Origin of the sequence: Halomonas sp. PBN3, from assembly GCF_000475415.1 — a bacterium.
Classification (GTDB): Bacteria; Pseudomonadota; Gammaproteobacteria; order Pseudomonadales; family Halomonadaceae; genus Halomonas; species Halomonas shengliensis.
Genome location: NZ_AXCA01000148.1, coordinates 1 through 53563, shown reverse-complemented (window position 1 = coordinate 53563; position 53563 = coordinate 1). Strand labels below are relative to the sequence as shown.

Sequence of the window (53563 nt, the reverse complement as noted above, 5' to 3'; positions counted from 1 at the left end):
CTGCGAGGCGGTGGATCCCGAGATCCCCGATGAGGGTGCGATCTACGCCAGCCTCGACGACCTGCGTCACTGCGCCGGCCTGGCCATCGGCAGCCCGACCCGCTTCGGCAACATGGCCGCGCCCCTCAAGCACTTCCTCGACGGCACCAGCGAGCTGTGGCTGGGCGGCGCCTTGATCGACAGGCCTGCCACCGCCTTCACCTCCACCTCGAGCCTGCACGGCGGCCAGGAGGCCACCCTGCTCACCATGCTGGTGCCGCTGCTGCACCACGGCATGGTCTACGCCGGCCTCCCCTACAGCGAGACCGAACTGATGGCGACCACCGGCGGGGGCACGCCCTACGGAGCCAGCCACCTGGCCGGCAAGCGCAGCGACCGCCCGCTGGACGACGAGGAGCGCAGCCTGGCGCATGCCCAGGGCAGACGCCTGGCGCGTCTCGCCCTGGCCCTGGCCGCCATGCGCGAGAAGGGCGCATGAGGGCCTGGCTGGAACGACTCGAGAACCAGCGCGGCCTGGATCACCTGACCGCGAAGATGCGCCGGCTGGTGCTGGGCAGCTACGGGGTACTGCTGGCGCTGATGGTCTACCGCGGGCTGCAGATCGAGGGCGACAGCGGTCCGCTGATCCCTATCGTCGCCTTCGTGCTTCCCCTGGTGCTCTTCCTGCCCTCGCTGATCGGCAGGCGCCCCCGCGGCCACGCCTGGCTGGCCTTCGTCAGCCTGCTCTACTTCTCCCAGGGCGTGATGGTGGCGACCCTGCCCGGGCAGGGGCTGCGCGGCACTCTGGAGGCGCTGGTGTCGCTTTTCCTCTTCGCCGGCTGCACCGGTTATGCCCGCTTCCGTGCTCGCCAGCTGCGACAGATGACCGAGGGCAACTGACACGACGGGGTGCTAGGCTTAGGTTCGTCGGATGGGGGCTGATCAAGCCAACCATCGACACGCCGACGACAGACAGACGAAAGGAGTTCGTGATGACCGTGACCTTGCGCCCCCTGCTCGCCCTGGGGCTCTCCGCCGCCCTGGCCCTGCCCCTCGCCACCCAGGCCGCCGAGCCCGACGAGGCCATCGAGTACCGCCAGTCCGCGCTGCGGGTGCTGGCCTGGCAGCTCGGCCCCATGGGGGCCATGGCCCAGGGCGAGATCGACTATGACGCCGAGGTGTTCGCCACCAAGGCCGCCAACCTGGCCGCGGCCGCCCCACTGCCCTGGGAGGGGTTCATGGAGGGTACCCTGCGCGATGACGGCCACGGGGTGGAGACCGAGGCCCTGGCCAAGATCGGCGATGACTGGGAGGGTTTCCACGAGCGTCGCGACACCTTCATCGCGGAGGCCAACACCCTGGCGCAGATGGTCGACGACGGCGAGGAGTTCGCCGCCCTGCGCAAGCAGGTAGGCGCCGTTGCCAACAGCTGCAAGGGTTGCCACGACAACTACCGCGCCGAGTAAGCGACGGCGCCATCAGGCGAGACGGGGTGGCCACCGGCCACCCCGTCGTCGTCATGGCTGCCGCAACCGGGTCACGCCTGCCACAGCCACACCACGGGCAGCAGGCTGATCCCCGCGAGCACCAGGGCTAGCCACAGGCTCGCCACCCGCCGCTGCGCACCTTCCTCGGGCTCGTCCCAAGGGGCCTCCTCCAGTGCCTTGCGGCCGCTGAACATGGCACCGACCAGTCGCTCACCCTTGAGGCGGTGCACCACCAGGGCCAGCAGGTGGCCGGCCACCAGCACGAGGACCAGGTTGGCGTTGAGGTGGTGGATCGACTGGATCAGAGAGGCGGTGTCGTCATCCACCCAGCCGTTCAGCGGCGCGTTGAAGAAGATGTCGTCGCTCATGAACAGCCCGCTTACCGCCTGCACGCTCAGCGACAGCAGCATCACCAGCACCATGGCGCCGCCCAGCGGGTTATGCCCGGCATAGGCCGGCGGGCGGCCGCGCAGCATCGCACGAGCGTAGTCGAGCATGGTCCGCGGCGAGCGCAGGAAGCTGGCGAAGCGGGCATGGAAGCTGCCCGTAAGCCCCCACAGCCAGCGAAACAGCAGCAGGCCCAGCAGCAGGTAGCCGGCGCGGGCATGGATGTCGGTGGGGAAGACAAAGGGAGCCCCCTCGGTCTTCATGGTGTAGAAGGAGAGCGCCACCAGCCCGACCAGGGCCCAGTGGAAGAGCCGAACCGGAATATCCCACACGAGCAGTCGTTTCATCCTGCCTCCCTGCGCTAATCAGGTGATCATCGTGTCTATTGCTGCCAAGACGGTGAATCTGGCTTACCATGGCGGGCTCGGGGCGCCTCAATGCCCATCGACCCACAAGGAGTCTACCACCGTGTCATTGCCCCACGCCTGGAAGGAAGCCGGGCTGCTGACCCTCCCCGTGATGTTCGGTTATCTCCCCCTAGGGGCCGCCTACGGCATCCTCGCCATCGAGGTCGGCGTGCCGTGGTGGGCGGCGGTGCTGATGTCGCTGGTGATCTACGCCGGTGCCGGCCAGTTCCTGGCGGTGACGCTGCTGGCCGCCGGCGCCGGGCTGGTGGAGCTGGCCGTGGCCACCCTAATGCTCAACTCGCGCCACCTCTTCTACGGGCTGTCGCTGCTCAAGCGCTTCCAGGGCGCGGGATGGCGCAAGCCTTACCTGATCTTCGCCCTCACCGACGAGACCTACTCGCTGATCACCACCCTGCCCGCCGAACGCGCCGGCGACCAAGCCCTGGCCTTCCGGGTCACCCTGCTCAACCAGGGGTGGTGGGTGCTGGGCTCCCTCGCCGGGGTGCTGATCGGCACCACCCTGGACTTCAACAGCCAGGGGATCGAGTTCGCCCTGACGGCGCTGTTCATCGTGCTGACCCTCGAGCAGGCGCGACGCCTGCGCCAGGGGCTGCCCTTCATCATCGCGCTGGCCACCGGGCTCGGCGCCCTGCTGCTGCTGCCCGACCGCCATCTGCTGCTGGGGGCGATCGGGGCGGCGACCCTGGTGCTGCTGCTGCACTTCCGCCACACGCGGCGCCGGGAGGTAGGCGCATGAGCCCCCCATCGCTGCTGCTGTTCATCGCCGTCTGCGCCCTGGCCACCTTCGCCACCCGGGTGATCCCCTTCGTCGCCCTGGCCCGGCATGCCGACCATCCGCTGATCCTGCACCTGGGGCGCTACCTGCCCCCCGCGGTGATGATGATCCTGGTGATCTATGCCCTGCGCGACTTCCGCCCGCTGCTGGACGGCCGGCTCAATGCCGGGGCCGACGGCTGGCCGATGATCGTCGCCTCCCTGGTGGTGGTGATGCTTCACCTGTGGCGCCGCAACGCCCTGCTCTCGATCATCGCCGGCACCGGCGCCTACATGGCGATGGTGCAGCTCGGCTGGTTGGGCTGAGGCCCCGCGACACGGCCTAAGCTCAGCGTCAAAAAACCTGATGTTGATCATAAAGAGGTGTTGAGCTGCGGCGCCGGAGCGGCGACCATGCACAGTAATTTTCAGGAGAGCAATGGACGATGACACGCAAGATTGCCGATATTCGCCGTGACTACGAGGGCGGCCAGCTCGACGAGGCCCAGGTCACCGAGGATCCGATGCCGCTGTTCGAGGAGTGGCTGACCCTGGCGCTTGACAGCGAGGGGCTCGACGGCAACGCCATGACGCTGGCCACCGTCGACAGCCAGGGCCTGCCCCATGCGCGGGTGGTCCTGCTCAAGGGCGTCGACGAGCAGGGGTTCGTCTTCTACACCAACTACCACAGCCACAAGGGCAGCGAGCTGACCAACGCGCCGCATGCCGCCCTGGTGTTCTGGTGGCCCTCGCTGTCGCGCCAGGTACGCGTCGAGGGGCGTGTCGAGCAGGTCAGCGACAAGGAGTCGGACAGCTACTTCGCCAGTCGCCCGCGGGCCAGCCAGCTGGGCGCCTGGATCGCCACCCAGAGCGTGGTGATTCCCGACCGCACCTGGATCGAGGAGCGTCAGAGCCGCTTCGAGCAGGCCTACGAGGGCCAGGAGATCCCCCGTCCGGTGCACTGGGGCGGCTACCGGGTGCTGCCGGAGATGATCGAGTTCTGGCAGGGCCAGCCCAGCCGGCTCCACGACCGCATCCGCTACGAGCGCCGCGACGGCCACTGGCACCACTTCCGCCTGGCGCCCTGACCCCGCTCGGGTACCCATGTCACGACACAGGCCCCCGCCGCGGCGGGGGCCTGTGTCGTTTCGGTAGGAGTGCCGGCGCCCCGTCAGTCGGGCAGGCTCTCCAGGCGGTGGCGCTGCCACTCGCTCTCGGGCTCGTTGAGACGGAGCACCGCATCCACCACCTGCTCCTCCATGTTGTAACGCTGCTTGAAGCCCAGGCGCTTCATCAGCGCACGCATCGGGTGGTTGTCCACCATGATCTTGCCGATCATCTCCAGGGTGCCGATGCTGCGGCAGTAGTCGATCATCTTGTTCATCAGCAGGCTGCCGATCCCCAGCCCCTGGAGGTCGTCGCGGATGATGATCGAGAACTCGGTGCGGATGTTGTCGGGATCGTTCCAGACGCGCACCACCCCGAGCATCTCCTTGCCGCCGTCCTCCCGGAGGTGTTCGGCGATGAAGGCCATCTGACGGTCGTAGTTGATGTGGGAGAGCATCGAGAGGTCACGCTGGGTGAGGTCCGCCTTGTTGTGGAAGTAGCGGAAGCGGATGCTCTCCTCGGAGAGCTGCTCGTGGAAGCGGGTGATTAGCGGGGCATCCTCGGCGCGAATCGGACGCACCTCCACCTCCCAGCCGTTCTTCAGGGTGACCCACTCGCGCAGCTCCTCCGGGTAAGGCAGGATGGCGAAGCGCGCCGGCTGCCCCAGGTCCATGGCGAAGTCCACCGCCACCATCTCGTCGCGGTTGAGCAGCAGCGGGTTGATCTCCAGGCCGCGCAGCTCCACCAGGTCACTGGCCATCTGCGACAGCTTGACCAGCAACTGGCAGAGGCGGTCGATGTCGCGGTGGGGGTCGCCGGAGTGCTCGTGGATCAGCCGTGCCACGTGGGTGCGCTCCACCATGTCCTCGGCCAGGCGCATGTTGAGCGGCGGCAGCGCCACCTGGCGGTCGGCCAGGATATTGACCTTGTAGCCACCGATGCCGAACACCACCACCGGGCCGAACACCGGGTCGCGGGTGATGCCGGCACACACCTGCATCGAGTGCTTGCCCCGCTGCATCGGCTGCAGGCAGTACTCGCGCACCTCGAAGGCGGGGTACTTCTCCGCCACCTTGTCGCCGAGCAGGGTAACGCCCTCGGCCACCTGCTCAGGGGTGCGCAGGTCCTGCAGCAGGCCGGCGGAGAGGCGATGCGGGTGCTTGCGGTAGCGGAAGGGGCGACAGTTGCCTTCGTGGACCACCTTGAGGGCCATGGCGCCCTCGAAGGCCGCGGCGGCCTCGGCACCCTCCTCAGGCGTCGCCACGTAACGGCTGGGTGCCACGGCGATGCCATAGGCCTCGAGCACCCGCGCGGTCTCGGAGTGGGTCAGGGTCTCGCGCCCTTCCGCCTTGACCGTCTCGATCAGCTTGCGACAGCGGGCACGGATCTCCCGGGTGGTGGAGAACGGCAGGCTGGGCGGCGTCTCCTGGAGCAGCGCCTGGACCCGCTGGTAGTCCACCATGTGCATGAAGGCTTTGACCGCCTGCTCGGGGGAGACATAGGTGGGGATCCCGGCAAGGTTGCACTCGTGGCGCGCCGAGAAGGCCTCCTCCAGCCCCATGAAGCTGGTCAGCAGGTTGCGCCGGAAGCGCTTGCGGTTGGCCACCAGCGCCTGGGCGGTCACCTTGGAGGGGGCCAGCCGCGTCGGCGCATGCACCACCAGCACAGCATCCACCCCCGGGTCGGCGGCGACGATCTCCAGGGCGTCCACCAGCTTCTCCGGGGTGGCATTGCCGCCCAGGTCCACCGGATTCTCGCCGGGCTTGCTCATGTCGAAGTTGCCGCGGTTCAGGGCGTCGCGGGTCTCCTCGCTGAAGTCGGCCAGCTTGCCGCCGGCGTGGATCAGCTTGTCGATGGCCAGCATCGCCGGCCCCAGGCCGTTGGCGACGATCGCCAGGCGGTCGCCGCGCAGCGGCTTCATGCGCGACAGCGTCATCAGGGCGTCGAACAGTTCGTCGGAATCGTGGACCCGCACCACGCCGGCCCGCGAGAAGGCCGCGTCGAACACCTGGTCACGATTGGCGATGCCCGGGGTTGGCGGCAGGCCGGTGAGATCGGACTGCGGCGTGCGTCCGCTCTTGATCGCCAGCACCAGGCGGTTGCGTGAGGCGTCGCGCAGCGCGGTCATGAAGTGCTGGGCGTCCATCACCTTCTCCAGGTGAAGGAGGATCGCTTGGCTGGGGGAGTACTGGTTGATGTAGTCCAGCAGGTCGGGAAGCATCACGTCGACGCTGTCGCCCAGGGTGATCAGGTGCGAGAAGCCCTCCCCGCGCCCCGCCGCCCAGTCGATCATCGCCGTGCCCAGCATCCCCGACTGGCCGAGGTAGGCGACCTTGCCGCGCTTGATGGTCTGGTTGGCGTAGGAGGCGTTGAGCCGCCGCCCAGGCACGATCAGCCCCATGCACTCCGGGCCCAGCACGCGGATGCCGGAGGCCCGAGCGGCGTCCAGCATGCGGCTGCGGATGGAGGCCTTGCCGTCGCGTGCCTCGTCGAGATGCGAGCCGCCGGAGAGCACCAGGGCGGCGCGACAGCCGAAGCTGCCCAAGCGGGCGATGCGCCCCGGCACCGTGGCCACCGGCGAGCAGATCACCGCTAGGTCCGGCACCTCGGGCAGCTGGGAGACCCGGGAGAAGGCCGGCTGGCCGTGCACATTGTCGTAGCCCTTGGGATTCACCGCCCAGAGGGTGCCGGGGAACTCGCCCTCGAGCAGGTTGCGGATCACCAGCCCCCCTAGCGAGTCCGACTTTTCCGAGGCGCCGATCACGGCGATGGTGCGGGGTTCGAAGAAGTGACGCAGGAAGCGGGTGCTCAAGGCGGTCTCCCAGGCTGCTGACGTGAATGGGCTGCCTACTGTGTACGACCTATTGACACTGTCTGGCAAGGGGCGGGGCGACATAAAGTGATGCCAGTCAGCACGGAGGCCCCATGATCACCGGTTACATCACTCATCCCGATTATCACCTGCACCACATGGGGCCGGAGCACCCGGAGAGCCCGTTGCGCCTGGAGGCGATCCGCGCTCGCCTGTCGCTCTCCGGCACCCTGCAGCAGACCATGCAGTCCGAGGCGCGGCCCGCCACCGAGGAGGAACTGGCCCGCGTCCATCCCCTGCGCCACCTGCGCGCCCTGGACAAGTGCGTGCCCGAGGCGGGCATCGTCACGCTGGACAGCGACACCATGATGAACCCGGACAGCCTCAGGGCCGCCCGGGTCGCGGCCGGAGCGGTGATCCGCGGGGTCGACCAGGTGTTCCGCCGCCAGGCCGACAACGTCTTCTGCGCGGTGCGCCCCCCCGGCCATCACGCCGAGGCCACCGATGCCATGGGCTTCTGCTTCTACAACAACGTCGCCGTGGGCGCCGCCCATGCCCGGGAGAAGTACGGCGCCCGACGCATCGCCATCCTCGACTTCGATGTCCACCAGTGCAACGGCACCATCGACATCTTCAAGGACGACCCCGAGGTGCTGGTCTGCACCAGCTTCCAGTTCCCCTTCTACCCCTGGCGCTACCTGCGCAGCGAGTGGCAGAACGTGGTCAACACCCCGCTCTCCGCCGGCACCGACAGCGCCGCCTTCCGCCGGGCCATCGAGGATGACTGGCTGCCCGCGCTGCACCGCTTCAAGCCCGAGCTGGTGCTGCTCTCCTCGGGCTTCGATGCCCACCGCGAGGACGAGATGGCCGAGCTCGACCTGGAGGACGAGGACTTCCACTGGATCACCCACATGGCGCTGGAGATCGCCGAGCTCTACGCCGATGGCCGCCTGGTCTCGGTGCTGGAGGGGGGCTACCACCTGGAGTCACTGGGGCGCTGCGTGGATGCCCATGTCAAGGCGCTGCTGGGGCTGCCCTTCGGTGACGGAGTTTCCTGACCCCGGGAAACCTGGCGTCCAGGGCGCTGCCGACTTCGTCGCCCTGGACGCCACCATCGGACCGCACCGGTGGTGCATATATCATCCCCGGGGTGCTGCTGGCCGGCCGCCCGGCGTGGTAAGCTGCAGGAAACCTGTTTCCTATAGTGAACTCGCCGCCATGACCGCATCGACCGACCAGGACGCCGCCCTGCGCATCGCCTCCGGGCGCAAGCCCTTCGTGGAGCCACTGCGCCTGGGCGAGCGCCTGCGCGAGATCCGCCTCGCCCACCAGTGGACCCTCGAGGACGTCAGCCAGCGTACCGGCCTCGCCCGATCGACGTTGTCGAAGATCGAGAACGACCAGATCTCCCCCACCTTTACCGCGGTCCAGAAGCTGATCGCGGGACTCGGCATCGACCTGCCGCAGCTGCTCTCCCCGCCCCGCCAGCAGGCCCGTACCAACGGCCGGCGTGACCTCACCCGGCGCGGCCAGGGGGAGCAACACCCCACGCCCACCTACGAGCACGAACTGCTCAGCTGCGAGCTGGCCCAGAAGCGCATGATTCCCTTCAAGACCATCGTGCGGGCGCGGCGCTTCGAGGAGTTCAGCGAGTGGGTGCGTCACGACGGCGAGGAGTTCCTGATGGTGCTGGAGGGGGAGATCCTGCTCTATACCGAGTTCTACGAGCCGCTCCGGCTCGAGAGCGGCGACAGCATCTACTTCGACAGCGACATGGGCCATGCCCTGGTCTCCACCAGCCGCGAGGATGCCGTGGTGCTGTCGGTCTGCACCCGGGGCGAGGCGGCCTGATCAGGCCTTCTCGCGGCGTCGCTCCCCGGGACGGCGGGTCGGGATCGCGTCCAGGGTCAGCCGCCCCGCGGCGTGGATCGCCTGGAAGTGACGCCCCTTGGCCCGCGCCACCAGCATGACGCTGAAGCGCTCCGCCAGCTCGACCCCCTTCTGGGTCACCCCGGAGCGCGACACCAGCACCCCGATCCCCATCTGGGCCACCTTGATCACCATCTCCGAGGTGAGCCGGCCGGTGGTGTAGAAGATATCCGCCCCGCCGGTCTCGCTCTCGCCCAGCCACTGGCGGCCCGCCAGGGTATCCACGGCGTTGTGCCGCCCCACGTCCTCCACGAAGTCGAGTACCGTCTCCTGGCGGCACAGCGCACAGCCATGCACTGCACCGGCGCTGCGATAGGTCTCGTTGTAGGCCCCTAGGTTCTCCAGCAGCGCATAGAGCACCGACTGGCGCACCGGGGTATCGGGAAGGGCCTGGCGCGGCACCGCCTCGAGGAGTCGCCCGAACACCGTGCCCTGACCACAGCCGGTGGTCACGGTGCGATGGCCGAGGCGCTCCTCCAGGTCCTCGGGAAGGTGGCGTGTCACCACCGCCGCCGCCTCCACCTCCCAGTCCACGTGGACCGCCTCGAGGTCCTCGAGACGCGCAAGCAGTCCCTGGTTGCGCAGATAGCCCACCACCAGCGCCTCCGGGTCCGCCCCCAGCGTCATCAGGGTGACGATCTCGCGCTTGTTGAGGTAGAGGGTCAGCGGACGTTCAGCGGCGATGGCCTGTTGGCGGGGGTCGCCGAATTCGTCGAGCACCTCGATCTCCAGGGTCGCGGGCAGGCGGGCACGGCTGAGGCTGATCGCTGGCATCCTGGCGGGCTCCTGTGCGGCGTTGATTGCGCAGCGGGGGGCTGCGGGGGTTGAATGGGCGTGTCGCAGTCATTCACGTCGAAGGCCTCATCATGTCACTCCCTGACAATCGCCGCACCCTCAGCCTGACCCTGGGTGAGGAGAGCACCCGCATCAAGGGCTTCGTCTCCCATCGCCCGGTCATCCGTGACCTCGTCCCCGGCGATGCCGGCCCCTGCACCCTGACGCTGCAGCTGACCCTGACCGAGCGTGCCGCCTACCGCTTCAACCTCACCTCCGACCATCCCCGGCTCTTCGTGCGCTGCGGCGATGCCGGCCAGGCCGCCGTGCCCTCGGCGATCACCGCCAGCCAGGACGTCGCCGCCAGCTGGATGGATGGCGAGCAGCAGGTACTGGATGTGGCGATGCCGGTGGCCATCCAGGCCTGGATCGAGGGCTACCTCGCCCGCCACGGCGAGGCGCCGGAAGAGGGACGCAAGAAGAAGCGCAAGGGCGCGGGTCGCGCCCGGGAGCTGGCCCCATGAGCCGCTTCGAGCGCTGGTCACGGCGCAAGCTCGGCCAGCAAACCAACGAACCGGTCGAGGCACCGCCGCAGGAAGCGCTGCGGCAAGCACAGGAGACCGAGGGTGCCGCGGCCGATGCCTCGCCCACCGAGGCCGTCGAGTCGGAGCCGGCCCCCGGCAGCCTCGACGCCACCCTGCCGGACCCCGACAGCCTGCCCGCGGATGCCGACTTCTCCGCCTACCTGGTCAAGGGGGTTAGCAGCCAGCTGCGCCGCCGCGCCCTGCGCCGGCTGTGGTCCACCGGCGGTTACGGTGTGCGTGATGGCCTCGATGACTACGATGAGAACTACCGTGAGGTGCTCAAGCCCCTGGCGCGTGACCTCGCCGACCAGCTGCGCCGCTGGACCCGTCCCGAGCCCGAAGGCGACGACGTCCTGGCCCGGGACGGTCAGGAACCGGCGGCCGCGGAACGGGATCAGGCGCAGGCTCAATCCGCCGAACGCGCCGACACCGAGACTCGAGAGCCCGAGGCCCGGGACGTCGCATCGGTGTCCGTGACCGACGAGGAGCAGGCACAGGCGTCGCGCCCCTTGGACCAAGGGAGTATTGGACAAGAGGACGAAGCTGCAAAAGACTGATGTATTATTAAAACTTGCGCATAAGATAATACGACAACGACAACACGCCATACGCACCGTGAACCATGAGGACGCATGACATCTCCCATCGACGCCGTGACCGTGGATGACGCCACCAACCGGGCCGCGCGCGAAACCGCGCGCCGTCGCGTCTCCTGGCCGGTCAACCTGGCCCCCGCCAGCGTCACCTACGAGAGCGCGGGCCATGCGCTGCTGCTGGGCGACGAGCTCGGCGTTCGCCGGGCCGCGGCCGCCCTGGCCGACAGCGGCCTCGCCGCCATCGCCCTGCTGATCACCGAGCCCACCGCGGCCGGCGCCGACGACGATGACGTCGAGGCGCTGCTCGCCAGCACCCGCCACCTGCCCTGCCGGACGCTGACCGCCGCCCAGCGCGACAGCCTGCGCATCGAGGGCTACCTGGGACGCTTCGACGTCGGCCTGGAGGGTGACGACGGCCCGTTGAACCTGGCGCTGGCGCTGCTGGGGCGTCGCCATGTCGACCTGGTGCTCGACCTCGGCCGCACGCCCACCCTGGCTCTCGAGCTGCCACCCCCGGGGTATCGCCACCTGCACGGGGAAAGCCCGGAGCGCGACGTCGCCCTGGCCGAGTTCGCCGAGCTGGTGGGAGAGTTCGACAAGCCTCGTTACTTCCAGATCAACGCCGACCTCTGCGCCCACTCCGCCTCGGGCAACCTCGGCTGCACCCGCTGCCTGGAGGTATGTCCCGCCGACGCCATCTCCAGTCACCATGGGCGCATCGAGTCACGGATCGAGATCGATCCCTACCGTTGCCAGGGCGTGGGCAGCTGCTCCAGCGCCTGCCCCACCGGGGCCATCCAGTTCCGCCTGCCCGAACCGGCTCGCCAGCAGGAGGCACTGATCCAGCGCCTCGACGCCTACCGTGAGGCCGGCGGCCGCCTGCCGGTGCTGCGCTTCGTCGAGGCCGGCGACCTGGAGGCCGAGGGCGACGCCCCGGCAGGCCACCTGCTCGACGTGCCCCTGGAGGAGCTCGGCAACGCCGGCCACGACCAGTGGCTCACCGCCCTGGCGGCGGGCGCCGCCGAGGTGCGCGTCCAGCTGCATCCCGAGCTGCCGCCGAGCCTGGCCGCCTTCATCGATGACCAGCTCGCCCAGGCCCACGGGCTGCTGGCGGCGCTGGGCCTCTCGCCCGGCCGCATCCAGACCATCCAGCTCGGCGACGCCACGGCTCGCGATGCCCTGCCGGAGTCGCTGCCGCTCGACGAGACGCTCCTGACCCTGCCCCAGGGCAGCAAGCGCGAGCGCCTCGAGGCCGTGCTGGCCCGGCTCGCCGAGCTGGGCGAGCCGGACGGGGCACGCCACGCCCTGCCGGCGGGTGCCCCCTACGGCGGCCTCGAGGTTGACCCGAAGGCCTGCACCCTCTGCTTCGCCTGCGTCAGCAACTGCCCCACCCCGGCTCTGGCCGCCGGCGACGACACGCCCATGCTCAGCTATCGCGAGGCGGACTGCGTGCAGTGCGGGCTCTGCGTGGCCGCCTGCCCGGAGGATGCCATCCGCCTGCACCCCGGCTTCCTGGCCGATGCCGCGCGCAACGAACGGCGCGTCTGCCATGAGGAGGCGCCCTTCTGCTGCATCCGCTGCGGCAAGCCCTTCGCCAGCGCCGGTACCATCGCCAGCATCAAGGCCAAGCTTGCCGATCACCCCTACTTCGCCGGCGACGCGGCCGCCCGCCTGGAGATGTGCGAGGACTGCCGGGTCAAGGATGTGTGGCAGACCATGGCCCGTGATCCCGACTCCCAACTGAAGGTATGACGCCATGAGCCATCAGATACTCCCGGATGACGCCGCCGGCCAGGCGGGTCTGGACGAGCAGGAGGCGCTGCGCGCCGACCTCTACCGCCTGCTCGCCCGGCTGGTGCGCGAACCGGCGGACGCCGACCTGCTCGACTGGCTGGCCGGGCTCGAGGTGGACCCGGGGCAGGACCCGGTGAGCCAGGCCCTGGCGTCGCTTGTCCAGGCCGCCGCCGAGGCCGATCGCGAGGCGCTCGAGCGCGCTCACTTCCGCCACCTGGTCGGCGTGATCCAGGGCGAGATCACCCCCTATGCCTCCTGGTACCGCAACGGCGAGTTGATGGATCAGGCCCTGGTGGACCTGCGCCACGACCTGCGCCGGCTCGGCTTCGAGCGCAGCGAGTCGAGCCACGACCCCGAGGATCACCTGGCCGCCCTGTTCGAGGTGATGGCCATGCTGGTCGACGAGGGCTCCGCGGAGGGCGCCCGCTTCTTCATGACCCACCTGGCACCATGGACTCAGCGTTGTCTGGACGATCTGGCCCGAGTGGACACGGCCTTCTATGCTCGAACAGGAGAGCTGGGAAATGCCTTCATCGCCCGCGAGCGTGCCCGCCTGGAAGCCGAGGCCGAGCGCTCGCCGATCAGGATCCTCGAGCCCTGAGGGCCTGCGGCAAGACACCACAACATGACAACACCAGAACGAGGCCGACTGGCGGCCATAAAAGAATGAGAGAGAGGAGACCCACCCCATGCGCACGACTCGCAATCCGCAACGCCGGCGTTTCCTGAAGACCCTGGGGGCCGGCACCGCGGCCGCCGGCGCCGCCGCCGCGGTCGGCCACGTGACCCTGGTGCAGGCCGACACCCCCAAGGCGGCGCCGACCGAGAAGGCCGACACCCACTACCGCGAAACCGACCATGTCCGCGCCTTCTACGCCACCCTGCGTGACTGACGGCCGCCAGCGAGGAGAAATGACATGCGCCTGACACGTAAGACAGCGTCCCAGCGGCCCGAGGGCCTGGGGATTTCTCGCCGCCAGTTCCTCAAGCGCAGCGGGGCGACCACCGGTGGCCTGGCGGCCGCCGGTTTCATGGGCACGCCGATGATGCGCCGCGCCGAAGCCGCCGAGAAGACCGCGTTCTCCGACGCCCCGGTGGAGACCAAGCGCACCGTCTGCTCACACTGCTCGGTGGGCTGCGGCGTCTATGCCGAGGTCCAGGAAGGGGTCTGGACCAAGCAGGAGCCCGCCTTTGACCACCCCATCAACCGTGGTGCCCACTGCGCCAAGGGCGCTTCGCTGCGTCAGCACGGCCACTCGAGCCGGCGCCTCAAGTATCCCATGAAGCTGGTGGGCGGCGAATGGCAGCGGCTGAGCTGGGAGGATGCCATCGAGGAGATCGGCAACAAGGTACTGGAACTGACCGAGCAGCACGGCCCGGACAGCATCTACTGGCTGGGCTCGGCGAAGTTCAGCAATGAGCAGGCCTATCTGCTGCGCAAGTTCGCCGCCCTGGCCGGCACCAACAACACCGACCACCAGGCGCGTATCTGCCACTCCACCACCGTGGCTGGGGTGGCCAACACCTGGGGCTACGGGGCGATGACCAACTCGCTCAACGACATCCAGAACAGCAAGTCGATCATGTTCATCGGCTCCAACCCCTCCGAGGCCCACCCGGTGGCCATGCAGCACATCCTGCTGGCCAAGGAGCGCAGCCAGGCGCAGATCATCGTCGTCGATCCGCGCTTCACGCGTACCGCCGCCAAGGCCAACAGCTATGTACGCATCCGCCCCGGCTCCGACGTGGCCTTCATCTGGGGGCTGCTGTGGCACATCTTCGAGAACGGCTGGGAGGATCGGGAATTCATCGACCAGCGCGTCTACGCCATGGACGAGGTGCGTGACGAGGTGGCCCAGTTCACGCCTGACGTCGTCGAGAACATCACCGGCGTGCCCGAGGCGCAGATGTACGACACCGCCCGCCGCCTGGCAGAGAACCGCCCGGGCTGCATCGTGTGGTGCATGGGCGGCACTCAGCACACCACCGGCAACAACAACACCCGCGCCTACTGCATCCTCGAGCTGGCACTGGGCAACATCGGCAAGTCCGGTGGCGGCGCCAACATCTTCCGCGGCCACGACAACGTCCAGGGCGCCACCGACCTGGGCCTGATGTCCCACTCGCTGCCCGGCTACTACGGCCTGTCCGAGGGCGCCTGGAAGCACTGGGCGCGGGTCTGGGACCTCGACTACGAGTGGCTGAAGGGCCGCTTCGACCAGACTGAGTACTCGGATGGCCAGCCGATGTACACCAACGGCATCACGGTGTCGCGCTGGGTCGACGGGGTGCTGGAGGATGACGAGAACATCACCCAGCGCACCAGCCTCAAGGCGATGTTCTACTGGGGGCATGCGGTCAACTCCCAGACCCGCGGCCCGGAGATGCAGAAGGCGATGCAACAGCTGGAGATGATGGTCATCGTCGACCCCTACCCCACCGTGGCGGGGGTGATGCACGGCCGCCAGGATGGCGTCTACCTGCTGCCGGCGGCGACCCAGTTCGAGACCTATGGCAGCGTCACCGCCACCAACCGCTCCATCCAGTGGCGTGACAAGGTGATCGACCCGCTGTTCGAGTCCAAGCCCGACCACGAGATCATGTACCTGCTTTCGCGCAAGCTGGGCTTCGCCGACCAGCTGTTCAGAAACATCGCGGTCAACGGCACCGAGCCGCTGATCGAGGACATCACCCGCGAGTTCAACGCCGGCATGTGGACCGTGGGCTATACCGGCCAGAGCCCGGAGCGACTCAAGGCGCACCAGCAGAACTGGCACACCTTCAGCTTCCGTGACCTCAAGGCCGAGGGTGGCCCCGCCGACGGTGACTACTACGGCCTGCCCTGGCCCTGCTGGGGCACCGCCGAGATGGGCCACCCGGGCACGCCGATCCTCTACGACACCAGCAAGAAGGTTTCCGAGGGCGGCCTTACCTTCCGTGCCCGCTTCGGCATCGAGCACGAGGGCGAGAACATCCTCGCCGACGGCTCCTACAGCGCGGGGTCCGAGCTCGAGGATGGCTATCCCGAGTTCACCGCCGACATGCTCAAGGACCTGGGCTGGTGGGACGACCTCACCGAGGAGGAGAAGGCCGAGGCCGAGGGCAAGAACTGGAAGACCGACCTCTCCGGCGGCATCCAGCGCGTGGCCATTGCCCACGAGTGTGCGCCCTTCGGCAATGCCAAGGCACGCTGCAACGTCTGGACCTTCCCGGACCCGATCCCCAAGCACCGCGAGCCGCTCTACACCAGCCGCCGAGACCTGGTGGAGGAGTACCGCACCTGGGACGACGTCGCCTCCCACTACCGCCTGCCCACGCTCTACTGGAGTATCCAGCAGCAGGATGTGACAGACCGCTACCCCATCATCCTCACCTCCGGGCGCCTGGTGGAGTACGAGGGCGGCGGCGAGGAGACCCGCTCCATGTCGTGGCTGGCCGAGCTGCAGCAGGAGATGTTCGTCGAGATCAACCCGGCACTCGCCAACGACCTGGGCATCACCGAGGGCGACGACGTCTGGGTCGAGGGGGCCGAGGGTGGTCGCGTCCGGGTCAAGGCACTGGTCACCCCGCGGGTCGCCCGTGAGGTGGTGTTCATGCCCTTCCACTTCGGCGGCATGTTCCAGGGCGAGAGCCTGCACGACGTCTACCCTGACGGTTCGGCGCCCTACGTGCTGGGCGAGGCGGCCAACACCGCCACCACCTACGGCTACGACACCGTGACGCAGATGCAGGAAACCAAGTGCACCCTGTGCCGCATCGAGCGCGCCTGACGCCTGACCAGACACGCGGTGCGGGCGCGGACCGCACCGCGACAAGGAGACAACCATGGCCACGATGAAATTCATGTGCGACGCGGAGCGCTGCATCGAGTGCAACGGCTGCGTCACCGCCTGCAAGAACGCCAATGAGGTGGAATGGGGGATCCAGCGCCGCCGGGTGGTGACCCTCAACGACGGCGAGCCGGAGGAGGTCTCGATCTCCGTCGCCTGCATGCACTGCGACGATGCCCCCTGTATCGCTGTATGTCCGACTGAAACCTTGTTTCAGCGCGATGACGGCATCGTGCTGCACGACAAGGACCTCTGTATCGGCTGCGGCTACTGCCTCTACGCCTGCCCCTTCGGCGCGCCGCAGTTCCCGCAGCAGAACGCCTTCGGCGAGCGCGGCAAAATGGACAAGTGCACCTTCTGTGCCGGCGGCCCCGCCGAGACCAAGGAGGAGGAGTACCAGAAGTACGGCGCCAACCGCATCGCCGAGGGCAAGCTGCCGCTGTGCGCCGAGATGTGTTCCACCAAGGCGCTGCTGGCCGGCGACGCACAGGAGGTGGCCGACATCTTCCGCCAGCGGGTGGTCCAGCGCGGCCACAAGGATGGCGGCTGGTCGGGCAACCCCCGTGCCGATGCCGACTCGCTGGCCTACGACGCCAGCCAGCAGGGCTGAGGAGGTGATCCCATGAGTCACACCATGCAATGGCGGTCGCTCTGGCGGCTGGGCCTGCTCGCGCTGATGCTGGCGTTCGGGCTGGCCCTCTCCCAGGGCGCCCTGGCCCAGGCGGACCCCGAGGGCGAGGCGGCCTTCGCGGTGCCGGCGGTGGATGCCGACACCTGGCGCCAGGTACGCAGCGGCGAGGTCGACAGCACCTATCGCGACAGCCGCTTCGACTCCACCTACAACCTGGTCAACGCCAGCGGCGAGACCTGGCGGCAGTGGCGCAATCGCTGGATCTCGCCCTACGGGCTGATCGTGATCGGCGGCATGATCGCGGTGATCACGCTCTTCTACCTAGTCGTCGGCCGCAAGAAGCTGGATGAGCCACGCACCGGCCGCAAGCTGCTGCGCTGGAGCGCCCTGGAACGCTCGCTGCACTGGACGGTCGCGACACTGTTCATCCTGCTCGCCCTCTCCGGGCTCAACCTCCTCTACGGCAAGCACGTCTTCTATCCGTTGCTGGGTGCCGATGCCTGGGGCGCGATGATCTCCGCCTCCAAGCTGGTACACAACTACCTGGGGCCGATCTTCGGCATCCTGCTGGTGATCCTGCTGGTCAAGCTCTTCGTGCACAACCTGCCCAAGAAGCATGACCTGGAGTGGTTCGCCAAGGGCGGCGGCCTGGTGGGCAAGGGACATCCCGATGCCGGCTTCGCCAACGCCGGCGAGAAGGTCTGGTACTGGCTGCTGGCCACCGCCGGCCTGGCGGTGATCATCAGCGGCTTCGTGCTGGACTTCCCCAACTACGGGCAGGGCCGTGACACCATGCAGTGGGCGAACATCGTCCACGGCATCGGCGCGCTGGGCCTGACCGCCGTGGCGCTGGGCCATATCTACATCGGCACCCTGGGCACCGAGGGGTCGCTGGAAGGCATGACCACCGGCTACGTCGACGAGACCTGGGCCAAGGAGCATCACAACCTGTGGTACGAGGAGGTCAAGGAGAGCGCGGTGCCCGAAGAGCAGATCGCCCAGGCGAAGGGGGCTTCCGGCGACTCCTCGCCACAGAGCTCTGCCTGACGTGAGCCGCCTGTCCCACTCGACACCGCCTGCGGGCGGTGTCTTTTGTTATGCTGGCCGAAAACCATCAGAGGGAGTGACCCCATGCAGCATCTGGACGACGCGACACGCACCGAGCTCGAGGCGGCCGCCTTCCGGCGCCTGCTGCGTCACCTGGACGAACACAAGGAGGTGCAGAACATCGACCTGATGATCCTGGCCGACTTCTGCCGCAACTGCCTCTCCAAGTGGCTGGTGAGCGCCGCCGAGGAGCGCGGCGCCGAGCTCGACTACGAGACGGCGCGCGAGCATGTCTACGGCATGCCCTATGCCGAATGGAAGGAGCAGTACCAGCAGGAGGCGACTGCCGAGCAGCAGGCCGCCTTCGCGGCGCGCCAGGCCGCCAAGCAGGAGCGCGGACAAGCATGAACGAGCCGATGATCCCCCTCTCCATCGCGGTGCTGACCATCTCCGACACCCGCACCGAGGCCACCGACCGCAGCGGCGAGGCGCTGGTCGAGCGGCTTACCGCCGCCGGTCATCGCCTCGCCGAGAAGCACATCGTGCCCGACGACGTCTACCGCATACGGGCGGTGGTGGCGGCCTGGATCGCCGATCCCGAGATCCAGGTGGTGCTGACCACCGGCGGTACCGGCTTCACCGGCCGCGACTCCACCCCGGAGGCGATCTCGGTGCTGCTGGACAAGCGCATCGAGGGCTTCGGCGAACTCTTTCGCCAACTGAGCTGGCAGGAGATCGGCAGCTCCACCGTACAGAGCCGCTGCCTGGCCGGGCTGGCCAACGCCACCGTGCTCTTCTGCCTGCCCGGCTCCACCGGTGCCTGCCGCACCGCCTGGGATGGCATCCTCGCCGAGCAGCTGGACAGCCGACACAAGCCCTGCAACTTCGCCAACCTGGTAATCCCGGAGCGCGGCCAGCATGCCTGACATCAGGAAACCCCGTCACACGCCCTGCTGCTCTCGATACCTTCAGGCCAACTCGATGATCCCGACGCGAGGCCAGCATGGATAAGGCAAGGGGGGACAAGGGGGAGGAGCTCAAGCCGATCTCGGCGGCCCTGGCCGCACTGCTGGCGGAGGTGGAGGCGCTCGACAACGAGACACTGCCACTGGAACTGGCCGCCGGCCGGGTGCTGGGCGAGACCGTGACCGCCCGCCTCGACGTGCCCGGCTTCGACAACAGCGCCATGGACGGCTATGCCCTGTACCATCGCGACGCCGGCGGCCGGCTCCCCATCAGCCAGCGTATCGCCGCCGGCAGCCCGGCGCGGCCGCTGGCCCCCGGCAGCTGCGCGCGGATCTTCACCGGCGGTGAGCTCCCGCCCGGGGCCGACTGCGTGGTGATGCAGGAGCGGGTCGAGGTGGAGGGCACGACCGCATGGATACCCGAGGACGTGACGGCCGGCGACAACGTGCGCCGGCGCGGCCGTGATGTGGCGGCCGGCGCGGTGCTGCTGGAGGCCGGCACACGGCTGGAGGCTGCGGCCCTGGGGCATCTCGCCGGCCAGGGGATCACCGAGGTCGCGGTTCGTCGCCGCCCTCGCCTCGCCCTGCTCTCCACCGGCGACGAGATCGTCGACCCCGGTCAGCCCCTGGCGCCGGGCCAGCTCTACAACTCCAACTGTCCTATGCTGCGCCGCCTGCTGGAGCGCTTCGGTGCCGAGCTGGTGATGACGGCATCGATCCCCGATGACGCCGCCGCCACCCGGCAGATCCTGGCCGAAGCCGCTCGGGCGGCGGATGTCGTGGTCACCACCGGGGGTGTCAGCGTCGGGGAGGAGGATCATGTCAAGGCTGCCGTCGAGGCGCTGGGCCGGCTCGACCTGTGGCGCCTGGCGATCCGCCCGGGCAAGCCCCTCGCCCTGGGGCGCCTGCCGCGGGGCGATGGCAAGGAGTCGCGCTTCGTGGGCCTGCCGGGCAACCCGGTGTCGAGTTTCGTGGGCGCCTGGCTGTTCCTCAGGCCACTGGTGGGCGCCCTGCTGGGCTGCCCTGCGCTGGCACAACTGCCCGAGGTGCCCGCCCGCGCCGCCTTCACGACCCGCACCGGCCCCCGCGCGCATTATATGCGCGTCACCCTCACCTTCGAGGCGGAGGGACCGCAGGCTCGGGCCTTCGAGGACCAGAACTCAGCGGTGCTCACCTCCTGCATCGAGGCCGATGCGCTGGCGGTGATCCCCGCCGGGAGCGAGGTGACGCCCGGCGACCCCGTGACCTGCCTGTGGCTTGGAGGCGCCGGCTAGTCGTGCGGCGTATGGGGCACTTCCAGTTCCCGACGCACCGCCGCCCATAGCCACCGGAACTCATCCTCCAGGGCGGGATACTCCGCCTCCAGCCAGGGCAGCAGGTCGGCGAGGCGGTTGGGGCCGCTGAGGCGGCGGCCGATGCCGTCGATGGCGCGACAGGTGAAGGGGAAGTCGGCGTAGCGACGCAGCCAGTCCTGCTCCACCAGTGGCGGCACCATGGGGGCGAGGCGAGCGGGTGCCGAACGCGCCGCCAGTAGGCGGTAGGTGCGCTCCACCAGACGATCCCCGGCGTTATGGAAGACCACCTCCCGGGCCACGAAGTGGTCCCACACCAGGTCCAGGGCGATGCCCATCACCCGACGCCCGCCGGGCGGTGAGCGTGTCAGGATCCGCCGGGTGACGGGGTGGCCGTCGACGAAGGCATCGACGCGCCGATGGTGACGGATGCCACGGGCCACTCCCATGGGCCAGTCACCCAGGTCGCTGCCCTTCACCCCGTCGGCGATCAGGTTGCCGTAGAGGAAGTCGTCGCTCCCGCCGCGGGCAAGCCAGGCATGGGCCAGGAAGTTCACCGGCGCCTCACAGGCAGTTGGTGGGCTTGGGCAACCCCGCCAGGCGGGCGCCCACCTTGGCAGGACTCTCCGGGAAGAGGCGCATCAGGTGGATCGAGCGCCCCTTCTCCGGCCCCAGGGCCTGCCCCACTGCCTTGACCAGGGGACGCATCGCGGGGGCCTGCTCGAAGCGCGCATAGAAGTCGCGCAGCACCCGGATCACCTCCCAGTGCGCCTCGGTAAGGACGAGCCCCTCCTCGGCGGCAAGTGCTTCGGCGACGGCCTCGGACCAGTCATTCCTGTCGACGAGGTAACCCTCGGGATCCAGCGGGATCTGATTCTTGCCGACAGGAAGATAACGGTATATTTCTGTGCTTGCCATCAGTACCAGCTCACCGCGCGCTCACACGTCTCTGTCAGGGCCACGAAGCCCTCGACGTCCACGACCTGGATGCCATCGGCGTGACGGCCAAGCAGCCCGCGCGCCTCCAGGTCCTCTTGCAGGGCATACAGGCGCCCTTCCACCCCGGCGAAGACGGCACGCTGAGCCGCCAGGGCCCCGAAGACGCCGTCCTCGATCAGCAGCAGGCGATCCGCGGGCCCCATGGCCGATAGCGCCTGGCGGCAGGCAGGCGTGTCCGGTGCGCGATTGAGAATATGCAGCAGCATGAGCGACTCGTCAGAAGTTCAGTACCAGAGGATGGGCGGCCAGCGCCTCGGCCACCTCGTCGGCGCCCACCGGGCGCGCCGGCAGGAGCAGCGCCGACGCATCGAGGCCATAGTCGCGAAGCGCCCTATCCTCCACCAGCAGGCGGTCGATATCATACATCTCCAGCATGGCCAGGGTCGGCGCGGTCCCCTTCTGTCCCAGCGGGCCCACGCCCTGTCCCTTGAGCAGCGCCAGCGCCCCCTCGCCGAGGAAGAGCAGGGTCACGCGACGCTCGAAGGCCGCCGCCACCAGGGCGGCATCCAGCCCCTCACGCAGCCAGCTCGAGCCGTGCGGCGCGTGGCGCAGGATCACCAGCAGGTCGCCGTGGTGCGTCTCGTCGTGCATGGCGGGACTCCTAGGGTCCGAAGGTGATCAGGCGGTCGCAGCGCAGCCCCAGGTCGACCAGCTGGCCGAGCCCAGTAAGCTCGAACGGGGCCTCGACGCTCGCGCTCTGCTTGCCGTGGCGGCGTGCCTCGCGCTCGTCGAGCAGCCCGCGGCGCAGGGCGGCGGCGATGCAGACCTGCAGGGGCACCCCATGCGCCTCGCCGAGCGCGGCCCAGCCATCGACGAGATGGGGCTCGTCCTGGGGCGGCGCTGCCAGGCGCGCTGCGTTGTGCACGCCATCATGGTAGAAGAATACCCCCTCGAGGGTGTGCCCCCGCGCCAGCAGGGCTCGCGCGAAGCGCAGCGCCGAGTGCGATGCCTGGTGGCTGTAGGGGGCCGCGAGCAGCAGGATGGCATAGCGCATCCGGGGTCTCCTGCGGAAGTGGCCTGCAAACAGGCTGGCCCCGCCGAGGCGGGGCCAGCCGGATCATCACGATCGAGGTCGATCGTCAGTCGCTGCTCATGATGCCCAGCAGGGAGAGCAGGCTGACGAAGAGGTTGTAGATCGACACATAGAGGGTGACGGTGGCGAGGATGTAGTTGGTCTCACCGGCCCGGTGAACGATCTCGCTGGTCTGGTAGAGGATCGCCGCCGAGGAGAACAGCACGAAGCCGGCTGACACCATCAGCATCAGGGCAGGAATCTGGAAGAAAATGCCCGCCAACATGGCCAGGATCAACACGATGGCACCGGCCATCAGGAAGTTGGCCAGGAAGCTGAAATCCTTCTTGGTGATCAGCGCCACGGCGGAGAGGCCGATAAAGGTCAGGCCGGTCATAGCCAGGGCGTTCATCACCAGGGCCGCGCCATTGGGCAGTGCCAGGTAGGCGTTGAGGATCGGCCCCAGGGTGAAGCCCATGAAGCCGGTGAAGGCGAAGGTCGCCAGCAGGCCCATGGCGGAGTGGGCGGTCTTGTGGACCAGGAACATCAGACCGTAAGCGCCGATGAAGAACACGAGGATGTTCATGCGCTCGATGCCCATTGCCATGGCGCCACCGGCGGTCACTGCCGAGAAGAGCAGTGTCATGGCCAGCAGGCCATAGGTGTTGCGCAGCACTTTGTTGGTACTGGCAACCCGGGTCTGGGTCTCCTGGCGGGTCACGTGTGACTCTTGATAGGCCATTGAACCGTTGCTCCCTGTCGTTGGTAGATCGTGCCAATTGACCTAGGATGCCGCCTCGAAGTTCCCCGCGCAAGAGCCTGACCCGGCAGGACTCAACGCTGATTCTTCCCTGCGGCCTCCTCCAGAAGGGCTTCGGCCACCCGCGCTGCGGTGCTGCAGACGTCGCTGCCCGCCGCCTCGAGCCCATCGCGATCCAGCCACACCAGCTCGGTGGCATCGCTGGCGGCGCCCTCCACGCCCCCCTGCCAGGCCATGCGCAGCACGATGATCACGTAATGGCTGCGCAGGCTGCCATCCGCCTCATGGTCGAAGAGGTCGATCGCGGTGACCACCTCGCCGGCCTCGGCGCGCAGCCCCGTCTCCTCGAGGAGCTCACGCTCCGCCGCTGCCTGGAGGGTCTCGCCGGGTTCCACCTTGCCACCCGGCAGGGCCAGGCGGCCGGCATTGGGAGCATGGGCGCGACGCACCATCAGGATATGCTCGTTCCACAGCAGCGCGGTGGAGACCGCCGGGATGGGGCGCGGCGGTAGCTGGGAGGCGTCGGGATTCGGCATGGTGGGCTCTCGGCGGCGGGGATGCCTCTACACTGCGAGCTCGACTCGAGGCTGGCAAGTCGCCTCGCCAAGGTGGGGCAGGATGGTGCATAAACGCGAAAACCAGCCGCAAGGGGCTGGTTTTCTTGAAGAAGTGGCGGAGGGACAGGGATTCGAACCCTGGAAGGGCGTTAACCCTTGCCGGTTTTCAAGACCGGTGCATTCAACCGCTCTGCCATCCCTCCGGCTCACGGCGATGCATATTACCAGCTCTGCCGTGTGGGTCAAGAGCAGCGTGCGATCAAGACGTTAGCCGCGCTTCAATAGAGCCTCAGGCCGACCCGGGTGACCCGGTTGCCCTCCATCTCGCTGACCACCCAGTGGATGCCATGCCAGTCGACGTCATCGCCCACCACCGGGTGGCCACCGACGCGCAGCGCCACGAACTCGCCCAGGGTCATCTCACGCTCGCCGGGGCTCAGGGTCAGCCCGTAGGCCTCGGCAACCTCCTGCATCCTCGCCTCGCCGTCGAAGGTGAAGGTGCCGAAGAAGGCGCGTTCCTGCTTGAGCTTGGCCTCGCCATTGAACAGCCGGTTGAGCGCCGGCAGGTCCTCGCTGCGCCCGATGACGCAGAGCACGTCGCCAAGCTGCAGGCGTGTACTGCCCTTGGGGTGGAGCATGGCATGCTCGCGGAAGAGCGCCGAGATCAGCGCCCCGGAGGGGAAGCGCAGCAGGCGGATGGGCACGTCGGCCAGGTCCTGGTTCTCCACCCGGTAGACGAACATCTCGTAGTCGTTCTCGGGCAGGATGCCCAGGGGGCCACGATGGTTGGGTGAAACGGAGCTCGGCATCAGCACCTTCGTCCAGCGAGCCATCACCGAGAGCGTGCTGCCCTGCACCAGCAGCGACAGCAGCACCACCGCGAAGGCCACGTTGAAGTAGAGGGCCGCATCCTCCACGCCACCGATCACCGGGAAGATCGCCAGCACGATGGGCACCGCGCCACGCAGCCCCACCCAGGAGATGAAGCCGATCTCGCGCCAGCGAAACTTGAAGAAGGGCTTGAGCGCCACGACCACGGCGATGGGCCGCGCCACGAAGATCAGTACCAGGCCGACCATCCCGGCCGGAATCAGGTAGTCGACCAGGTCCGTTGGCGTGACCAGCAGCCCCAGCACCAGGAAGAGGCCGATCTGGCTCAACCACGCCAGGCCGTCATGGACCGGCAGGATGAAGTTCAGGTGGCGACCCTTCTGGTTGCCGATCATCAGCCCGGCCAGGTAGATCGCCAGGAAGCCGCTGCCCCCAAGCAGGCTGGTCACCCCGAAGATGCAGAAGCCGAGCGCCAGGGCGAGCAGCGAGTAGAGGCCCGGGGCCAGGTCGACCCAGCGCAGCAGCCGCGCGCTCAGCCAGCCCCCGCCGAGGCCAATGGCACCCCCCAGGCCGAACTGTTCCACCAGCAGCAGCAGGGTATCGAGCGGTCCCCCCACCTCACCGGCCAGCAAGGAGACCAGCACCAGGGTGAGGAAGATCGCCATGGGGTCGTTGGTGCCCGACTCGATCTCCAGGGTCGCCCCGACCCGCTCGTTGAGGTTGAGGCCGCGGCCACTGAGCATCGAGAACACCGCCGCGGCATCCGTGGAGCCCACGATCGCCCCGACCAGCAGCCCCTGAACCAGGGTCAGGTCGAAGACCCACATGGCGAAGAGCCCGACCAGGCCACTGGTGATGAATACCCCGACCGAGGCGAGCGTCAGGGCGGGCCGGAAGGCGACGCGGAAGGTCTTCAGGCGCGTGCGCAGTCCGCCATCCAGCAGGATCATGGCCAGTGCCAGATGCCCGATCACGAAGGCCAATGAATAGTTGTCGAATTCGATGCCGAGGATGCCCTCCTCACCCGCCAGCATGCCGAGGCCGAGGAAGATCAGCAGGAGTGGCAAGCCCACCAGGCTGGAGAGGCGACTCCCCAGCACGCTCAACGCGATGAGCAGGCCACTAAGAATGAAAAGGGTATTGATGACGTCCATGGCATCCTCTCAATGGCAATGGTGGCATTATCGCATGCGGCCCATGGCGGCGCGATGTCGGCCGGCGCGACTGGTCAGCCAACGGACGCCGCGGATACACTTGCCGCCGGCCTGCGCCATCGTCTTCGCCACGGAGCCTGCGAATGCCCCACCCTGCCGCCGACGCCTGCGGTCGACGACCGCTACTCGCGACGCTGCTTATCGCGCTGCTGCTGTTGTCGCCCAGTCCCGCCTGGGCCGAGACCGAGGCCGCCCTCGAGGCACCTCCCCCGCTGTCCCTGCAGAGCGAGGTCATAGTCCCCGACCTGAACCTCTCGCCTGTCGACGAAACGGCGCCGGCGACTGACGCCATGCAGGCATCCGCGGCAGAGGCCACCCTGCCCGCCTCTCCGGTGTCAGACGCGGGAGAGGCGATGCCGGATGCGCCGGCGGTGGAGGTGCCAAGCGTCGTCCACGCCCCGCCGGAACCCCTTGAACCACCGCCACTCGACACCCTGACCATCATGCTCGACTGGTACCCGAGCCTCCATCAGGCCCCCCTGCTGCTGGCCGCCGGCAACGGCCTGCCTCGGCGTGAGGGGCTCAGCCTCGAGATCCAGCGCCCGGCGGATCCCGCCGCCCCGCTGCGCCTGCTCGGTGCCGGCCTGGTCGACCTCGCCCTCACCCACCAGCCGCAGCTGCACCTGCAGGTGGCGCGCGGCAAGCCGCTGGTGCGCGTGGCCACCCTGGTGGATACCCCCCTGGCGGGGCTGGTGATGCGCGAGTCACGCGCCGGCCGGGGTCCCGAGTCGCTGGCCGGGCGGCGCCTGGGCGTCGCGACCGAGGCAGCACGGGACCTGCTGCTGCCGGCCCTGCTCCTTCCCCATGGCATCGCCGTCGACGAGGTCGCCCTCGCCGAGACCGGCTTCACCCTGGCTACCGCCCTGTCCGAGCAGGACCTGGACGGGGTGATCACCCCCGTGCGCCTCGCCCTGCCTCGTCAACTAGCGGATCGCGGCGTGGCCACCCGGCTGTTCCGGCTGGAGGAGCACGGCGTGCCGGTGCACGACGGCCTGATCCTGGTCGCCAATCGCGATCGACTCGCCCGCCTGCGCGGCCCCCTCGACGAGCTGGTGGCAATCCTGCGCGACACCACGCTATGGATGATCGAGGAACCGGACGCGGCCTGGGACAAGCTGGTGGCGCTGGAGCCCACCCTCGACACGCCCGCCAACCGCGACGCCTGGCCGGCGGTGCTGATGCGCCTGAGCGCCCAGCCGGCGGCGCTGGATGCGGGGCGCTACCGGCGCATGGAAGCGCTGCTCCAGGAGCAGGGGGTGATCGAGGCTCCCCACCCACTGGAACAACTGGCGGTGGACCTCGGCGCCGAGTGAGGCTCAGGCGCTGGCGTCGTGCCGCGCCAGGAAGGCGTCGATCGCCTCACGGAAGGCCTCGGGCTGCTCGGCGTGCAGCCAGTGGCCCGCCTCCAGGGTGACGATCTCGGCCTCGGGCAGCACCCGGCGCAGGGCCGGCAGGTGCTCATCGTCCACGTAGTGGGAGGCGCTACCGCGCAGCACCAGGGTGGGGCCCGCGAAGGGCTCGTGGCCCGCCGGTTCGCCCATGATCGACTCGTAGTCGGCCTGGATCTCGTCGAGACCCAGGCGCAGCGCGAGCGCGTTGCCCTCGCCCCTCATCAGATTGGTGGCCAGGAAGAGGCGCACCGGCTTCTCGGCGACGTGCTCGGCGAGCAGCGCATCGGCCTCGCGACGATTGGTCGGCGCTCCGGCCTCCACGCGACGCAGAGCGGCGAAGACGCTGTCGTGGTCGTGGCCGTAGGCCACCGGGGCGATATCGGCGACGATCAGCGAGGCGATGCGCTCGGGCGCCAGGCGCGCCAGGCTAATGGCGACCTTGCCGCCCATGGAGTGGCCCAGCAGGTGGCAGCGCGCGATCTCGAGCCGATCCAGCAGCGCCGCCACGTCCTCGGCCATCGCCGTGTAGCCCATCCCCTCGGCATGGGGCGAGCGGCCGTGGTTGCGCAGGTCGACCGCAATCACTCGCCGCCGCCCCTCCCACGCCTTGAGGTGAGAGCGCCAGTTGTCGGCGCTGCCGAACAGGCCGTGGATCACCACCAGCGGCACGCCCTCGCCGCCGGTATCCAGATGGTTGAGCTCGATCGACATGGGCAACACCTCGTTCAGGGGATCAGGAGCGGGCGCGGGCCACCTCGGGCGCCACGTCCTCGCGGCCGGTGACGGCCACCAGCCGACGGCTCAGCCAGGCCAGCAGCACGCCGTAGAGAGGCAGGAAGAAGAGCAGGCTGATGACCAGCTTGCAGACGTAGTCCACCGCGGCGATCTCCAGCCAGTTGGCCGCCATGAACGGGTCGGGGCTGCGATGGAAGGCGATGGAGAAGAAGGCGAAGGTGTCGGCCAGGTTGCCGACCACCGTGGAGAGCGCCGGCGCTACCCACCAGGCGCGCAGGCGGCGCAGGCGATCGAAGACGTGGACGTCGAGCAGCTGCCCCAGCACGTAGGCCATGAAGCTGGCCACGGCGATGCGGGCGACGAACAGGTTCCACTCCCCCAGCGCCTCCAGCCCGGCGAAGCTGCCACGGGGAAAGATCACCGAGACGGCGTAGGAGATCACCAGCGCCGGCAGCATCACCCGCATGATGATGGCCCGCGCCGGCTCCTTGCCGAACAGGCGCACGGTCAGGTCGGTGGCCAGGAAGATGAACGGGAAGCTGAAGGCACCCCAGGTGGTATGGAAGCCGAACAGGGTAAAGGGTAGCTGCACCAGATAGTTGCTGGCGGCGATGATGGCGATATGGAAGGTGATGAGCAGCGCCAGGCAGCGGCGATACTGTAGCGGGGAGAGCACGAACATCTCGGATCCTTTTTTGCGGGAGGGGTGAGGGAACCCTCTTGAACGTCGGGGCCGGCGGTCGCCGGCGCGGCGCATTATACGGGCTCGACCGCCGACTGGCCATGCGCCCTGCCCCGCAAACGCGCCGCGCCGCCCCCAAGGGCGGCGCGGCGTGAGGCAGACGGCAGGCAGGCTCAGACCTGGCGGGCCTCGTGGGCGGCCCCCACCTCGCGTGCCTTCATGGCGTCGTGGACCTCCTCCAGGCTCGCCGGGTCATCGATGGTAGAGGGGATCCCGAACTCCTTGCCGTCGGCGATGTTGCGCAGCAGCTTGCGCAGGATCTTGCCGGAACGGGTCTTGGGCAGGCGGTCCACCACCAGCACCTGCTTGAAGCAGGCGATGGGGCCGATCTTGTCCCGCACCAGCGCGATCAGCTCCTCCTCGAGCTCCACCTCGCGGCCGTCGAAGCCATCCTTGGGGATCACCAGGCCGACCGGCAGCTGTCCCTTGAGGGCGTCGTGGATGCCGATCACCGCGCACTCGGCCACCGCCGGGTGGGCCCCCACGACCTCCTCCATCTCGCCGGTGGAGAGACGGTGGCCGGCCACGTTGATGACATCATCGGTGCGACCCATGATGAACAGGTAGCCATCCTCGTCGATATAGCCGCCGTCACCGGTCAGGTAGTAGCCCGGGAAGGCCGCCATGTAGGCCGCATGGAAGCGCTGAGGATCGCCCCACACGCCCACCAGGCAGCCGGGCGGCATGGGCTGCTTGATCACCACGCTGCCCTGCTCCATGGGGCCCATCGGTTCACCCTCGCGGTCAAGGATCTGCACGTCGAAGCCAGGCACCGGCACGGTGGCGCTGCCCGCCTTGGTGGGCATCGGCTCCAGGCCGTGCAGGTTGGCGGCGATCGGCCAGCCGGTCTCGGTCTGCCACCAGTGGTCGATCACCGGCACCTCGAGCAGGTCATCCAGCCAGTGGAAGGTCGGCGGGTCCAGCCGCTCGCCGGCCAGGAACAGCGCCTTGAGGCTGGAGATGTCGTAGTTCGCCAGGTGCTTGCCGTCCGGATCCTCCTTCTTGATCGCGCGGAAGGCGGTGGGGGCGGTGAAGAAGCTCTTGACCCGATACTCCTCGATCAGGCGCCAGAAGGCGCCGGCATCCGGGGTCTTGACCGGCTTGCCCTCGTAGACCACCGAGGTGGCCCCGCGCAGCAACGGCGCATAGACGATGTAGGAGTGGCCCACCACCCAACCAACGTCGGAGGCGGAGAAGAACACCTCGCCGGGGTCGACGTCGTAGATCACGTCCATGGAGTAGGCCAGCGCCACCGCATAGCCGCCGGTGTCGCGCACCACGCCCTTGGGCTTGCCGGTGGTACCGGAGGTGTAGAGCACATAGAGGGGATCGGTCCCCTTGACCGGCACACAGTCGGCAGGCTCGGCCTTGGCGACGAGGGTGGCCCAGTCGTGGTCCCGCGCACCCAGCTCGGCGACATGCTGCTCGCGCTGGAACACCACGCAGGCATCCGGCTTATGGGCACTCTGCTCGATGGCGGCATCGACGATCGGCTTGTAGGGCAGCACCTTGTTGACCTCGACGCCGCAGGAGGCGGCGACCACCACCTTGGGCGTGGCGTCCTCGATACGCACCGCCAGCTCATGGGGGGCGAAGCCGCCGAACACCACGGAGTGCACGGCCCCCAGGCGGGCACAGGCGTACATGGCCACCAGCGCCTCGGGCACCATGGGCATGTAGATCACCACCCGGTCGCCCTTCTCCACACCGAGGTCGCGCAGCGCGCCGGCGAAACTCGCCACCTGGTCGCGCATCTCGCGGAAGGTCAGGGTGCGCTTGCTGTCGGTGACCGGGGAGTCCCAGTAGAGAGCCGGCTGGTCGCCGCGTCCCTGCTCGACATGGTGGTCGAGGGCGGCGTGGGCGATGTTGAGCTCGCCGTCGGCGAACCAGCGGGCATGGTTGGCCTCGTCGTACTCGAGGATGCGCTCGGGCGCCTTGAACCAGGGGATGCGCCGGGCCTGCTCGGCCCAGAACGCCTCGGGATGGTCGATGGAACGGCGGAATTCGTCGGTATAGCGGCTCATGGGGTTCCTGTCGCGGTCCGGTGACGAGTGATTGTTGACACTGTAAAGCACCGCTGCCGAGTTACCCTCATACGATAGGCTAATTTGCGACGAAAGGCGCAAGGCTTGTAGCGTTATTGTCAACAACCAGGACGAGGAAGCACGCCGAAAGACGCCAAATCAACGCACACGGCAACGCGGGCCTGGGCTATGCTTGAGGAAACCACAATATACGGGCAGGCGAACGCGTCCGCCCGACACCACCGTCAGCGCGGGGAGGGCCCATGCACACGCCGAGCAGCGAGGCAGCACGACTCATCGAGGGGGGCGGCGCCATCGACCGCGCCACCGCCCTGCTCAAGGCCATGGCCAACGACAACCGGCTGCGAATCCTGTGCCTGCTCGACGACGGCGAGATGTCCGTCACCGAGCTCAATGGCCACCTGGCGCTGAGCCAGTCAGCCCTTTCCCAGCACCTGGCCATCCTGCGCCGGGAGGAGCTGGTCACTACCCGCCGCGCCTCCCAGACCATCTACTACTCGTTGCAGGGCGAGAGTGCCCGCCGCATCATCGCCACCCTGGTGGAGCTCGGCCTGGCCCAGGGCTGACCGCCCTGCCCTCCTAGCGCTTCAGCCAGCGGCTGGCATCCAACGCCTCGGCACCACGCAACAGGGCGCGCTCCACCCCGGCCGCGACCGCCAGACTGAGGCGCTCCCCCAGTCGCCGCGGCGGCTCTAGCCGCACCCGTATCACCCGCGTCGACGCCATGCGTTCCACCAGGTAGGCCTCGCTGGTGCCCAGGGCATCGATCAGCCCCTTCTCCAGCGCCTCGCTGCCATACCAGATCTCGCCGGTGGCGACCGCCTCCATGTCCAGCCCCGGGCGACGCTCGGCGACGTGGCGCTTGAAGAGCTCGTGGGTGCGCTCGAGGTCCTCGACGAACTTCTCGCGCCCCTCCTCGGTGTTCTCGCCCAGCACCGTCAGGGTGCGCTTGTAGCGGCCGGCAGTGAGCACGTCCACATCGATGTCGTGGCGCTTGAGCAGGCGATGGACATTGGGCACCTGGGCGACCACACCGATGGAACCCAGCACGGCGAGCGGCGCGGCGCGCACGCTGTCCGCGCCGCAGGCCATCAGGTAGCCGCCGCTGGCGGCCACCTTGTCGACGCAGACGGTGGTGGTGAGCCCCGCCTCGCGCAGGCGATCCAGCTCGGCGGCGGCGAGGCCGTAGGCATGCACTAGGCCGCCGGCGGACTCCAGGCGCACCACCACCTCATCGCCGGGCTCGGCGGCGGAGATCACCGCCGAGACCTCCTCGGCGAAGCGCCCGGTGCCGCTGGCCCTGATGTCACCATGGAAGTCCAGCAGCCACAGGGTGGCGGGACGCGCCTCGCCCTCATCGCCGTCGCCCCCTGCCTTTCCCGACCGGCCCTTGCCGGCCTTGGTCTGGCGCTTGTCCTCGCGACGAAACGCCTTGGCAAGCCGCTTGCGTGCACCGGGTTCGCTGGCCGCCAAGCGCAGGCGGCGGGTGCGGGCGCCCCGCCGGCGGTTGAGCTCCTCGACCTTGAGTCGCGCCTCGTCACCGCCCTCGCCGCGCAGCCGGGCCGCCACCACGACAGCGAGCCCGACGATCACCGCCAGGCTCAGCAGCTGCGCCAGGAACATGCCGAAATCCGAAAGCCACTCACCCATCTTGCCTCCTCACAGGTCTCGTCGGCCGGCCACCGCTGGGCGTGGCGCCGGCCCGCTTGATTGAAACAGTTGTTTGAAATACCCTCGCGCTCTCACCCGTCCCATCAGGAGCCCCGCACCATGAGCCAGTCCACCCTCGACACCCTGGTCGCCCGCTTCGACCCCCAGGCCGCCAGCGGCATGGACGAGGTCTTCCAGTTCCACTTCGATGACGCCGCCAGCCACTACCTAGTGATCCGGGACGGCGAGCTCGCCGTCGAGGAGGGGGAGCACGAGGATCCCTCCGTCAGCCTGAGTATGAGCACCGATACCCTCAAGGGGCTGATGAGCGGCGAGGTCAACGGCATGACCGCCTTCATGACCGGCAAGCTCAAGGCCACCGGCAACGTCATGCTGGCTACCCAGCTGACCCGCCTCTTCCCGGAAGGCTGAGGCCGCGGCAGGCGGGGCACCTTGCCCCGCCCGCCGGCTAGCGTGCCGCCACCTCGGCCAGGTGGGTCTCGATCAGCGCCCGCGAGATGGAGTAGAGCGGCGGCAGCGCCGGCAGCCGGTGCGGGGAGAACCAGGCGGCATCGACGATCTCCTCGCCATCGATGCGGATCCGGCGGCTGGCCGCCTCGGCGAAGAAACCCAGCATCAGCGAGTGGGGGAAGGGCCAGGGCTGGCTGCGGAAGTAGCGGATACGCCCCACGGCGAGACCGACCTCCTCGAAGATCTCCCGACGCACCGCCTCTTCGGCGCTCTCCCCCGGCTCGATGAAGCCGGCCAGGGTCGAGTAGCGCCCCGGCGGGAAGCGCGGGCTGCGCGCCAGCAGCAGGGCATCGCCGTGGGTCACCAGGGTGATGATGCACGGCGAGATGCGCGGGTAGTTGCGATGCCCGCAGGCATGGCAATGCATGGCGAACTCGGCGTCGAGACGCTCCGCCGGGGCACCACAGCGCCCGCAGAAGCGGTGGTCGCGCAGCCAGGCACCGACCTGGAGCGCCGTCGAGACCAGCGGGAAGTGTGACTCGGGCAGGCGGGCGAGCCAATCGCTTCCGGCCGGCCAGTCATCGCCGGCGCGCTCCTCCAGGCTGAGCGCCACCGGCTCCTCGTGCCAGTAGGCCAGCGGCTGCATCGCCGCCGTCCAGGGCATCGCCGGCTGCAACACCCCGCCATCCGGCGCCGGGACGATGCGCCCCTCGGCCAGGCGAATCACGCGCCCCGTCGGGTGCTCCAGCGGCAGGTCACGTCGCAGCATCAGTGGGGAATCCCCTCGACGCCATCCCACAGGCACTCCCCCGCCGACTCGCGGATCCGCGCCAGCTTCTGGCGATGGGCATCGAGCTCCGCCTCGCTCGGGGCGGTGACGGCCAGCCGGCCGGGCTCAAGCGCCACCGGGCGGCGCTGGATGCCACGCGCCCCGCCGCCCTCGCTGGCGGCGCCGGGATCGAGCAGCAGCGCGGTCTGGCCACCGGTCATCGCCAGGTAGACGTCGGCGAGGATCTCGGCGTCGAGCAGCGCGCCGTGCAGCACGCGGTGGCCATTGTCGATCTCGTAGCGCTTGCACAGGGCGTCAAGGCTGTTGCGCTGGCCGGGATGCTTATCCCGGGCCAGCTGCAGGGTATCCAGGATGCGGCAGTGCTCGGCCACCGGCCCCAACGTGGGCTCGCCGCGGACGCGGTTGAGCCTGGTCAGCTCGTGGTCGATGAAGCCGACGTCGAAGGGGGCGTTGTGGATCACCAGCTCCGCCCCCTCGATGAAGGCCCAGAAGGCGTCGGCCACCTCGGCGAACACCGGCTCGTCGGCGACGCGCTCGTTGGTGATGCCGTGGACCGAGATCGCCTCCTCCTCGATGGGGCGCTCGGGATTGATGTACTGGTGATAGCTGCGCCCGGTCAGGCGCCGATTGACCATCTCCACCGCGCCGATCTCGATCAGGCGATGGCCCTCGCGGGGGTCGATGCCGGTAGTCTCGGTGTCGAGAACGATCTGGCGCATGCGCCCTCCTTATACAGTGTGTTCCGGCGCGGTGCCGTGCTGGTGGGTCGTGGCCGCCGAAGCCAGGCGAAGGATCGACGCGCGCTCGCCGGGGTCGGCGTGACTCAACCTCTCGCTTCCTTCTCCGCCGACGGGCTCTCACGACGAACGGCCCGACCGGGCTCCAGGCGCGTGGCGCCCAGCGACGGCCCGCCCAGCGGGGCAGCGAAGCGCAGCCGGCTGCCCTGGCGCTGGGCCAGCTGTGGGCGCCGGCAGGCCTGGATCATGTAGCTGTCACCCAGCGCCAGGTTGTGGCGACGTCCCAGGGTCTCCAGCAGCGCATTGCCGGGCGGCCGGCCGGGCAGGTGAAAGCCGCAGTAGTCTACCCGCTCGATCTCGAAGTCGACAAACGCCAGCCAGTCGCGCAGGCGACGCGGCGAGCGCCACTGGCCGGCCCACGGCAGTCGCCGTCGCCGCGCCGGCGAGAGCCGCGCGAGGCCGCCCGCGGAGAACGGCATCCAGCCGAACAGGATCAGCTTGCCGGTGTCGGCGGTAACCCGTGCCGCCTCCTGGAGCAGGTGATGGGGGTCGGGCGCCACCTCCAGCAGGTGATGCACCACCACCAGGCTGAGGCAGCCATCGGGGAGCGGCAACGCCTCGGGGACGCAGACCAGGGTCGAGGGGCCCGTGGCCAGCTCGCGGGTCGGCGCCCATGCCAGGTGATGACGCACCGGGCACATGTCCTCCAGCAGGCCAGCGTAGCCGAGCTCCAGGCTGTGGGCGCCGAACAGCCGCTCACAGGCGGGCCCCAGGCAAGCCCGCTCGGCATGGCGCAAGGCCTGTCCCTCCGGCGTGGACCAGAAGCGACGCCCCTCGCGAACCAGGGCGGCCAGGCGCTGGGCGCTGGTCTCGGTTGACATGCCTCTCCCGTCTCTTCATATTGGGCGGATTTTGCGAACCGTTCATGCCCACTCAGGACAGCCGCCCATGTTGAGCGTGACACCGATTCCCGCGTTTAGCGACAACTATATCTGGCTTCTGCGCCAGGACACGAGCCCCGAGGTCTGCGTGGTCGATCCCGGCGACGCCACCCCGGTCATCGAGTTGCTGGAGCGCGAAGGACTCACGCTTGCGAGCGTGCTGATCACCCACCACCACCCGGATCACACCGGGGGCCTGGGCGAGCTGGTCAAGCGCTACTCGCCCCGGGTGATCGGCCCCGACAACGACGCCATCGAGGGTATCGACACCCCGGTGGCAGAGGGCGACGAGGTTCGCGTCATGGGGCGGCTGTTCGAGGTGATCGCGGTGCCGGGGCATACCTTGGACCATATCGCCTTCTTCACCGCGGGCATCCCCCCGCTGCTGTTCGGCGGCGACAGCCTGTTCAGCGCCGGCTGCGGCCGGCTGTTCGAGGGCACCCCGGCGCAGATGCATGCCTCGCTCGGCAAGCTCGCCGCCCTCCCGGACGACACCCTGGTGTTCGCCGCCCATGAATACACCCTGGCCAACCTGCGCTTCGCCCAGGCGGCCGACCCCCACAACCCGGACGTGGCCCAGGCCATGGCGGAGTGCCAGCGCGCCAGGGAGCTCGAGCGCCCCACGCTGCCCACCTCCCTGGCCCGCGAGAAACGCATCAACCCCTTCCTGCGCGTGGCGGATGCCGGCGTGCGCCAGGCCGCCTCGGCCCATGGCGACGTCGACAGCGACGAGGCGACCTTCGCCACCCTGCGCGCCTGGAAGGACACCTTCTGAACTCGATCCCTGGACGCCACCGGCCGTCCGGCCACGCCGGAGGGCCACCACGCGCCATGGAGGAACACGACCGGATGACCTACCACACCACCCGCCGCAGGCTATTCGCCTTCGCCAGCAGCGCCGCGCTACTTGGCGCCTTGATGAGCGCCGGCATGCAGAGCCAGGCCTCCACCCTGGAGCGCCGCGCCACCGCCGGCATCGAGGCCCGCCAGGTGGCCCAGCCCTCCCCCTACGGGCTGGCTCGCCACTTCTGGGATGCCCTGGCGCTGGAGCCCCGTGACGCCTGGAGCCGGCTCAGAAGCCGCCTCGAGTGGCAGGACGGCATCGACAGGCCCCGGGTGCAGGCGTGGATCGACCACTACCGCCAGGCGCCCCACAACATCGCCGAGATCACCGAGCGCGCCCGTCCCTGGCTTGCCTGGATCATCGAAAAGGTCGAGGAGCGCGGTCTGCCGGGCGAGATCGCCCTGATCCCCTTCGTCGAAAGCTCCTTCGACCCGGGTGCTCGCTCCCACCGCGGCGCCGCCGGCCTGTGGCAGTTCATGCCGCGCACCGGTGACGCCCTGGGCCTCTCTCGCCAACGCGGCTACGACGGTCGCCTGGACGTGGTGGCCTCCACCAACGCCGCCCTGGACTACATCGAGGGACAGGCGGAGCAGTGGTACGACGGCGACATCCAGCTCTCCCTGGCGGCCTACAACGCCGGCGCGGGCACCGTGAACCGGGCGCGCCGCCAGGCGCTGGCCGAGGGCAAGAGCGGCGACTACTGGAGCCTCTCGCTGCCCGACGAGACCATGGACTACGTGCCCAAGCTCAAGGCGATCGCCGCCATCATCGCCAACCCTGACGAGTACCAGGTCGCCCTGCCCGAGATCGAGGACGCCCCGGCCTTCGCCAAGGTCCCGGTCCGCCAGCCGCTGCGCCTCGACGAGGCGGCCCGCCTGGCGGGCGTGCCCCACCAGACGCTGGCCGAGCTCAACCCCGCCGCCACCGGCGGCGTGGTACCGCCGGGCCGCGGCCGCGTGCTGCTGGTGCCCACCGAGCGCGCTGATGAGCTCATGGCCCGCCTGGAGGCGCCCGCCTCCGCCGGGACCGGCGACGACCGCTACGTGGTACGCCGGGGCGATACCCTGGCCGCCATCGCCGCCCGCCAGGGGGTGAGCGTCGACGAGATCCGCCAGGCCAACGGCCTCTCCGGCAGCCTGATCCGCCCCGGCCAGAGCCTGGCGCTGCCGACCCGCAGCCTCGCCTCCCGGTGAGGCGAGGCCTGGCGTGGGTCGGCGGTGGGTCTTGTCTTTCTCGCTCACCGCTGACACCTTAGGAGCGGCGCCGGCAAGGGCCGGCGTCGATGTCGACACGGGATGTCAAGGATGCCACGACCGACACGCCGGCTCGCCGCCGTCACCCTCCTCTTGCTCAGCCTGATGACGCCGCTTGCCGGCGCCCAGCTGCCGGACGCCTCGCCTCCCAGGGAGGCGGTGCCCACGGTGCACGGCCTGGCGCTCTACGGCGAGCCGGCGCTGCCGGAGGGGTTCCCCCACTTCCCCTACGTCAACCCCGAGGCGCCTGCCGGCGGCACCCTGACTCAGGCCGCGGTAGGCGGCAGTTTCGACTCCACCAACCCCTTCATCATCCGCGGCACCCCCGCCGCCGATGTCTCGCAGATCTACGACACCCTGCTAGCCGGCAATCCCGACGAGCCCTTCTCGCTCTACGGCCTGCTCGCCGAGGGCATCCGCCTGGATCCCGGGCGTGAATGGGTGGAGTTCGACCTGCGCCCCCAGGCACGCTTCCAGGATGGCGAACCGGTGACGGCCGAGGACGTGGTGTTCAGCTTCGAGTTGCTCACCGAGCAGGGCAACCCCTTCTATGGCGCCTACTACGCCGACGTGGAGGCGGTGACCGCACTGGATGCCGATACCGTGCGCTTCGACTTCGCCTCGACCCACTCCCGGGAGCTGCCCTTGATCGTCGGTCAGTTGCCGGTGCTGCCGAAGCACTACTGGGAAGACCGCGACTTCACCTCGCCGACCCTCGAGGCCCACCCCGGTTCCGGTCCCTACCGCATCGCCGAGGTCGACCCGGGGCGGCGCATCGTCTATGAGCGTGACCCCGACTACTGGGGGCGTGACCTGCCGGTGAACCGCGGTCGCCACAACATCGACCGCCTGGTCTATGACTACTACCGGGACCGCGACATCGCCTGGGAGGCCTTCAAGGCGGGCCAGCTGGACTTCCGCATCGACGCGCGGGCCGCCACCTGGGCGATCGGTTACGACTTCCCTGCCTTCGAGGAGGGCCTGGTGAGGAAGGTCACGGTGCCGGACGGCCAACCGGCTCGTATGCAGGCCTTCGTCTTCAACCTGCGCAAGGACAAGTTCCAGGACCGGCGCGTGCGCGAGGCCTTGGCGCTGACCTTCGATTTCCCCTGGCTCAACGCCAATATCTTCTACGACGCCTACCGCCGCACCGAGAGCTTCTTCCAGAACTCCGAGATGGCCGCCGAGGGGCTACCCAGCGACGCCGAACTCGAGGTGCTGGCCCCCTGGCGAGACCAGCTCCCCGAGGCGGTCTTCACCGAACCGGTCCCTCTGAAGCAGCCTGACGCCCTGCGCGAGCGACTGCGCCGGGCCCTCGCACTGCTGCGCGAGGCGGGTTACCGGGTCGACGATGGACGCCTGGTGGACGGCGAGACGGGCGAGCCGCTGACCCTCGAGGTGCTGCTCTACGACACCGGCCTGGAGCGGGTGGTCCAGCCGATGCTGCGTAACATGGCGCGCCTCGGCATCCAGGGGCGCATCCGCATCGTCGACATCAACCAGTACCTCAACCGCCTGCGCGACTTCGACTTCGACATGGTGATCGGCCAGTTCCCCCAGTCCAACAACCCCGGCAACGAGCAGCGCGAGTTCTGGACCGGCGACTTCGCTGAGGTGCCCCAGAGCCGCAACCTCATGGGGCTCGACCACCCGGCGGTGGACGACCTGGTGGCCCAACTGATCCGGGCCGACAGCCGCGAGGAGCTCAACACCCTGGCCCGGGCGCTGGACCGCGTCCTGCTGCACCTGCACATCGTCATCCCCCACTATCATTCCGGGGAGACGCGTATTGCGGTATGGGACAAGTTCGGCTGGCCCGAGCCAGGCCCCGCCTACGGCATGGACATGGCCGCCTGGTGGGTCGACCCCGAGCGGGCGGCCTTCATCGAACGTCGCCAGCACGGAGGCCCCTAAGCCATGGGTCGCTATGTCCTGCGTCGCTTGCTGCTGATGATCCCCACCCTGCTAGGGATCATGCTGCTCAACTTCATCATCGTGCAGGCCGCCCCGGGGGGGCCCATCGACCAGATGTTGGCCCGCTTCCAGGGGGCCGACGCCATGGCCAGCACCCGTCTGGATACCGGCGGCGGCGAGGTGGTGGTGCAGAACGATTCGCGCGGTGCCCGCGGCATCGACCCGCGCTTCATCGAACAGCTCGAGGCGCAGTTCGGTTTCGACCAGCCGGCCCACGAGCGCTTCCTGGGCATGCTGGCCGACTACGCCACCTTCGACTTCGGCACGAGCTTCTTCCGCGACCGGCCGGTGATCGATCTGATGATCGAGCGCCTGCCGGTATCGATATCGCTGGGGCTCTGGACCACCCTGCTGGTCTACCTGATCTCCATCCCGCTGGGGATTCACAAGGCGCTGACCCACGGCTCGCGCTTCGATGTCTGGACCTCGGGGCTGGTGATCGTCGGCTACGCCATCCCCGGCTTCCTCTTCGCCATCCTGCTGGTGGTGCTGTTCGCCGGCGGCAGCTACTGGGACCTTTTCCCCTTGCGCGGGCTCACCTCGCCCAACTTCGATGACCTCTCCACCTGGGGCAAGGTCAAGGACTACGCCTGGCACATCACCCTGCCGGTGATCGCCATGACCATCGGCAGCTTCGCCACCCTGACCATGCTGACCAAGAACAGCTTCCTCGACGAGATCCACAAGCAGTACGTGCTCACCGCTCGTGCCAAGGGCGCCAGCGACCGGCGCGTGCTCTACGGCCACGTCTTTCGCAACGCCATGCTGATCATCATCGCCGGCCTGCCCGGGGCGCTGGTGTCGATCTTCTTCACCGGCTCGCTGCTGATCGAGGTGATCTTCTCCCTGGAGGGGCTCGGGCTGCTCGGCTTCGAGGCGGTGATGCAGCGCGACTACCCGGTGATCTTCGGCACCCTCTTCCTCTATACCCTGATCGGGCTGCTGCTCAAGCTGGTCTCCGATCTGACCTATGTGTGGGTCGACCCGCGCATCGACTTCGAGACACGGGAGTCCTGAGCCGATGGCCCTATCGTTCGCCTGCCTGGCCGGGCGCGTCTCGCCCATCACCCGCCGCCGCCTGCGGGTCTTTCGCGCCAACCGCCGCGCCTGGGTGTCGCTGTGGCTGTTCACCGCGCTGTTCGTGGTGAGCCTCGCCGCCGAGCTGATCGCCAACGACAAGCCACTGGTGATGCAGTACCAGGGCGAGTGGTACGTGCCGCTGTTGGTCGACTACCCGGAGACCGAGTTCGGCGGCTTCCTGCCCACCACCGCCGACTACCACGACCCCTTCGTCCAGGCGCAGATCGCCGAGCACGGCTGGGCGCTGTGGCCACCGGTGCCCTTCTCCTACCAGACCCTGGACATGCAGATGATGCGGCCCTCGCCGGCACCGCCGGATGGCCGCCACTGGCTGGGCACCGATGACCAGGGGCGCGACGTGCTGGCGCGGGTGATCTACGGCTTTCGCCTCTCGGTGGTGTTTGCCCTGGTGCTCACCGCGGGCTCGCTGGCCCTGGGGGTGCTGGTGGGCGGCATCCAGGGCTACTTCGGCGGCAAGACCGACCTGATCGGCCAGCGCCTGACCGAGATCTGGCAGGGGCTGCCGGTGCTCTTCCTGCTGATCATCCTGGCCAGCTTCGTGCAGCCGGGCTTCTGGTGGCTGCTGGGCATCATGCTGCTGTTCTCCTGGCTGGGCCTGATCGACGTGGTACGCGCCGAGTTCCTGCGCGCCCGCAACCTGGAGTACGTGCGCGCCGCCCGGGCCATGGGGCTGCCCCCGCGGCTGATCATGTGGCGTCATGTGCTGCCCAACGCCATGGTCGCCACCCTGACCTTCATCCCCTTCCTGTTCACCGGCGCCATCACCACCCTCACCGCCCTGGACTTCCTGGGCTTCGGCCTGCCCCCGGGCTCGCCGTCGCTGGGGGAGCTGGTGGCCCAGGGCAAGAACAACCTGCACGCCCCCTGGCTCGGCATCACCGCTTTCGTCAGCCTGTCGCTGATGCTCTCGCTGCTGGTGTTCATCGGCGAGGGGCTGCGCGACGCCTTCGACCCGCGCCATATCCAGCACGCCGCGCCGGCCCCGGAACCACACAGGAGTCCCGCCGATGCCTGACCTGCTGCGCCTGGAGGAGTTCTCCGTCGCCTTCGATGGCGTCAGCGTGGTGGACCGCCTCTCGCTCAGGGTGGGACGCGGCGAGACCCTGGCGCTGGTGGGCGAATCCGGCTCCGGCAAGTCGGTCACCGCCCTGGGGGCCATGGACCTGCTGCCGGGCAACGCCGGCGTCAGCGGCGGCCGCTTCCTGGGCGACACCGACCTCTCGCGCCTCAAGGGCCGGGAGTGGCAGGGGCTGCGCGGTGGCCGGGTCGGCTTCGTGTTCCAGGAACCGATGACCTCGCTCAACCCGCTGCACACCGTGGGCAAGCAGATCGGCGAGACCCTGCGCCTGCACCAAGGCCTCGCCGGCCGGGCGGCGCGGGCCCGGGTCATCGAGTTGCTGGCCCAGGTGAAGCTGCCGCGCCCCGAGGAGCTCGCCGACGCCTGGCCCCACCAGCTCTCCGGGGGACAGCGCCAGCGGGTGATGATCGCCATGGCCATCGCCAACGACCCCGCCCTGCTGATCGCCGACGAGCCCACCACGGCGCTGGACGTCACCGTGCAGCAGGAGATCCTCGCCCTGCTCGCCGAGCTGCGCGATCGCCACGGCATGGGCATGCTCTTCATCACCCACGACCTCAACCTGGTGCGCCGCCACGCCGATCGCGTCTGCGTGCTCTACCAGGGCCGCGAGCAGGAGAGCGGCCCCGTGGCACGGGTCTTCGACGCCCCGCAGAGCGCCTACACCCGCACCCTGCTGGCGGCCGAGCCCGAGGGGCGCCCCGCCCCGGTGAGCGCCCCGGCGACGCTGCTTTCCGCCAAGGGGCTCGGCGTGCGCTTCCAGCGTCCCAAGCGGCTGCTGATGAAGCGCCCCCCCGCCTTCGAGGCGGTACGACCGCTGTCGCTGACCCTCGGCCGTGGCGAGACGCTGGGCATCGTCGGCGAGTCCGGCTCCGGCAAGACCACCCTGGCCCAGGCCCTCCTGCGCCTGGTGGAGAGCCGCGGCGAGATCACCCTGGGTGACACCCGCCTCGACACCCTCGGCGGGGCGCCGCTGCGGCGCATGCGCCAGCGCGCCCAGATCGTCTTCCAGGACCCCTTCGGCTCGCTCTCCCCGCGCCTGCCGGTCTCGGAGATCGTCAGCGAGGGGCTGCGTTTCCACCACCCCGAGCTTGGCGAGCCGGAAATCAGGCGGCGGGTCGCCGCTACCCTGCGCGAGGTGGGCCTGCCCGAGGACTGTGCCGGACGCTATCCCCACGAATTCTCCGGCGGCCAGCGCCAGCGCATCGCCGTGGCCCGCGCCATCATCCTCGAACCGGAGCTGCTGGTACTGGATGAACCCACCTCGGCGCTGGACCGCACCGTCCAGAAGCAGCTGGTGGCACTGCTGCGCGACCTCCAGGCCCGGCGCGGGCTCAGCTACCTGTTCATCAGCCACGACCTCGCCGTGGTGCGCGCCATGGCGCATCGCATCCTGGTGCTCAAGGAGGGCGAGGTGGTCGAGGAAGGCGACTGCCTCGAGGTGCTGGCCAGGCCGCGCAGCGACTACACCCGGTCGCTGGTGGCCGCGGCGGGCCTGGCCACTAACGTGGAAGCAGCGCCCATTCGGGGCGGGGACTGAGGCACCAACCCTCGGCTATACTCGGCGCGTCGCCACCTCCCGACGGGTTTCCGAGGCGGCTCCGGCTGCAGCATGGCGGGCTGTCGTTGCCGATGATCACTCTCTCCTGCGGCGTGGCCACCTATCCCTGTCACGCCCGGGAGCCCATCGCCCTGCTGAGGCTCGCCGACAAGGCGCTCTACCAGGCCAAGTACCAGGGACGCGACCGCAGCGCGACCTGGTGCTCGGCGACCTCAGAGGCGCCAATCTCTTGGCGAACGGCCGGAGACCGCTGAGCATATTGCCAGGCAGGAAGTGTGTCCAAATATAGAGGCGACGAGACACCTTCACACTAGTCGTTGAGCCGTCGCTGACTGTCGACATCGAAGAGATGAAGATGCTGGCGGTCCAGCCGCAAGGGCACTCGGGCGCCTCGGTCGTGGCGATGCTTGCCGGGGTGCTTGGCGATCAGCAGCTCGTCATGGCCGGGCACTCTACCGTAGAGCAGTGTATCGGCACCCAGCGGCTCGACAATCTCCACCTCCATCACCAGATCGGCCTCTGCCTCTCCACACGCCTCGAGATGCTCAGGCCGAAACCCCAAGGTCAGCCGGGTTCCCTCTTTCGCATCGCCATGACGCGGCATCTCGACGCTACGATCATCGGCAAACCTCAATCGACCTCCCTCCACGACGGCAGGCACAAAATTCATCCCCGGCGAGCCGAGAAAGGCGGCAACGAAACGCGTGGCAGGCTTCTCATACAGCTCCAATGGGGGCCCCACCTGCTCCACCCTGCCGGCATTCATCACCACCAGCCTGTCCGCCAGCGTCATGGCCTCGACCTGATCATGGGTGACGTAGATGGCGGTGGTTCCGAACTCCCGCTGCAGACGCTTGATCTCGATACGCATCTGCACGCGTAGCTTGGCATCCAGGTTGGAGAGGGGCTCATCGAACAGGAACACCTTGGGATTTCGCACGATGGCACGCCCCATGGCCACCCGCTGGCGCTGTCCACCCGACAGCTGGCCGGGCTTGCGAGAAAGTAGCGACTCTATCTCGAGAACCCTGGCAGTCTTCTCCACCTTCTCGCGTATCTCCGCCTTGGGAAGCCCCTGATTCTTGAGCCCATAGCCCATATTGGCGGCCACCGTCATGTGGGGATAGAGCGCGTAGTTCTGGAACACCATGGCGATATCCCGCTGGGCCGGTTCCAGATCATTGACCCGCACACCATCGATGGAGAGGTCACCCTCGCTGATCGTCTCGAGCCCCGCTACCATGCGCAGGGAAGTCGATTTGCCACAGCCGGAAGGGCCGACCAGCACGATCATCTCACCGTCGGCGATATCGAGATTGAGTCCGTGAATGGCGGTGTGTCCATTGCCGTAGACCTTGCGGATATTCTTCAGTGATACGGTTGCCACGTCACGCCTTCCTCTATTTTTCCTGGTCGACCAGGCCACGTACGAAGAACTTCTGCATGACCAGCACGACCAGCACGGGGGGCAGCATGGCCAGCACGGTGGTGGTCATGATCACGTTCCACGGCACATTGCCCTCGCCGGCGGTCATGAGCCGCTTGATCACCATCACGATGGTGTAATAGTCCTCATCCGTGGTCACCACCAGCGGCCAAAGGTACTGGTTCCACCCATAAATGAAAAGAATCACGAACAGCGCCGCGATGTTGTTGATCGACAGCGGCAACAGGATATCGCGAAAGAACCTCAACGGCCCGGCGCCATCGATACGCGCCGCCTCGGCAAGGGAGTTCGGGATCGACAGGAAGAACTGCCGGAACAGGAAGGTGGCCGTGGCGCTCGCGATCAGGGGAACCGTGAGACCCGCATAACTGTTGAGCATGCCGAGGCTGGCCACGACCTCGTAGGTGGGCAGGATACGCACCTCGACAGGCAGCATCAGCGTGACGAAGATCAACCAGAAGCAGGTACGGCGCAGAGGGAACCGAAAGTAGACGATAGCAAAGGCAGAGAGCATCGAGATCACGATCTTGCCCACCGCAATCACCATTGCCATGATGAAGCTGTTCCACATCATCCAAGACGCCGATACCTCGACCCCCAGCACCTGCTCCTCGTTGGTCAGGACGCGTTCGAAGTTAGCCAGCCCTACGTCGCCGAACCACATCGGCATCAGGTCGGAGACAAAAGCATTGGAAGGGTGTGTCGCCGCCACCAACGCCACCCAGATCGGCAGGCCGATGATCAAGATGCCGGCGATCAATATCGCGTGACGCAGCAGGGTCAGCCCGGGTCGATTCTCTACCATCAGTACTGAACCTTTTTCTCGACAAACTTGAACTGCAGTACCGTCAGGCCGATCACCAGAAGCATCAGGATCACCGACTGTGCCGCGGAACTGCCCATGTCCAGGCCCACGAAACCATCCTCGTAGACCTTGTAGACCAGAGTTCGCGTGGCATTTCCCGGCCCCCCCAGGGTGGTCGCATGGATCACGCCAAAGGTCTCGAAGAAGGCGTAGACCACATTGACCACCAGCAAGAAAAAGGCCACCGGTGACAGCAGCGGAAAGACGATCTGCCAGAAGCGCCGAAAGGGACCGGCACCGTCGATGGCGGCGGCCTCGATGAGTGAGCGAGGAATGGCCTGCATGCCAGCCAGGAAGAAGATGAAATTGTAGCTGATCTGTTTCCATGCCGAGGCGATCACCACCACGGTCATCGCCTCACCACCGTTGACGTAATGGTTCCAGCGATAGCCGAACAGCTCGGTTAAGGCCGCCATGATGCCGATGGAGGGATTGAACATCAGCCACCAGATCACCGCTGCCACCACCGGAGCCACGGCGTAAGGCCAGATCAGTAGCGTCTTGTACCCCGTGGCGCCCTTGATCACCCGGTCGGCCATCGCGGCCAGCAGCAACGCCAGTGCCATCGCGGCCAGTGCCACCAGCCCGCTGAACACGAAGGTCACCCGTACCGAGCTCCAGTATTCGGGATCGCTCAACAGGTAGACGAAGTTATCGAGTCCGACGAAGTCCCGGGAGAACCCGAAGGCGTCCTCGATGAACAGCGATTGATAGATAGCCTGGCCGGCCGGCCAGATGAAGAAGATCAGGGTGATGATCAGCTGCGGCGCGATAAGCACCATCGGCAGAAGCCGGTGCTTGAATACGGCCTGGTCGTGCATGAGCTGCCTCCGTGCGCATCGCCCCGCCGCCTGGCATCAGGCGACGGGGCGCACCAGTCAGGTCAACGGGTCAGCCCCGGTTGGCCTGCTCGAAGCGACGCAGCTGTTCGTTGCCACGCTCGACCGCTCGATCCAGCGCTTCCTGAGCACTGGCCTCACCATTCCACACCGACTCGAGGGACTCGTCGATGATCGCGCGGATCTGGGGGAAGTTGCCCAGCCGCAGACCGCGGGAATTCTCGGTAGGCTCGGTGGCGGTCATCTGCTCGACGGCGGTATCCGTGCCCGGGTTCTCGTCATAAAAGCCGCTGTCTCGGGTCAGGGAAACCGCCGCATGGGTCACCGGGAGGTAACCCGACTGCTGGTGCCAGCTGGCCTGGACCTCAGGCTGCGACAGGTAGCTGAAGAAGGCAGCCACCGCCTCATAGGCGGCCGCATCATGTCCCGCGAGGGTCCACAGGGTGGCGCCACCAATGATGGTGTTCTGCGGGGTGTCAACGACCTCTCCCCAATATGGCAGGGGGCTGACACCGAACTCGAAGTCGGCATTGGCGTTGATGCCCGCGTAACCGGCCGAGGACTCGGTGTACATGGCACACTCCTCGCTATAGAACTTGGACGAGCCTTCGTTGGTTCGCCCGCTATAGCTGAAAATACCCTCTTGCTGCCACTCTCCCAGCGCCTCGACATGCCGACGCTGAAGCTCGCCATTGAAGACAAGCTCGGTGTCCAGCCCGCCGAAGCCATTGGCACGGGTGGCAAACGGTACATCATGGCGCGCGGAAAGATTCTCCAGGTGGATCCAGGACTGCCAGGCCGTGGTGAAGCCGCACTCGACTCCCGACTCCATCAGCTGGCGGGAAAACGACTCGACCTCTTCCCAGGTGCGTGGGCCTCGGTCGGGCAGTCCTGCCGCCGCGAAGGCCGCCTTGTTGTAGTAGAGCACCGGCGTCGAGCTGTTATAGGGAAACGAGAGCATGTCACCGTTCTCGTTGGCGTAATAGCCCACCACACTGGCCAGATAATCGGAGGGGTCGAAGCCATCGGCATGGGTCGCCATCAGCTCGTGGAGCGGATAAACGGCCCCCTCGGCCGCCATCATGGTTGCCGTACCCACCTCGTAGACCTGCACGATGGCCGGCTGTGTCCCGGAGCGAAACGCGGCGATCGCGCCGGTCATGGTCTCGTTGTAGTTGCCGCGATAGCTGGCATTGACGTGATAGTCATCCTGAGAGGCATTGAAATCGCTGACGATGGCTTCGGTCATCTCGCCCAGCGCGCCACCCATGGCATGCCAGAACTCGATCTCGGTCTCGGCGAAAGCGGGAGTCGCCGCCAGGGCACCCATCATCACGGGAAGTAGCTTCTTGGTCGACATCAAACACCTGTTGTCCAGTGGGGATCATGATCAGCCATCCTGGCATCACGCCACAGGCGGCTGGCGGGTCCATCAAACATACTTAATGTGACCAAGCCGTGACAGAAAGGCAACTCCTCGCCAGGAGATTCATCAACACTGGTGGCCTTTCCTTTCAGAAAGCGGCCACCTCCTCGGCGGTCAGCTCCCGCCACTCCCCTTCGGGCAGCTCGCCCAGCGACAGGGGGCCGATGGACTCGCGATGCAGGGCGACCACGTGATGGCCGATGGCGGCGAACATGCGCTTCACCTGGTGGTACTTGCCCTCATAGAGGACGAGCTCGGCGACCTCGGGGGCACGCATGGCGAGCTCGGCCGGGCGGGTCGGCTTCTCCTCGCCATCAAGCAGGAGCCCCTCGGCGAAGCGGGCGATGGCGTCCTCGAGGGCGGCGCCTTCCAGCGGGTCGGCCAGGGTGACCCGGTAGACCTTGCCGCAACGGTGCCTGGGCGAGGTGACGCGATGGGACCACTGGCCGTCATCGCTAAGCAGCACCAGGCCGGTGGTGTCGACGTCCAGGCGCCCCACCGGCTGCAGGCGTTCCACCTTGGGCAGCGCGATCAGGTCGATGGCGCGCGGATAGAGGGTCCGGCGCGCCGTGCACTCCACCCCGGCCGGCTTGTACAGCATCACGTAGCGCAGGCCGACCAGCGCCAGCGGCTGGCCGTTCCAGGTCACCTTATGGGAGGCGTCCACCTGGGTGGCGGGGTTTTTCACCACCTCGCCGTCGACGCTCACCTCGCCGCGGTGCAGCGCCTTCTTGGCCAGGCTACGGGTCAGGTCGGTGGTCTCGGCGAGGAAACGGTCCAGGCGCATCAGCTGCCCACCCCATCGGCGAGGCCGAAGTGGTCGGCATCACGCCAGGCGGGAAACTTCTCCCGAAAGCGCTGGAGCTCCTCCAGCGACAGGGTGCCGGTCTTGACGAAGGGGGTGCCTTCGGCTTCGTCGATCAGCGCCTCCCCCCTGGCATCCACCAGCATGGAGTCACCGGCATAGGGCAGTCCCTTGGCGTCCTCGCCGACACGGTTCACGCCGATCACCGGGCACAGGTTCTCGATGGCCCGCGCCTGCAGCAGGACCCGCCAGGGGTGGCGACGCGGGGCCGGCCAGTTGGCCACACACAGCAGGGCATCGTACTCGAAGTGCTCGCCCTCGCCGGGCTGCTGGCGCAGCCACACCGGGAAGCGCAGGTCATAGCAGACGCTGAGCAGGATCCGAAATCCCTTGAGCTCGACGATGACCCGTTCGTGGCCCATGGCGTAGCGCTCGTGCTCGCCCGCCATGCGAAACAGGTGACGCTTGTCGTAGGTGGCGATGGAGCCATCGGGACGTGCCCACACCAGGCGGTTGAAGTAGTCGCCGTGCTCGACGATCGCCACGCTGCCGGTGACCACGCAGCCGCGCTGCCAGGCCTGCTCGCGCAGCCAGGCCACGGTGCGGCTCTCCTCCATGGGCTCGGCCATCTCCCGGGAGTTCATGGTGAAGCCGGTGGCGAACATCTCCGGCAGCACGATCAGGTCGGTGTCGTTGCCCCCCAGATCGCCCAGGGTCTCCTCCAGCATCCGGCAGTTGGCGGCTGGGTCCTCCCAGCGCAGGTCGCACTGCACCAGGGTCGTTCTGAGCTCGCTCATGGCGGCCTCTCTCGTCGTCGTGGCTGTTGCCGCCCAGACTACCCGACAGCACGAACACCGTCAGCCGGAACCATGGCCCGGCGGCAAATAGGCTGCTAAGTTACTCGCTGTTTCGCTGACGAGAGCCACGATGCCCACCACGCCCAACGCCGCCGACAAGGAAGCCCGCCAGGGCGTCATCTTCGGGCTGGCCGCCTACACCATGTGGGGCTGCTTCCCGCTGTTCTTCGCCCTCTTCGAGGGGGTGCCCGCCTTCGAGATCCTGATCCACCGGGTGCTTTGGTCCTGCCTCTTCCTGGTGGGCCTGGTCACCCTGCTCGGGCGCTGGGCGCCGATCCGCGAGGCCCTCGGCCAGCCGCGGCGGCTGGGGCGGGTGCTGGGCTGTGCACTGCTGATCGCCTTCAACTGGGGGCTCTATATCTACTCGGTGGAGACCCGCCATGTGCTCCAGGCGAGCCTCGGCTACTTCATGACCCCGCTGGTCAACGTGGCGCTGGGGATGCTGGTGCTGCGCGAGACCATGCACCGCCTGCAGGCGGTGGCGGTGGGGCTCGCGGCGCTGGCGATCGCCCTGCAGCTGGTGATGCTCGGCGAGCTGCCCTGGATCAGCCTGGCGCTGGCCTTCACGTTCGGTACCTATGGCCTGCTGCGCAAGCAGGTGCCCCTGGATGGCCTCTCGGGGCTCTTCGTGGAGACCCTGCTGCTGCTGCCGCTGGGGCTGATTACCCTGGGGTGGCTGACCCAGGCCGAACTCTCGCACTTTCTGGGTGACACGCGCACCACCCTGCTGCTGATCGCCAGCGGGGTGATCACCGCCCTGCCGCTGCTCGCCTTCGCCGGAGCTGCCCGGCGCCTGCGCCTGGCGACCCTGGGGTTTTTGATGTACCTCAACCCCACCATCCAGTTCTTCATCGCCCTGCTGGTGTTCGGCGAGCCGCTCTCCGGCGTGCAGCTGGCCACCTTCGTGCTGATCTGGGCGGGCCTCGCCCTCTATTCCTGGTCGGCATGGCAAAGCCGGCCACGGGAGACCCCGCAGCCGGCCGGGAAGTAGCGGGAACCGGGGCCGCAAGCGGCCCCGAGACGTCTCAGGCCTGGCTCGCCGCCAGCGCCTGGTCGAGGTCGGCGATGATATCGTCGACGTGCTCGATGCCGATGGAGAGACGCACCATGTCCGCGGTCACGCCCGCCTTGACCAGCTCCTCGTCGTTGAGCTGGCGGTGGGTAGTGGCCGCCGGGATCGACGAGCAGGTCTTGGCGTCACCGATGTTGACCAGCCGCAGGATCATGCCCAGGGCATCGTAGAAACGCGCCCCTGCCTCGCGGCCGCCCTGGATGCCGAAGCTCAGGATGCCGGAGGCGCGACCCTCCATGTACTTTTTGGCCAGGGCGTGGTCCTTGTGGGACTCGAGGCCGGCGTACTGGACCCAGGTCACGGCGTCGTGGCCCTGCAGGTACTCGGCGATGCGCTGGGTGTTGTCACAGATGCGCTCGATGCGCAGCGACAGGGTCTCCAGGCCCTGCAGCAGCTGCCATGCCGCCTGGGCGGAGAGCGCGGCCCCCATGTTGCGCAGCGGCACCACCCGGGCACGACCGATGAAGGCCGCCTCGCCCAGGTCCCGGGTATAGCAGACACCGTGGTAGGAGACATCCGGCTCGTTGAGCAAAGGGAAGCGCTCGGCATGCTCGGCCCAGGGGAACTTGCCGGAGTCGACGATCACCCCGCCCACGGTGGTGCCGTGGCCGCCGATGTACTTGGTGGCGGAGTGGATGACGATGTCGGCCCCATGCTCGATGGGCCGCCACAGGAAGGGGGTCGGTACGGTGTTGTCGACGATCACCGGCACGCCATGGCGATGCGCCACCTCGGCCAGCGCCTCCATGTCCACCACGCTACCGGAGGGGTTGCCCACGCTCTCGCAGAACACCGCCTTGGTGCGTGAGTCGATCAGTCCCTCGAGGCCGGCTATGTCGTCCTTGTCGGCGAAGCGCACCTCGATGCCCTGGCGCGGCAGGGTGTGGGCGAAGAGGTTATAGGTGCCGCCGTAGAGCTCGCTGATGGAGACGATGTTGTCGCCCGCCTCGGCGATGGTCTGGATGGCGTAGGTGATCGCCGCCATGCCGGAGGCCACCGCCAGCCCGGCGATACCGCCCTCCAGGGCCGCCACGCGCTGCTCCAGTACCGCGCAGGTCGGGTTCATGATCCGCGAGTAGATGTTGCCCTCGACCTTGAGGTCGAAGAGGTCGGCGGCGTGCTGGGCGCTGTCGAAGGAGAAGGAGGTGGTCTGGTGGATCGGCACCGCCACCGCGTGCTGGTCGTCGGGGGCATAGCCGTGATGGAGGGCGATGGTTTCGCGTTGCATGGCGTGTCCTTGCGTGTCGTGAGGGTGTTGTCGGTATCATTCGATGCTAACCAACACTGAACGCAAGCACTACTATCGTTTGACGGGCATCGCCTGCAACACTAGGGTAGTAATAGGTATCACCTAGTGACAGGAAGCGATAATGGCAACATCACTCAAGATCGACGACGCATTGAAGGATCGCGTCAAACAGCTCGCCAGTCAGCGGCGGCGCTCGTCGCACTGGATCATGCTCGAAGCCATCCAGCAGTACGTCGAGCGCGAGGAAGCCCGCGAGAGCTTCAAGCAGGAGGCCCTGGCGTCCTGGGAGGCCTATCAGGAAACCGGCCGGCACCTGACCGGCCAGGAAGTTCGCTCCTGGTTGAGCACCTGGGGCACCGAAGATGAAAAGGCGAAGCCTGAGTGCCACAAGTAATCGTTACCGAAGGCGCCGTCGAAGGCCTGGAGCGATGCCGGCGATTCCTCATCACCAAGTCCAGGGAAGCCGCGCGTCGGGCCGGGCAGGCCATTGAACAGCACTTCCTGCTACTGGAGTCAGCCCCCGACGTTGGCCGGCCGCTCGATGAGATTCCCGAACTTCGTGAACTGGTGATTCCCTTCGGAGACTCCGGCTACGTGGCTCTTTACCGCTACGAGCCAGCCGCTGAGGCGGTGCATGTCTTGGCATTCCGGCATCAGAAAGAGGCTGGATATCGATGAGCCTCCCCGGCCTTTTCGCATAGGACGCCTGGCACGCCGCGCTACTTCATTACCCCTCCAACTCGATCAGGCAATGGATGCTCAAGCGCTACCTGCCGGTACTCACCTGGCTGCCCCACTACAATCGCCGCCTGCTGGGGGCGGACTTGCTGGCCGGCGTGATCGTGACCGTGATGGTGATCCCCCAGTCGTTGGCCTATGCGCTGCTGGCCGGGCTGCCCGCCGTGGTGGGGCTCTATGCCAGCCTGCTGCCGGCGGTGCTCTATGCCATCCTCGGCACCAGTCGCACCCTAGCGATCGGCCCGGTGGCGATCATCGCGCTGATGACCGGGGCCACGCTCTCCAGCGTGGCCCCCCCCGGCAGCGCCGCCTACCTCGAGGCGGCGCTGGTGCTTTCGCTGCTCTCCGGCGCGATGCTGGTGGCCATGGGCCTGCTGCGCCTGGGCTTCTTCGCCAACTTCCTGAGCCACCCGGTGATCGCCGGCTTCCTCTCCTCCTCGGCGGTGCTGATCGCCATCAGCCAGTCGGCCCACCTGGCGGGCATCGACGCCGGGGGCTACAACGCCCTGGACCTGATCGCAAGCCTGGTCGGCAACCTCTCCCAGTTTCACTGGCCGACGCTGGCCATGGGACTCGGCACCCTGCTTTTCCTGGTACTTTCCCGACGCCATGGGGTGCGACTCTTTACGCGACTGGGCCTTACCACCGGCACCGCGTCGCTGATCGCCCGGGGCGCGCCGGTGCTGGCGGTGGTCGCTACCACCCTGCTGAGCTGGCAGTTAGGCCTTGCCGAGCTGGGCGTGGCGGTGGTCGGCGACATCCCCGCCGGCCTGCCGCCGCTCACCCTGCCGACACCTGAGCTCTCTATATGGAAGGCGCTGCTGATTCCGGCACTGCTGATCAGCGTGGTGGGCTTCGTGGAGTCGATCTCCATGGCCCAGATGCTCGCCGCCCGGCGCCGCCAGCGCATCTCCCCTAACCAGGAGCTGGTGGGCCTCGGGGGCGCCAACCTGGCGGCCGCCTTCACCGCCGGCATGCCGGTGACCGGCGGGCTCTCGCGCACCGTGATCAACGACGAGGCCGGTGCCCAAACGCCACTGGCCGGGCTCTTCGCCGCCCTCGGCATCGGCGGGGTGACGCTGGCCTTCACCCCCTTGCTGCACCACCTGCCCATCGCCACCCTGGCGGCCACCATCACCGTGGCGATCCTGACCCTGGTGGACATCCCGCTGATCCGCCAGACC

Annotated in this window: 58 protein-coding genes and 1 tRNA gene (1 of these 59 cut by a window edge); 33 read left to right on the top strand and 26 right to left on the bottom strand. The window is 68.1% G+C overall.

Going from position 1 to position 53563, the window contains the following annotated elements:
• From wrbA to Q673_RS25300, 3 genes are all read left to right on the top strand, one after another.
• Positions 1-478 carry the 3' portion of an NAD(P)H:quinone oxidoreductase gene (wrbA, locus tag Q673_RS25310; RefSeq protein WP_023005474.1) on the top strand. The gene continues 146 nt to the left of window position 1, outside the view, so 478 of the gene's 624 nt are visible here — the last part of the coding sequence; the start codon falls outside the window, past its left edge; the stop codon is at positions 476-478.
• A complete protein-coding gene (locus Q673_RS25305) occupies positions 475-879 on the top strand; it encodes a DUF2069 domain-containing protein (protein WP_023005473.1) in 405 nt (134 codons plus the stop codon). The genes wrbA and Q673_RS25305 overlap by 4 nt, the downstream gene beginning before the upstream one ends.
• Before the next feature lie 92 nt (positions 880-971).
• Positions 972-1445: a c-type cytochrome gene (locus Q673_RS25300; protein WP_023005472.1), complete on the top strand. Its 474-nt coding sequence runs from the start codon at positions 972-974 to the stop codon at positions 1443-1445.
• A gap of 71 nt (positions 1446-1516) precedes the next feature.
• Here the strand turns inward: Q673_RS25300 and Q673_RS25295 are convergent, their stop codons facing one another.
• Entirely contained in the window at positions 1517-2200 is a 684-nt protein-coding gene (locus Q673_RS25295) for a cytochrome b/b6 domain-containing protein (RefSeq protein ID WP_023005471.1), read from the bottom strand.
• Between the two features lie 121 nt (positions 2201-2321).
• Here Q673_RS25295 and Q673_RS25290 point away from each other — a divergent pair, with 121 nt between their 5' ends.
• The 3 genes from Q673_RS25290 (at position 2322) to pdxH (ending at position 4122) form a co-directional block, all read left to right on the top strand.
• Positions 2322-3017, top strand: a complete 696-nt coding sequence (locus Q673_RS25290; RefSeq protein ID WP_235048496.1) for an AzlC family ABC transporter permease — start codon at positions 2322-2324, stop codon at positions 3015-3017.
• The gene (locus Q673_RS25285; protein ID WP_023005469.1) at positions 3014-3361 is read left to right on the top strand and encodes a branched-chain amino acid transporter permease; all 348 of its coding nucleotides are present in this window, start codon (positions 3014-3016) and stop codon (positions 3359-3361) included. The genes Q673_RS25290 and Q673_RS25285 overlap by 4 nt, the downstream gene beginning before the upstream one ends.
• Positions 3362-3480: 119 nt before the next feature.
• Positions 3481-4122, top strand: a complete 642-nt coding sequence (gene pdxH / locus Q673_RS25280; RefSeq protein WP_023005468.1) for a pyridoxamine 5'-phosphate oxidase — start codon at positions 3481-3483, stop codon at positions 4120-4122.
• Between the two features lie 83 nt (positions 4123-4205).
• On the opposite strand, the gene Q673_RS25275 is transcribed toward pdxH, so the two are convergent.
• Complete coding sequence (locus tag Q673_RS25275) at positions 4206-6953, bottom strand: bifunctional acetate--CoA ligase family protein/GNAT family N-acetyltransferase (RefSeq protein ID WP_023005467.1); 2748 nt, start codon at positions 6951-6953, stop codon at positions 4206-4208.
• A 113-nt stretch (positions 6954-7066) separates the two neighbouring features.
• On the opposite strand from Q673_RS25275, the gene Q673_RS25270 reads away from it, so the two are divergent.
• Both Q673_RS25270 and Q673_RS25265 read left to right on the top strand, forming a co-directional pair.
• Positions 7067-8011: a histone deacetylase family protein gene (locus Q673_RS25270; RefSeq protein WP_023005466.1), complete on the top strand. Its 945-nt coding sequence runs from the start codon at positions 7067-7069 to the stop codon at positions 8009-8011.
• A 160-nt stretch (positions 8012-8171) separates the two neighbouring features.
• Positions 8172-8804: a helix-turn-helix domain-containing protein gene (locus Q673_RS25265; RefSeq protein ID WP_023005465.1), complete on the top strand. Its 633-nt coding sequence runs from the start codon at positions 8172-8174 to the stop codon at positions 8802-8804.
• Here the strand turns inward: Q673_RS25265 and Q673_RS25260 are convergent, their stop codons facing one another.
• Complete coding sequence (locus Q673_RS25260; RefSeq protein ID WP_023005464.1) at positions 8805-9656, bottom strand: formate dehydrogenase accessory sulfurtransferase FdhD; 852 nt, start codon at positions 9654-9656, stop codon at positions 8805-8807.
• 92 nt (positions 9657-9748) lie between these two features.
• On the opposite strand from Q673_RS25260, the gene Q673_RS25255 reads away from it, so the two are divergent.
• The 11 genes from Q673_RS25255 (at position 9749) to Q673_RS25205 (ending at position 20377) form a co-directional block, all read left to right on the top strand.
• Entirely contained in the window at positions 9749-10180 is a 432-nt protein-coding gene (locus tag Q673_RS25255; protein WP_023005463.1) for a DUF3305 domain-containing protein, read from the top strand.
• A complete protein-coding gene (locus Q673_RS35540; RefSeq protein WP_023005462.1) occupies positions 10177-10797 on the top strand; it encodes a DUF3306 domain-containing protein in 621 nt (206 codons plus the stop codon). The genes Q673_RS25255 and Q673_RS35540 overlap by 4 nt, the downstream gene beginning before the upstream one ends.
• A gap of 75 nt (positions 10798-10872) precedes the next feature.
• Positions 10873-12588, top strand: a complete 1716-nt coding sequence (locus Q673_RS25245) for a 4Fe-4S dicluster domain-containing protein (RefSeq protein ID WP_023005461.1) — start codon at positions 10873-10875, stop codon at positions 12586-12588.
• Between the two features lie 4 nt (positions 12589-12592).
• Entirely contained in the window at positions 12593-13231 is a 639-nt protein-coding gene (locus tag Q673_RS25240; protein ID WP_023005460.1) for a TorD/DmsD family molecular chaperone, read from the top strand.
• Between the two features lie 88 nt (positions 13232-13319).
• Positions 13320-13523 (top strand): twin-arginine translocation signal domain-containing protein, encoded by a 204-nt coding sequence (locus tag Q673_RS25235; protein ID WP_023005459.1) that lies wholly within the window; start codon positions 13320-13322, stop codon positions 13521-13523.
• 24 nt (positions 13524-13547) lie between these two features.
• The gene (locus Q673_RS25230; RefSeq protein ID WP_023005458.1) at positions 13548-16400 is read left to right on the top strand and encodes a molybdopterin-dependent oxidoreductase; all 2853 of its coding nucleotides are present in this window, start codon (positions 13548-13550) and stop codon (positions 16398-16400) included.
• A gap of 55 nt (positions 16401-16455) precedes the next feature.
• Positions 16456-17070 carry a formate dehydrogenase FDH3 subunit beta gene (fdh3B, locus tag Q673_RS25225; RefSeq protein WP_023005457.1) on the top strand — a complete coding sequence of 205 codons (615 nt, stop codon included), beginning with the start codon at positions 16456-16458 and terminating at the stop codon, positions 17068-17070.
• 12 nt (positions 17071-17082) lie between these two features.
• A complete protein-coding gene (locus Q673_RS25220) occupies positions 17083-18138 on the top strand; it encodes a formate dehydrogenase subunit gamma (RefSeq protein WP_023005456.1) in 1056 nt (351 codons plus the stop codon).
• An 84-nt stretch (positions 18139-18222) separates the two neighbouring features.
• Entirely contained in the window at positions 18223-18546 is a 324-nt protein-coding gene (locus tag Q673_RS25215) for a DUF1244 domain-containing protein (protein WP_023005455.1), read from the top strand.
• The gene (gene moaB, locus Q673_RS25210; RefSeq protein WP_023005454.1) at positions 18543-19064 is read left to right on the top strand and encodes a molybdenum cofactor biosynthesis protein B; all 522 of its coding nucleotides are present in this window, start codon (positions 18543-18545) and stop codon (positions 19062-19064) included. The genes Q673_RS25215 and moaB overlap by 4 nt, the downstream gene beginning before the upstream one ends.
• A 77-nt stretch (positions 19065-19141) precedes the next feature.
• The gene (locus tag Q673_RS25205) at positions 19142-20377 is read left to right on the top strand and encodes a molybdopterin molybdotransferase MoeA (RefSeq protein WP_023005453.1); all 1236 of its coding nucleotides are present in this window, start codon (positions 19142-19144) and stop codon (positions 20375-20377) included.
• Here the strand turns inward: Q673_RS25205 and Q673_RS25200 are convergent.
• From Q673_RS25200 to Q673_RS25160, 9 genes are all read right to left on the bottom strand, one after another.
• A complete protein-coding gene (locus tag Q673_RS25200; RefSeq protein WP_023005452.1) occupies positions 20374-20952 on the bottom strand; it encodes an acyl carrier protein phosphodiesterase in 579 nt (192 codons plus the stop codon). The two genes, Q673_RS25205 and Q673_RS25200, sit on opposite strands and share 4 nt — an antisense overlap.
• Before the next feature lie 7 nt (positions 20953-20959).
• A complete protein-coding gene (locus Q673_RS25195; RefSeq protein WP_023005451.1) occupies positions 20960-21313 on the bottom strand; it encodes a TusE/DsrC/DsvC family sulfur relay protein in 354 nt (117 codons plus the stop codon).
• Positions 21313-21600: a sulfurtransferase complex subunit TusB gene (tusB, locus tag Q673_RS25190; protein WP_023005450.1), complete on the bottom strand. Its 288-nt coding sequence runs from the start codon at positions 21598-21600 to the stop codon at positions 21313-21315. Before tusB ends, Q673_RS25195 begins: the two co-directional genes overlap by 1 nt.
• Positions 21601-21610: 10 nt before the next feature.
• On the bottom strand, positions 21611-21985 hold the full coding sequence (gene tusC, locus Q673_RS25185) for a sulfurtransferase complex subunit TusC (RefSeq protein WP_023005449.1): 375 nt from the start codon (positions 21983-21985) through the stop codon (positions 21611-21613).
• A gap of 10 nt (positions 21986-21995) precedes the next feature.
• On the bottom strand, positions 21996-22388 hold the full coding sequence (gene tusD, locus Q673_RS25180) for a sulfurtransferase complex subunit TusD (RefSeq protein ID WP_023005448.1): 393 nt from the start codon (positions 22386-22388) through the stop codon (positions 21996-21998).
• A gap of 85 nt (positions 22389-22473) precedes the next feature.
• The gene (locus tag Q673_RS25175; RefSeq protein WP_023005447.1) at positions 22474-23148 is read right to left on the bottom strand and encodes a Bax inhibitor-1/YccA family protein; all 675 of its coding nucleotides are present in this window, start codon (positions 23146-23148) and stop codon (positions 22474-22476) included.
• A 92-nt stretch (positions 23149-23240) separates the two neighbouring features.
• Positions 23241-23702: an NUDIX hydrolase gene (locus Q673_RS25170; RefSeq protein ID WP_023005446.1), complete on the bottom strand. Its 462-nt coding sequence runs from the start codon at positions 23700-23702 to the stop codon at positions 23241-23243.
• 134 nt (positions 23703-23836) lie between these two features.
• Positions 23837-23926 (bottom strand) — tRNA-Ser (locus tag Q673_RS25165).
• Between the two features lie 75 nt (positions 23927-24001).
• Entirely contained in the window at positions 24002-25708 is a 1707-nt protein-coding gene (locus Q673_RS25160) for a potassium/proton antiporter (RefSeq protein WP_023005445.1), read from the bottom strand.
• A gap of 143 nt (positions 25709-25851) precedes the next feature.
• On the opposite strand from Q673_RS25160, the gene Q673_RS25155 reads away from it, so the two are divergent.
• Positions 25852-27081: an ABC transporter substrate-binding protein gene (locus Q673_RS25155; RefSeq protein WP_023005444.1), complete on the top strand. Its 1230-nt coding sequence runs from the start codon at positions 25852-25854 to the stop codon at positions 27079-27081.
• 3 nt (positions 27082-27084) lie between these two features.
• On the opposite strand, the gene Q673_RS25150 is transcribed toward Q673_RS25155, so the two are convergent.
• The 3 genes from Q673_RS25150 to Q673_RS25140 all read right to left on the bottom strand — a co-directional run bounded on the left by Q673_RS25150 (position 27085) and on the right by Q673_RS25140 (position 30660).
• Complete coding sequence (locus Q673_RS25150) at positions 27085-27870, bottom strand: alpha/beta fold hydrolase (RefSeq protein ID WP_023005443.1); 786 nt, start codon at positions 27868-27870, stop codon at positions 27085-27087.
• A gap of 22 nt (positions 27871-27892) precedes the next feature.
• A complete protein-coding gene (locus tag Q673_RS25145; protein WP_023005442.1) occupies positions 27893-28576 on the bottom strand; it encodes a 7-cyano-7-deazaguanine/7-aminomethyl-7-deazaguanine transporter in 684 nt (227 codons plus the stop codon).
• Between the two features lie 173 nt (positions 28577-28749).
• On the bottom strand, positions 28750-30660 hold the full coding sequence (locus Q673_RS25140; protein WP_023005441.1) for a propionyl-CoA synthetase: 1911 nt from the start codon (positions 30658-30660) through the stop codon (positions 28750-28752).
• 263 nt (positions 30661-30923) lie between these two features.
• On the opposite strand from Q673_RS25140, the gene Q673_RS25135 reads away from it, so the two are divergent.
• A complete protein-coding gene (locus Q673_RS25135; RefSeq protein WP_023005440.1) occupies positions 30924-31247 on the top strand; it encodes an ArsR/SmtB family transcription factor in 324 nt (107 codons plus the stop codon).
• Between the two features lie 13 nt (positions 31248-31260).
• Here Q673_RS25135 and sohB read toward each other — a convergent pair whose 3' ends face one another.
• Positions 31261-32331: a protease SohB gene (gene sohB, locus Q673_RS25130; RefSeq protein ID WP_023005439.1), complete on the bottom strand. Its 1071-nt coding sequence runs from the start codon at positions 32329-32331 to the stop codon at positions 31261-31263.
• Positions 32332-32451: 120 nt separating this feature from the next.
• On the opposite strand from sohB, the gene Q673_RS25125 reads away from it, so the two are divergent.
• The gene (locus Q673_RS25125) at positions 32452-32763 is read left to right on the top strand and encodes an SCP2 sterol-binding domain-containing protein (RefSeq protein ID WP_023005438.1); all 312 of its coding nucleotides are present in this window, start codon (positions 32452-32454) and stop codon (positions 32761-32763) included.
• Positions 32764-32800: 37 nt separating this feature from the next.
• On the opposite strand, the gene nudC is transcribed toward Q673_RS25125, so the two are convergent.
• From nudC to Q673_RS25110, 3 genes are all read right to left on the bottom strand, one after another.
• Entirely contained in the window at positions 32801-33571 is a 771-nt protein-coding gene (gene nudC / locus Q673_RS25120) for an NAD(+) diphosphatase (RefSeq protein WP_023005437.1), read from the bottom strand.
• Positions 33571-34311 carry a DNA polymerase III subunit epsilon gene (dnaQ, locus tag Q673_RS25115; RefSeq protein ID WP_023005436.1) on the bottom strand — a complete coding sequence of 247 codons (741 nt, stop codon included), beginning with the start codon at positions 34309-34311 and terminating at the stop codon, positions 33571-33573. The genes nudC and dnaQ overlap by 1 nt, the downstream gene beginning before the upstream one ends.
• Positions 34312-34415: 104 nt before the next feature.
• On the bottom strand, positions 34416-35210 hold the full coding sequence (locus Q673_RS25110; RefSeq protein WP_023005435.1) for a methyltransferase domain-containing protein: 795 nt from the start codon (positions 35208-35210) through the stop codon (positions 34416-34418).
• Positions 35211-35277: 67 nt separating this feature from the next.
• On the opposite strand from Q673_RS25110, the gene gloB reads away from it, so the two are divergent.
• The 7 genes from gloB (at position 35278) to Q673_RS35950 (ending at position 43335) form a co-directional block, all read left to right on the top strand.
• Positions 35278-36045 (top strand): hydroxyacylglutathione hydrolase, encoded by a 768-nt coding sequence (gene gloB, locus Q673_RS25105; protein WP_023005434.1) that lies wholly within the window; start codon positions 35278-35280, stop codon positions 36043-36045.
• Between the two features lie 74 nt (positions 36046-36119).
• Complete coding sequence (locus tag Q673_RS25100; protein WP_023005433.1) at positions 36120-37307, top strand: transglycosylase SLT domain-containing protein; 1188 nt, start codon at positions 36120-36122, stop codon at positions 37305-37307.
• A 111-nt stretch (positions 37308-37418) separates the two neighbouring features.
• Positions 37419-39281, top strand: coding sequence for an extracellular solute-binding protein (locus tag Q673_RS25095; protein ID WP_023005432.1), 1863 nt, complete (start codon positions 37419-37421; stop codon positions 39279-39281).
• 3 nt (positions 39282-39284) lie between these two features.
• Positions 39285-40358, top strand: a complete 1074-nt coding sequence (locus tag Q673_RS25090) for a microcin C ABC transporter permease YejB (RefSeq protein WP_023005431.1) — start codon at positions 39285-39287, stop codon at positions 40356-40358.
• A 4-nt stretch (positions 40359-40362) separates the two neighbouring features.
• A complete protein-coding gene (locus tag Q673_RS25085) occupies positions 40363-41457 on the top strand; it encodes an ABC transporter permease (RefSeq protein ID WP_023005430.1) in 1095 nt (364 codons plus the stop codon).
• Entirely contained in the window at positions 41450-43060 is a 1611-nt protein-coding gene (locus Q673_RS25080) for an ABC transporter ATP-binding protein (protein ID WP_023005429.1), read from the top strand. Before Q673_RS25085 ends, Q673_RS25080 begins: the two co-directional genes overlap by 8 nt.
• Before the next feature lie 92 nt (positions 43061-43152).
• Positions 43153-43335: a diguanylate cyclase domain-containing protein gene (locus Q673_RS35950; RefSeq protein WP_081711999.1), complete on the top strand. Its 183-nt coding sequence runs from the start codon at positions 43153-43155 to the stop codon at positions 43333-43335.
• A gap of 56 nt (positions 43336-43391) precedes the next feature.
• Here the strand turns inward: Q673_RS35950 and Q673_RS25075 are convergent, their stop codons facing one another.
• The 6 genes from Q673_RS25075 to Q673_RS25050 all read right to left on the bottom strand — a co-directional run bounded on the left by Q673_RS25075 (position 43392) and on the right by Q673_RS25050 (position 49260).
• Complete coding sequence (locus Q673_RS25075; RefSeq protein WP_023005428.1) at positions 43392-44468, bottom strand: sn-glycerol-3-phosphate import ATP-binding protein UgpC; 1077 nt, start codon at positions 44466-44468, stop codon at positions 43392-43394.
• A gap of 13 nt (positions 44469-44481) precedes the next feature.
• Entirely contained in the window at positions 44482-45333 is an 852-nt protein-coding gene (gene ugpE, locus Q673_RS25070; protein ID WP_023005427.1) for a sn-glycerol-3-phosphate ABC transporter permease UgpE, read from the bottom strand.
• A complete protein-coding gene (gene ugpA / locus Q673_RS25065; RefSeq protein ID WP_023005426.1) occupies positions 45333-46214 on the bottom strand; it encodes a sn-glycerol-3-phosphate ABC transporter permease UgpA in 882 nt (293 codons plus the stop codon). The genes ugpE and ugpA overlap by 1 nt, the downstream gene beginning before the upstream one ends.
• Positions 46215-46284: 70 nt before the next feature.
• Positions 46285-47592 carry a sn-glycerol-3-phosphate ABC transporter substrate-binding protein UgpB gene (gene ugpB / locus Q673_RS25060; RefSeq protein ID WP_023005425.1) on the bottom strand — a complete coding sequence of 436 codons (1308 nt, stop codon included), beginning with the start codon at positions 47590-47592 and terminating at the stop codon, positions 46285-46287.
• A gap of 154 nt (positions 47593-47746) precedes the next feature.
• Positions 47747-48445: a pseudouridine synthase gene (locus tag Q673_RS25055; RefSeq protein ID WP_023005424.1), complete on the bottom strand. Its 699-nt coding sequence runs from the start codon at positions 48443-48445 to the stop codon at positions 47747-47749.
• Positions 48445-49260 carry an amidohydrolase gene (locus Q673_RS25050; RefSeq protein WP_023005423.1) on the bottom strand — a complete coding sequence of 272 codons (816 nt, stop codon included), beginning with the start codon at positions 49258-49260 and terminating at the stop codon, positions 48445-48447. The genes Q673_RS25055 and Q673_RS25050 overlap by 1 nt, the downstream gene beginning before the upstream one ends.
• 130 nt (positions 49261-49390) lie before the next feature.
• On the opposite strand from Q673_RS25050, the gene rarD reads away from it, so the two are divergent.
• Complete coding sequence (gene rarD, locus Q673_RS25045; RefSeq protein WP_023005422.1) at positions 49391-50311, top strand: EamA family transporter RarD; 921 nt, start codon at positions 49391-49393, stop codon at positions 50309-50311.
• Positions 50312-50345: 34 nt separating this feature from the next.
• Here the strand turns inward: rarD and Q673_RS25040 are convergent, their stop codons facing one another.
• Positions 50346-51620 carry an O-acetylhomoserine aminocarboxypropyltransferase/cysteine synthase family protein gene (locus Q673_RS25040; protein ID WP_023005421.1) on the bottom strand — a complete coding sequence of 425 codons (1275 nt, stop codon included), beginning with the start codon at positions 51618-51620 and terminating at the stop codon, positions 50346-50348.
• 142 nt (positions 51621-51762) lie between these two features.
• Here Q673_RS25040 and Q673_RS25035 point away from each other — a divergent pair, with 142 nt between their 5' ends.
• The 3 genes from Q673_RS25035 to Q673_RS25030 form a co-directional block, all read left to right on the top strand.
• Positions 51763-52035, top strand: coding sequence for a CopG family ribbon-helix-helix protein (locus tag Q673_RS25035; protein WP_023005420.1), 273 nt, complete (start codon positions 51763-51765; stop codon positions 52033-52035).
• Entirely contained in the window at positions 52023-52319 is a 297-nt protein-coding gene (locus Q673_RS35945; protein ID WP_081711998.1) for a type II toxin-antitoxin system RelE/ParE family toxin, read from the top strand. The genes Q673_RS25035 and Q673_RS35945 overlap by 13 nt, the downstream gene beginning before the upstream one ends.
• Before the next feature lie 77 nt (positions 52320-52396).
• On the top strand, positions 52397-53563 hold a 1167-nt coding region (locus Q673_RS25030; protein WP_023005419.1), incomplete at its 3' end, for a SulP family inorganic anion transporter.

Excerpts from the sequence above, each read along its gene's own strand:
- Q673_RS25305 (WP_023005473.1), top strand. The coding sequence starts at position 475 with ATGAGGGCCTGGCTGGAACGACTCGAGAACCAGCGCGGCCTGGATCAC.
- Q673_RS25300 (WP_023005472.1), top strand. The coding sequence starts at position 972 with ATGACCGTGACCTTGCGCCCCCTGCTCGCCCTGGGGCTCTCCGCCGCC.
- Q673_RS25295 (WP_023005471.1), bottom strand. The coding sequence starts at position 2,200 with ATGAAACGACTGCTCGTGTGGGATATTCCGGTTCGGCTCTTCCACTGG.
- Q673_RS25285 (WP_023005469.1), top strand. The coding sequence starts at position 3,014 with ATGAGCCCCCCATCGCTGCTGCTGTTCATCGCCGTCTGCGCCCTGGCC.
- pdxH (WP_023005468.1), top strand. The coding sequence starts at position 3,481 with ATGACACGCAAGATTGCCGATATTCGCCGTGACTACGAGGGCGGCCAG.
- Q673_RS25270 (WP_023005466.1), top strand. The coding sequence starts at position 7,067 with ATGATCACCGGTTACATCACTCATCCCGATTATCACCTGCACCACATG.
- Q673_RS25265 (WP_023005465.1), top strand. The coding sequence starts at position 8,172 with ATGACCGCATCGACCGACCAGGACGCCGCCCTGCGCATCGCCTCCGGG.
- Q673_RS25260 (WP_023005464.1), bottom strand. The coding sequence starts at position 9,656 with ATGCCAGCGATCAGCCTCAGCCGTGCCCGCCTGCCCGCGACCCTGGAG.
- Q673_RS25255 (WP_023005463.1), top strand. The coding sequence starts at position 9,749 with ATGTCACTCCCTGACAATCGCCGCACCCTCAGCCTGACCCTGGGTGAG.
- Q673_RS35540 (WP_023005462.1), top strand. The coding sequence starts at position 10,177 with ATGAGCCGCTTCGAGCGCTGGTCACGGCGCAAGCTCGGCCAGCAAACC.
- Q673_RS25245 (WP_023005461.1), top strand. The coding sequence starts at position 10,873 with ATGACATCTCCCATCGACGCCGTGACCGTGGATGACGCCACCAACCGG.
- Q673_RS25240 (WP_023005460.1), top strand. The coding sequence starts at position 12,593 with ATGAGCCATCAGATACTCCCGGATGACGCCGCCGGCCAGGCGGGTCTG.
- Q673_RS25235 (WP_023005459.1), top strand. The coding sequence starts at position 13,320 with ATGCGCACGACTCGCAATCCGCAACGCCGGCGTTTCCTGAAGACCCTG.
- Q673_RS25230 (WP_023005458.1), top strand. The coding sequence starts at position 13,548 with ATGCGCCTGACACGTAAGACAGCGTCCCAGCGGCCCGAGGGCCTGGGG.
- fdh3B (WP_023005457.1), top strand. The coding sequence starts at position 16,456 with ATGGCCACGATGAAATTCATGTGCGACGCGGAGCGCTGCATCGAGTGC.
- Q673_RS25220 (WP_023005456.1), top strand. The coding sequence starts at position 17,083 with ATGAGTCACACCATGCAATGGCGGTCGCTCTGGCGGCTGGGCCTGCTC.
- Q673_RS25215 (WP_023005455.1), top strand. The coding sequence starts at position 18,223 with ATGCAGCATCTGGACGACGCGACACGCACCGAGCTCGAGGCGGCCGCC.
- moaB (WP_023005454.1), top strand. The coding sequence starts at position 18,543 with ATGAACGAGCCGATGATCCCCCTCTCCATCGCGGTGCTGACCATCTCC.
- Q673_RS25205 (WP_023005453.1), top strand. The coding sequence starts at position 19,142 with ATGGATAAGGCAAGGGGGGACAAGGGGGAGGAGCTCAAGCCGATCTCG.
- Q673_RS25195 (WP_023005451.1), bottom strand. The coding sequence starts at position 21,313 with ATGGCAAGCACAGAAATATACCGTTATCTTCCTGTCGGCAAGAATCAG.
- tusB (WP_023005450.1), bottom strand. The coding sequence starts at position 21,600 with ATGCTGCTGCATATTCTCAATCGCGCACCGGACACGCCTGCCTGCCGC.
- tusC (WP_023005449.1), bottom strand. The coding sequence starts at position 21,985 with ATGCACGACGAGACGCACCACGGCGACCTGCTGGTGATCCTGCGCCAC.
- tusD (WP_023005448.1), bottom strand. The coding sequence starts at position 22,388 with ATGCGCTATGCCATCCTGCTGCTCGCGGCCCCCTACAGCCACCAGGCA.
- Q673_RS25175 (WP_023005447.1), bottom strand. The coding sequence starts at position 23,148 with ATGGCCTATCAAGAGTCACACGTGACCCGCCAGGAGACCCAGACCCGG.
- Q673_RS25170 (WP_023005446.1), bottom strand. The coding sequence starts at position 23,702 with ATGCCGAATCCCGACGCCTCCCAGCTACCGCCGCGCCCCATCCCGGCG.
- Q673_RS25160 (WP_023005445.1), bottom strand. The coding sequence starts at position 25,708 with ATGGACGTCATCAATACCCTTTTCATTCTTAGTGGCCTGCTCATCGCG.
- Q673_RS25155 (WP_023005444.1), top strand. The coding sequence starts at position 25,852 with ATGCCCCACCCTGCCGCCGACGCCTGCGGTCGACGACCGCTACTCGCG.
- Q673_RS25150 (WP_023005443.1), bottom strand. The coding sequence starts at position 27,870 with ATGTCGATCGAGCTCAACCATCTGGATACCGGCGGCGAGGGCGTGCCG.
- Q673_RS25145 (WP_023005442.1), bottom strand. The coding sequence starts at position 28,576 with ATGTTCGTGCTCTCCCCGCTACAGTATCGCCGCTGCCTGGCGCTGCTC.
- Q673_RS25140 (WP_023005441.1), bottom strand. The coding sequence starts at position 30,660 with ATGAGCCGCTATACCGACGAATTCCGCCGTTCCATCGACCATCCCGAG.
- Q673_RS25135 (WP_023005440.1), top strand. The coding sequence starts at position 30,924 with ATGCACACGCCGAGCAGCGAGGCAGCACGACTCATCGAGGGGGGCGGC.
- sohB (WP_023005439.1), bottom strand. The coding sequence starts at position 32,331 with ATGGGTGAGTGGCTTTCGGATTTCGGCATGTTCCTGGCGCAGCTGCTG.
- Q673_RS25125 (WP_023005438.1), top strand. The coding sequence starts at position 32,452 with ATGAGCCAGTCCACCCTCGACACCCTGGTCGCCCGCTTCGACCCCCAG.
- nudC (WP_023005437.1), bottom strand. The coding sequence starts at position 33,571 with ATGCTGCGACGTGACCTGCCGCTGGAGCACCCGACGGGGCGCGTGATT.
- dnaQ (WP_023005436.1), bottom strand. The coding sequence starts at position 34,311 with ATGCGCCAGATCGTTCTCGACACCGAGACTACCGGCATCGACCCCCGC.
- Q673_RS25110 (WP_023005435.1), bottom strand. The coding sequence starts at position 35,210 with ATGTCAACCGAGACCAGCGCCCAGCGCCTGGCCGCCCTGGTTCGCGAG.
- gloB (WP_023005434.1), top strand. The coding sequence starts at position 35,278 with ATGTTGAGCGTGACACCGATTCCCGCGTTTAGCGACAACTATATCTGG.
- Q673_RS25100 (WP_023005433.1), top strand. The coding sequence starts at position 36,120 with ATGACCTACCACACCACCCGCCGCAGGCTATTCGCCTTCGCCAGCAGC.
- Q673_RS25095 (WP_023005432.1), top strand. The coding sequence starts at position 37,419 with ATGCCACGACCGACACGCCGGCTCGCCGCCGTCACCCTCCTCTTGCTC.
- Q673_RS25090 (WP_023005431.1), top strand. The coding sequence starts at position 39,285 with ATGGGTCGCTATGTCCTGCGTCGCTTGCTGCTGATGATCCCCACCCTG.
- Q673_RS25085 (WP_023005430.1), top strand. The coding sequence starts at position 40,363 with ATGGCCCTATCGTTCGCCTGCCTGGCCGGGCGCGTCTCGCCCATCACC.
- Q673_RS25080 (WP_023005429.1), top strand. The coding sequence starts at position 41,450 with ATGCCTGACCTGCTGCGCCTGGAGGAGTTCTCCGTCGCCTTCGATGGC.
- Q673_RS35950 (WP_081711999.1), top strand. The coding sequence starts at position 43,153 with ATGATCACTCTCTCCTGCGGCGTGGCCACCTATCCCTGTCACGCCCGG.
- ugpE (WP_023005427.1), bottom strand. The coding sequence starts at position 45,333 with ATGGTAGAGAATCGACCCGGGCTGACCCTGCTGCGTCACGCGATATTG.
- ugpA (WP_023005426.1), bottom strand. The coding sequence starts at position 46,214 with ATGCACGACCAGGCCGTATTCAAGCACCGGCTTCTGCCGATGGTGCTT.
- ugpB (WP_023005425.1), bottom strand. The coding sequence starts at position 47,592 with ATGTCGACCAAGAAGCTACTTCCCGTGATGATGGGTGCCCTGGCGGCG.
- Q673_RS25055 (WP_023005424.1), bottom strand. The coding sequence starts at position 48,445 with ATGCGCCTGGACCGTTTCCTCGCCGAGACCACCGACCTGACCCGTAGC.
- Q673_RS25050 (WP_023005423.1), bottom strand. The coding sequence starts at position 49,260 with ATGAGCGAGCTCAGAACGACCCTGGTGCAGTGCGACCTGCGCTGGGAG.
- rarD (WP_023005422.1), top strand. The coding sequence starts at position 49,391 with ATGCCCACCACGCCCAACGCCGCCGACAAGGAAGCCCGCCAGGGCGTC.
- Q673_RS25040 (WP_023005421.1), bottom strand. The coding sequence starts at position 51,620 with ATGCAACGCGAAACCATCGCCCTCCATCACGGCTATGCCCCCGACGAC.
- Q673_RS25035 (WP_023005420.1), top strand. The coding sequence starts at position 51,763 with ATGGCAACATCACTCAAGATCGACGACGCATTGAAGGATCGCGTCAAA.